This window comes from Gordonibacter sp., from assembly GCF_036667095.1.
Classification (GTDB): Bacteria; Actinomycetota; Coriobacteriia; order Coriobacteriales; family Eggerthellaceae; genus Gordonibacter.
Genome location: NZ_JAVWUP010000001.1, coordinates 19,693 through 71,895, shown reverse-complemented (window position 1 = coordinate 71,895; position 52,203 = coordinate 19,693). Strand labels below are relative to the sequence as shown.

General features: G+C 61.1%; 41 protein-coding genes. 8 read left to right on the top strand and 33 right to left on the bottom strand.

Translation table 11 applies throughout. From position 1 onward, the window contains the following. The 3 genes from ligA to RR842_RS00285 form a co-directional block, all read right to left on the bottom strand. Positions 1–2,133: an NAD-dependent DNA ligase LigA gene (gene ligA, locus RR842_RS00295; protein WP_332521420.1), complete on the bottom strand. Its 2,133-nt coding sequence runs from the start codon at positions 2,131–2,133 to the stop codon at positions 1–3. Positions 2,134–2,325: 192 nt separating this feature from the next. After that, complete coding sequence (locus RR842_RS00290; RefSeq protein WP_332512096.1) at positions 2,326–2,916, bottom strand: DUF308 domain-containing protein; 591 nt, start codon at positions 2,914–2,916, stop codon at positions 2,326–2,328. Between the two features lie 56 nt (positions 2,917–2,972). Further along, positions 2,973–3,212, bottom strand: coding sequence for a hypothetical protein (locus RR842_RS00285; RefSeq protein ID WP_332554114.1), 240 nt, complete (start codon positions 3,210–3,212; stop codon positions 2,973–2,975). Between RR842_RS00285 and RR842_RS00280 the strand changes: the two genes are divergently transcribed. Further along, positions 3,211–4,083: an NAD(P)H-hydrate dehydratase gene (locus RR842_RS00280; protein WP_332728773.1), complete on the top strand. Its 873-nt coding sequence runs from the start codon at positions 3,211–3,213 to the stop codon at positions 4,081–4,083. The two genes, RR842_RS00285 and RR842_RS00280, sit on opposite strands and share 2 nt — an antisense overlap. Positions 4,084–4,459: 376 nt before the next feature. Next, positions 4,460–5,467 (top strand): hypothetical protein, encoded by a 1,008-nt coding sequence (locus tag RR842_RS00275; RefSeq protein WP_332728771.1) that lies wholly within the window; start codon positions 4,460–4,462, stop codon positions 5,465–5,467. A gap of 579 nt (positions 5,468–6,046) precedes the next feature. On the opposite strand, the gene acpS is transcribed toward RR842_RS00275, so the two are convergent. The 4 genes from acpS to RR842_RS00255 form a co-directional block, all read right to left on the bottom strand. Further along, positions 6,047–6,580, bottom strand: a complete 534-nt coding sequence (gene acpS / locus RR842_RS00270) for a holo-ACP synthase (protein WP_332518386.1) — start codon at positions 6,578–6,580, stop codon at positions 6,047–6,049. A gap of 319 nt (positions 6,581–6,899) precedes the next feature. Beyond that, a complete protein-coding gene (locus tag RR842_RS00265; RefSeq protein WP_332512104.1) occupies positions 6,900–7,778 on the bottom strand; it encodes a TetR/AcrR family transcriptional regulator in 879 nt (292 codons plus the stop codon). A 77-nt stretch (positions 7,779–7,855) separates the two neighbouring features. Further along, entirely contained in the window at positions 7,856–10,396 is a 2,541-nt protein-coding gene (locus RR842_RS00260; RefSeq protein WP_332728770.1) for a YhgE/Pip domain-containing protein, read from the bottom strand. Positions 10,397–10,398: 2 nt separating this feature from the next. Further along, complete coding sequence (locus RR842_RS00255; RefSeq protein WP_332728769.1) at positions 10,399–11,205, bottom strand: ATP-binding cassette domain-containing protein; 807 nt, start codon at positions 11,203–11,205, stop codon at positions 10,399–10,401. Positions 11,206–11,664: 459 nt separating this feature from the next. On the opposite strand from RR842_RS00255, the gene RR842_RS00250 reads away from it, so the two are divergent. From RR842_RS00250 to RR842_RS00235, 4 genes are all read left to right on the top strand, one after another. Beyond that, positions 11,665–13,014, top strand: coding sequence for an MFS transporter (locus tag RR842_RS00250; protein WP_332512107.1), 1,350 nt, complete (start codon positions 11,665–11,667; stop codon positions 13,012–13,014). Next, positions 13,011–15,623: a molybdopterin-dependent oxidoreductase gene (locus RR842_RS00245; RefSeq protein ID WP_332512108.1), complete on the top strand. Its 2,613-nt coding sequence runs from the start codon at positions 13,011–13,013 to the stop codon at positions 15,621–15,623. Before RR842_RS00250 ends, RR842_RS00245 begins: the two co-directional genes overlap by 4 nt. Positions 15,624–15,626: 3 nt before the next feature. Further along, a complete protein-coding gene (locus RR842_RS00240) occupies positions 15,627–16,451 on the top strand; it encodes a 4Fe-4S dicluster domain-containing protein (RefSeq protein ID WP_332512109.1) in 825 nt (274 codons plus the stop codon). A 313-nt stretch (positions 16,452–16,764) separates the two neighbouring features. Beyond that, positions 16,765–17,196 carry a PadR family transcriptional regulator gene (locus RR842_RS00235; protein WP_332512110.1) on the top strand — a complete coding sequence of 144 codons (432 nt, stop codon included), beginning with the start codon at positions 16,765–16,767 and terminating at the stop codon, positions 17,194–17,196. A gap of 82 nt (positions 17,197–17,278) precedes the next feature. Here RR842_RS00235 and RR842_RS00230 read toward each other — a convergent pair whose 3' ends face one another. The 16 genes from RR842_RS00230 to RR842_RS00155 form a co-directional block, all read right to left on the bottom strand. Beyond that, complete coding sequence (locus tag RR842_RS00230) at positions 17,279–18,559, bottom strand: AAA family ATPase (protein ID WP_332728774.1); 1,281 nt, start codon at positions 18,557–18,559, stop codon at positions 17,279–17,281. A 12-nt stretch (positions 18,560–18,571) separates the two neighbouring features. Continuing rightward, a complete protein-coding gene (locus RR842_RS00225; RefSeq protein ID WP_332711489.1) occupies positions 18,572–19,009 on the bottom strand; it encodes a GNAT family N-acetyltransferase in 438 nt (145 codons plus the stop codon). A gap of 114 nt (positions 19,010–19,123) precedes the next feature. Beyond that, on the bottom strand, positions 19,124–20,098 hold the full coding sequence (locus RR842_RS00220) for a DUF169 domain-containing protein (protein WP_332553540.1): 975 nt from the start codon (positions 20,096–20,098) through the stop codon (positions 19,124–19,126). A gap of 70 nt (positions 20,099–20,168) precedes the next feature. Then, positions 20,169–21,554 carry a radical SAM protein gene (locus tag RR842_RS00215; protein ID WP_332721991.1) on the bottom strand — a complete coding sequence of 462 codons (1,386 nt, stop codon included), beginning with the start codon at positions 21,552–21,554 and terminating at the stop codon, positions 20,169–20,171. A 4-nt stretch (positions 21,555–21,558) separates the two neighbouring features. Next, the gene (locus tag RR842_RS00210) at positions 21,559–22,425 is read right to left on the bottom strand and encodes a DUF2064 domain-containing protein (protein ID WP_332512116.1); all 867 of its coding nucleotides are present in this window, start codon (positions 22,423–22,425) and stop codon (positions 21,559–21,561) included. Positions 22,426–22,460: 35 nt separating this feature from the next. Continuing rightward, a complete protein-coding gene (locus RR842_RS00205; RefSeq protein WP_332728768.1) occupies positions 22,461–24,695 on the bottom strand; it encodes a molybdopterin-dependent oxidoreductase in 2,235 nt (744 codons plus the stop codon). Further along, positions 24,695–25,648, bottom strand: coding sequence for a (Fe-S)-binding protein (locus RR842_RS00200; protein WP_332728767.1), 954 nt, complete (start codon positions 25,646–25,648; stop codon positions 24,695–24,697). The genes RR842_RS00205 and RR842_RS00200 overlap by 1 nt, the downstream gene beginning before the upstream one ends. Before the next feature lie 173 nt (positions 25,649–25,821). Next, positions 25,822–26,802, bottom strand: coding sequence for an NrfD/PsrC family molybdoenzyme membrane anchor subunit (gene nrfD, locus RR842_RS00195; protein ID WP_332512120.1), 981 nt, complete (start codon positions 26,800–26,802; stop codon positions 25,822–25,824). Further along, positions 26,802–27,380 (bottom strand): 4Fe-4S dicluster domain-containing protein, encoded by a 579-nt coding sequence (locus tag RR842_RS00190; protein ID WP_332553544.1) that lies wholly within the window; start codon positions 27,378–27,380, stop codon positions 26,802–26,804. Before RR842_RS00190 ends, nrfD begins: the two co-directional genes overlap by 1 nt. Positions 27,381–27,407: 27 nt before the next feature. Then, positions 27,408–30,314 (bottom strand): molybdopterin-dependent oxidoreductase, encoded by a 2,907-nt coding sequence (locus RR842_RS00185; RefSeq protein ID WP_332553545.1) that lies wholly within the window; start codon positions 30,312–30,314, stop codon positions 27,408–27,410. 500 nt (positions 30,315–30,814) lie between these two features. After that, on the bottom strand, positions 30,815–31,396 hold the full coding sequence (locus RR842_RS00180) for a hypothetical protein (protein WP_332721999.1): 582 nt from the start codon (positions 31,394–31,396) through the stop codon (positions 30,815–30,817). A 9-nt stretch (positions 31,397–31,405) separates the two neighbouring features. Continuing rightward, positions 31,406–32,125, bottom strand: a complete 720-nt coding sequence (locus tag RR842_RS00175; protein WP_332513791.1) for a methyltransferase domain-containing protein — start codon at positions 32,123–32,125, stop codon at positions 31,406–31,408. Between the two features lie 25 nt (positions 32,126–32,150). Further along, positions 32,151–32,990 (bottom strand): hypothetical protein, encoded by an 840-nt coding sequence (locus tag RR842_RS00170; protein ID WP_332513789.1) that lies wholly within the window; start codon positions 32,988–32,990, stop codon positions 32,151–32,153. Between the two features lie 23 nt (positions 32,991–33,013). Next, on the bottom strand, positions 33,014–34,516 hold the full coding sequence (locus tag RR842_RS00165) for an AAA family ATPase (protein ID WP_332521969.1): 1,503 nt from the start codon (positions 34,514–34,516) through the stop codon (positions 33,014–33,016). A gap of 61 nt (positions 34,517–34,577) precedes the next feature. After that, positions 34,578–36,236 (bottom strand): VWA-like domain-containing protein, encoded by a 1,659-nt coding sequence (locus RR842_RS00160; protein WP_332728765.1) that lies wholly within the window; start codon positions 36,234–36,236, stop codon positions 34,578–34,580. A gap of 7 nt (positions 36,237–36,243) precedes the next feature. Beyond that, positions 36,244–38,499 carry a leucine-rich repeat domain-containing protein gene (locus RR842_RS00155; protein ID WP_332728764.1) on the bottom strand — a complete coding sequence of 752 codons (2,256 nt, stop codon included), beginning with the start codon at positions 38,497–38,499 and terminating at the stop codon, positions 36,244–36,246. A gap of 64 nt (positions 38,500–38,563) precedes the next feature. Between RR842_RS00155 and RR842_RS00150 the strand changes: the two genes are divergently transcribed. Further along, positions 38,564–40,750, top strand: coding sequence for a sigma 54-interacting transcriptional regulator (locus RR842_RS00150; RefSeq protein WP_332728763.1), 2,187 nt, complete (start codon positions 38,564–38,566; stop codon positions 40,748–40,750). 177 nt (positions 40,751–40,927) lie between these two features. Here RR842_RS00150 and RR842_RS00145 read toward each other — a convergent pair whose 3' ends face one another. The 8 genes from RR842_RS00145 to rpoN all read right to left on the bottom strand — a co-directional run bounded on the left by RR842_RS00145 (position 40,928) and on the right by rpoN (position 49,486). After that, complete coding sequence (locus RR842_RS00145; RefSeq protein WP_332728762.1) at positions 40,928–41,260, bottom strand: hypothetical protein; 333 nt, start codon at positions 41,258–41,260, stop codon at positions 40,928–40,930. Between the two features lie 51 nt (positions 41,261–41,311). After that, positions 41,312–41,575, bottom strand: coding sequence for a hypothetical protein (locus tag RR842_RS00140; RefSeq protein ID WP_332513783.1), 264 nt, complete (start codon positions 41,573–41,575; stop codon positions 41,312–41,314). Positions 41,576–41,653: 78 nt separating this feature from the next. Then, entirely contained in the window at positions 41,654–41,998 is a 345-nt protein-coding gene (locus tag RR842_RS00135; RefSeq protein WP_332513782.1) for an oxidoreductase, read from the bottom strand. A gap of 1 nt (position 41,999) precedes the next feature. Continuing rightward, positions 42,000–44,339 (bottom strand): molybdopterin-dependent oxidoreductase, encoded by a 2,340-nt coding sequence (locus RR842_RS00130; protein WP_332517995.1) that lies wholly within the window; start codon positions 44,337–44,339, stop codon positions 42,000–42,002. Positions 44,340–44,384: 45 nt separating this feature from the next. Further along, entirely contained in the window at positions 44,385–44,555 is a 171-nt protein-coding gene (locus tag RR842_RS00125) for a hypothetical protein (protein WP_332512470.1), read from the bottom strand. A 530-nt stretch (positions 44,556–45,085) separates the two neighbouring features. Continuing rightward, positions 45,086–46,327, bottom strand: a complete 1,242-nt coding sequence (locus tag RR842_RS00120; protein ID WP_332728761.1) for an MFS transporter — start codon at positions 46,325–46,327, stop codon at positions 45,086–45,088. 33 nt (positions 46,328–46,360) lie between these two features. Beyond that, the gene (locus RR842_RS00115) at positions 46,361–47,620 is read right to left on the bottom strand and encodes an MFS transporter (RefSeq protein ID WP_332512474.1); all 1,260 of its coding nucleotides are present in this window, start codon (positions 47,618–47,620) and stop codon (positions 46,361–46,363) included. A 480-nt stretch (positions 47,621–48,100) separates the two neighbouring features. Continuing rightward, on the bottom strand, positions 48,101–49,486 hold the full coding sequence (gene rpoN, locus RR842_RS00110; RefSeq protein ID WP_332728760.1) for an RNA polymerase factor sigma-54: 1,386 nt from the start codon (positions 49,484–49,486) through the stop codon (positions 48,101–48,103). Positions 49,487–49,649: 163 nt separating this feature from the next. Here rpoN and RR842_RS00105 point away from each other — a divergent pair, with 163 nt between their 5' ends. Further along, positions 49,650–50,447, top strand: a complete 798-nt coding sequence (locus RR842_RS00105; RefSeq protein ID WP_332553552.1) for an MBL fold metallo-hydrolase — start codon at positions 49,650–49,652, stop codon at positions 50,445–50,447. Between the two features lie 108 nt (positions 50,448–50,555). Here the strand turns inward: RR842_RS00105 and arsS are convergent, their stop codons facing one another. Both arsS and RR842_RS00095 read right to left on the bottom strand, forming a co-directional pair. Then, positions 50,556–51,527, bottom strand: coding sequence for an arsenosugar biosynthesis radical SAM (seleno)protein ArsS (arsS, locus tag RR842_RS00100; protein WP_332728758.1), 972 nt, complete (start codon positions 51,525–51,527; stop codon positions 50,556–50,558). Between the two features lie 4 nt (positions 51,528–51,531). Next, entirely contained in the window at positions 51,532–51,864 is a 333-nt protein-coding gene (locus tag RR842_RS00095; protein ID WP_332512481.1) for an arsenosugar biosynthesis-associated peroxidase-like protein, read from the bottom strand. Between the last annotated feature and the right edge of the window lie 339 nt (positions 51,865–52,203).

Here is a 52,203-nt window from a genome sequence, read left to right as displayed (position 1 = left end):
CTACGCCTCCGCAGGCACTTCGCCGATCTCCAGAATACGAAGCAGCGCCGCTTCGTCCAGCACGGGCACGCCCAGCTCGACGGCTTTGTCGTACTTGCTGCCGGCCGCCTCGCCCGCCACGACAAAGCTGGTCTTCTTCGACACGCTACCCGACACTTTGGCGCCGCGCGCCTTCAGCCCCGCACCCGCCTCGTCGCGGGTCATCCCGCTTTCCACCAAGCTGCCCGTCAGCACGAACGTGAGGCCCGCCAGCGTTTGCGGCAACTCCTCGCCCACCTCAAGCGCACAGTCCTCAAGCGACACGCCGCGCTCGCGCAAACGCTCGATCACCACCACGTTGTCGGGCGTGCGCAGGAACAGGTACACCGTGCGCGCGATCTTCGGGCCGATGCCGTCGATGGCAGCCAGGTCATCCTCGCTCGCGACCATAAGCGCTTCGATCGTGGGGTACGTGCTTGCCAGAAGCTCGGCGATGGTTTTCCCCACATGGCGGATGCCCAGACCGAACAGGGCGCGGGCGAACGGGCGCGTCCGGCTGGCGTCGATGGCGGCCACCAGCTTTTTCGCCACGGTTTCGCCCAGGCGGATGGGCTCGCCGTCCTTGTTCACGCGGCCCATGTCCAACAGTGCGAGCTCGGTCTCGTCAAGCGTGTAGTAGTCGGCCACGTCGCTCACCCGGCCCGACTCCACCAGGCGCGAGACGATCTCCTCGCCCATGCCGTCAATATCCAGCGCACCCCGGCTGGCCCAGTGCAGCAGGCGCTCAAGCGCCTGGGCCGGGCAGTCGATGGAGATGCAGCGGTAGTCAACCTCGCCGTCCTCGCGAATCACCGGCGAGTTGCACGACGGGCAGCGCTCGGGCATCTGCCATACGGCAGCGTCGGCCGGGCGCAGGGCCAGCACCGGCCCCAGCACCTCGGGGATCACGTCGCCCGCCTTGCGCACGATGACCGTGTCGCCCATCCGCACGTCCTTGCGCTGCACTTCGTCTACGTTGTGCAGCGTAGCGCGCGCCACCGTGGAGCCGGCCACCACCACAGGGTCCATCTCGGCGACCGGCGTGAGCTTGCCCGTGCGCCCCACCTGCACGGTTATATCGCGCAAGAGCGTGGTCTTCTCCTCGGGGGGGAACTTGAACGCGATGGCCCAGCGCGGGGCGCGCGCCGTGTATCCCATAGATTCCTGCTGCAAGAACGAGTCCACCTTCACCACCACGCCGTCGATCTCGTAAGGCAGGCTCTCACGGCGCAGGATGGCCTGTTCGCAGAAGGCATGCACCGCCGCTACCGTATCGCAGCGCTCGACATCGGGGTTCACGTGGAACCCGGCCTCGCGCAACCACTGCAGCAGTTCCCACTGACCGGAAACGGAAAGCGCCCGCTCGTCGGCCACGGCATAGATGAAGGTAGACAGATCGCGCCCTGCGGTGATGCTGGCGTCCTTCTGCCGCAAGCTGCCTGCGGCGGCGTTGCGCGGGTTCGCGAACGCCTGCTTGCCGTTTGCCACAGCCGCCTCATTCAACGCCTCGAAGCTGGACTTCGGCAGATACACCTCGCCACGCAGCTCCACGGGGGCAGCAGCATTCGTCAGCCCCGACGAGGTGCCGGGCCGCAAACGCAGCGGCACGTCTTTCACGGCGCGCATGTTCGCCGTCACGTCCTCGCCCGTCGTGCCGTCACCGCGCGTGGCGGCACGCACCAGCCGCCCGTCGTCGTAGGTCAGCGCAATGGACGACCCATCGATCTTCAGCTCGCATACTACCGGCACCATGCGGCCGAACGCTTCTGTCACGCGCTCGATCCAGGCGTCCAGCTCGCTCAGGTCCATGGCGTTGTCCAGCGAGTACATGCGCCGCGCATGGCGCACCGGCGCGAACTGCTCGCCTACGAACCCGCCTACGCGCTGGGTGGGGCTGGCCGCGTCGTAGAATGCAGGATGGGCCGCTTCCAATTCGCGCAGTTCGTGCATAAGCGAATCGAAGGCGCCATCAGATATCTCCGGCGCGTCTTGGGCGTAGTACAAGTAGGTATGGTGCTCGATCTCGCGGCGCAGCGCCTCGATGCGCGCACCCGGGTCGCTCGTCGCCTCGGCAAGCGCTCGCTCGTCGAGCAAGTTCTGCTGTTCGTCTGCCATAGCCGTCTCCGTCGTCGATGTTATGCCCGGTATGGGAAGAAGGCCCCGAACGCGGGGCCTTCTCGTCTTTTCACTCTGATTTTATCACGCCATGCCGCCGCAGCGCCGACAAGGTCGCGGTTCCCTAAGACCCGACAACGCAAAAACAACGAACTGAATCGGACACGCTCCGCCTAGCAGCGGGCTTGGGCACTAAGCCAGCACTCCCTTGCTGGTATTCCATCCGTAGAACACCAACGAAATGCCGCGCATCAGCACAAACACCGCAAGGAAGATGCTGAACGTGGCCGGATTCACGAAGAACGTGATGCCGCACAGCACGCTGATGATACCCGAGAACAGCATCCAGCCCCACAGAGGCGCACCCGTACCTTTGATCTTGATGGAGCCGACAATCTCGAAGATGCCGAACACCACAAACCCGATGCCCACGATCCAGGGGATAACGCCCGCAAGCGCCAGCGGATGCAAAAGCAGCATCAGGCCGAGGATGATATCGAGCACTGCGTAGGCGATCGCCCAACCCGACAGGTTCATCTGCTTGTGGAAGCGCACGTAATTGACGATATCGAAGATTCCCGACACCAGAAAGCCCGCGCCCGCAATGGCCGTGAGGGTAACTAGGGTAAGCCCCGGCATCAACATGATGAAGAACGCGCACACCACCAGCAGGATGCCCGCAACAATAAGTCCCCAGTCCCTCTTCTTCGCCGTCTCCATGCGCCACGCTCCTTCGTCGAGTATTCCGCGCAGCACGCCATCGACCGCGCGCACCACTGCCATGATCACCGACTATTGTACCGCACGCACGCTTCATGCAAAGGATGCCGAAGAGACGTTTACGCACGGTTACCAGCCGTTTCCGCACAAAAGGCCGGCAGCGGCGCCTCTCGGAGAAAGGCGCACGCCAACCCCAGCCACTGCCACTCTCCACCCGAAAGCCCTTCGCCCAACTCGCCAAGCCGGGTGTCCAAGCCGTGCGGCAACCGGTCGATCACCTCAGACAGCGCGGCGGCTCGCACAAACAGCGAAAGCGCGCTAGAATAGGCGCATTGCTTCTCACGAGAAGGCGGTGCCATGGAACCTGTTCGGGAATACAGCGAAGACGAGCTCATAGCGCTCCTACCCCTGCCCGCCGACGATGCGAATAAGTACACACGCGGCATGCTCGCCGCAGTAGTCGGGAGCGTGCGCTATCCCGGCGCCGCCTGCCTTGCCGCCTCTGCGGGCCAGCGCACAGGAGCGGGCTATACCGAAGTGCTCACCGATCCAAACGTCGTGGGTATCGTCCAAGCCTGGCGGCCCTCCCTGGTCGTGCGCCCTTGGAGCGAGCGCGCGAGCATCAATGCGCCCGCAACGACGGGCAAGCCGCGCGCTTGCATCGTGGGCAGCGGGTTCGATGCCGACGACGCGGCCTCAGGCGATCTGGTGCATTTCGTGTTGAAGCATGCGCGAATGCCGGTGCTGGTGGACGGCGGCGGTTTGGGAGCACTTGCCTCGGAAAAGGGGCAGCGCCTGCTCGAACGGCGCTTCCTGAACGGCTGGGATACCGTCGTCACGCCCCATGGCGGCGAGGCCGCACGCCTCGCGCACGCATACGCACTGCCCACGGACGATCCCGCTACGCTCTCGCGCCTGCTCGCGCTCGCCTTCGGGGTCACTGCCGTAGTAAAAGGCCCGGACACCTACTTCTCGGATGGAGAAACCGTCGCGCGCATGGCCCACGGCACGGCCGCACTGGCAAAAGCCGGAACGGGCGACGTGCTCGCCGGCATGATCGGCGCACTGCTCGCTCAAGGCATCGCGACCCTCGATGCCGTTGCGCTCGGTACCGACCTGCATGCCCGCGCGGGACGTATCGCCGCGTCGCAGCTCTCGGCCATCGCCGCGACCGCCGAGGACGTCGTCGAGCGCATCCCCGCCGCCATAGCCGAGCTGGCAAGCGCCTAGCTGAAACCCTCGGCGCCTTCGATGCGCGCCGAGCGCCATCTGGACTGCCGAAGTGCATAAGCAATACCGAAGTGCAGCCGCTCAATAAAGACGGCCACCATCGCATGCATCCGCAGTGCTCCTCGATCTGTCCGCGACCCGTCGCTTTTGCGGCAAGCCCCGGGTTCGCACAGCGGATTGCCGCGAAACCCCCTGTTCTTCCAGCAGGGATCCAGCGAAACGACAGCAGGGATCCAGCAAGGTCCCAGCACGCATCCAGCAAAAGCCCGTCAACATCCAAGCACGCATCCAGCATGGATCCAACACCGATTCAGCTGCAATCAAGCAGGGAAAAATTGTGGATAACAGCACGTCAAAGTCATGATAGACTGCCTGCATGAAAATCGTCATCAGCCATAACTCCGCGCTGGAATACTGGCGCTCATCCACGCCCCCGCAACAGGATTCCTCTTGCACAGCGAAAGCACGCACGCTTGATCGCCAGCAGCCCTCGCTCGCTCAAATTGAAAACCTTGGGCTCCGACAGTACGGAGTGCTGTCGGAGCCCGTGCATGTACTTGCTCGGGGAAGTAAAGCGAGGAAGCCAACCGGCAAAGCTGTGCACCATACCAGCATCATCGAATTGCCGGAAGGCGCCCTCGTCGGAATCGCCACATGCGGCAGCGGCAAATTATACGTCAGCTCTCCCGAATTATGTTTCATTCAAATGGCGGGGCAATTCACACTCCCCCAGCTTATCGAGCTCGGTTTCGAGTTCTGCGGGCTTTATTCGCTGACGGACAACGGCCCCCGGGGATTCTTCCCAAGGCACCCGCTGACAAGCATTGAGAAACTTCGAAAGTTCTCCGATCGCTCCGGTGGCTTGCACGGAACCAAACTTGCGCAGCGGGCTCTTCGTTTCGTAGTACCGAACGCAGCATCTCCTCGTGAAACCGCCCTTACCATGCTCCTCTGCCTTCCCTGCGCACTTGGCGGTTACGGGCTGGACAAACCAGAGCTCAACTTCCGCAGAAACGCCGATAGAAGGAACCGACGGCTGTCCGACAAGAGCTTTTACCGCTGCGACCTTTGCTGGCCGGAAAGAAAGCTCGCTGTAGAGTACGACAGCGATCTCCACCACACAGGATCCGAACGCATCGCAAGCGACTCGAGGCGACGCAACGCCCTCACTTCACTGGGCATGACCATGCTGTCGGTAACAAAGAAGCAGATCAACAACTATACGGAGTTCGATAGAGCATCACGCCAGATAGCCCGCCACCTGGGAAAGCGCATCCAACCACGCAGCAAAGACTTTGTATCAAAGCAATTCGAACTGAGAGCGTATCTCCTGGGTCGAACGATATCCCCGAAGTCGGGGTATGAAGGTGACACCCCGCAATAGTGAAACCATGTCTCACGTGCCGAAAGAATCCCAGCACAACAAGATCCTCGAACTCCCTATCGCAGCAAAACGAACTCCACCTGCAACGCTTGCGGAGGCAGGCAGAGGACTCCTAACGGGGTCCTCAAGGCAAGTGATGCCGCAAACCACTGAGGCCCGGTACGCCTGCGCTGGGAGCGCGCGGGCGCGAAACAGGGCGCGAAACACAGGCGTCCTCCGCTAAACAGGTAAGAGCGCCTGTTCGATCGTGGTATCTTTTCAGCAGCTTGCCCGGCATGCAGCCACGACGACCGCGCCAATTCTGGTTTAGCGGGAAAAAACGGACGATGCTGTGCAAAATTTTCGTTTTCCGGCATCGAGGAAGGTGTTTTTTGCGCCTTCATGCAAGTCGATTAGTACCTTCAAAAAACATATCGGAGGATACACTCCTCTGACCTGCGGCTTCAAAAATCAGACTACGCGAGCTAGAGGAAGTCCGGCGAAGAGGAAGCTTCCTTGAGGCGGGAAAACGAAAAATCTGCACAGCATCGCCTCAAAAAGTCCGAGGAACGGCTTCTGCGCTTCTTGGCCTCTCGACGTCTACTGCGCAGCCTCGCCCTTCGCAGGTGCCGGCTTCGGCTCTAGCTCGTCGAGCATGCCGCGGGCTTCTTTGAACTGCTTCGCCAGCTCTTCCATGGGGTCTACGCGCTTCTCGGCCGCGCGCAGAGAATCCTCGGTGATGGCCATGGCGCAGGCGACGGCCTCGGCATGGGTGAACGACAGCGAGATAGGCAGCTCGCGCACGCCCTGCTCGCGGGCAATCTCCTTAGCACGGCCGGACAGGACGGCATAGGGCCGGCCTTTCGCATTGCGACGCACCTCGATGTCGCGCACGCCGATCCCGCGCGAGAACCCGGTGCCGAGCGCCTTCACCACCGCTTCCTTCGCGGCGAAGCGCGTGGCAAAGTGGACCTCGGGCACTGCGGTGGACTCGCAGTAGGCGCGCTCGTCTTCCGAGAACACCCGCTGGGCGAAGCGGGGCGTGCGCGCGAGAATCGCCTTCATGCGGGCTATCTCCACGATGTCTACGCCTAGGCCCACCGCACCTTCTACCGGCATGTTCGCTTCTTGCATCGAATGCTCCCTCTCTGCCTTCCCCTTGCTAACTTCGCAGGATTCCCTTACCTACCCTAAACCAAACGCGACTACACGGGAGACGCCCCGACGCGAGTCGGCAAACGCCTGCCCCGGTGCACCTACCCCGCCGAACACGCATGCTCCGGCGGCATACGCCGAAAAGCATGCAAAACCTTCGCAAACTGCCCGTTAAGCTGTTTTGGCTCCGGCGGCATACGCCGCAAAAGCATGCAAACTTTCCCAATCCTACCGCAGCATCGATCCCGGCAGGTCCCCCCGGATTCGCTGCGACGAAGGCATCGAAACCCGTGCGATTCTATGACAAGAGGCCTGGGCACGCATTCGCGTGGCGCACGAAATCGCAAATGCGCTCAATAAACGCATCTTTCGCAAGCCGCACGTCGGACTCGGAGAACGCCTCGGCCAACGTGCAGGAGCCGCCCTGAACGTCGCTTGGACGATCGTCATCCACCAGATAGTAGAGCGTGGTGGTGAGCACCATGCCCACCAGCGCCACCGCCTCGAACGCTGCATCGATCTCGGGGCGGATGAAACGCTCGGCCTGGCCACGCGTCAGCTGGCTTTCTATCAGATGCAGCAGCCGGTGCTCGAAACCGCGCATGTTGCCCGACCACACGCGCCCTTCGCGCCACAGCTCCGACACGAAAAAGCGTCCGAACGCCTTGTTCTCGAAAATGCGGGTGGCGAAGGCCTCTATCATGCCCATGAGCGCCTCGGGCGCATTCGGGGCGGCCTCGGCAACGCGCTCGAACTCTCCGATAACCTGATCTATCCCCTCTTCCAGAATGCTCTCGGCCATAGCGGCCTTGCTCTTGAAGTGGTAATAGGCCACACCCTTAGACACGCCGGCAGCCTCTACGATCTCGTCCACCGTAGCTGCGGAGTAGCCCTTCTCGCCTATGACGGCCAACGCGGCACCCAGCAACTGCCGCCGCGTCGCATCGGCCTTGCTACTGCGTCGCGCAGGCTTGCCCCGCTTCGCCGCCGTCCCTTCGGCATTGTCCGTGTGGGTATCGAACGCCTCCGCATCTTTCCTGCGCACGGCCGCTCTCTCTTCCGTGGCTCCCGCTCGCGCAATCGTCGCCGCCTCGCCAGAGAGCGTCGCCTCACCAGAGGGCACCGCCGCTTTCGCACCCTTTGCGCACCGAGGTGCCGCTTCGTTTTTTCCCGCCATGTCTCCACCTCCGCGGTCCGCCACACGCGCGCCGGACCGCTTCATTATACGTTACCGCGCCATCCGCCACGAGGGCATCAACCAAGCTGCAGCACCGGGTGCAGGTCCTCCATGCGAACCGTGCGTCGGCGATACGCCACGAAGCACGTCAGCGCGAAGCACACCGCGCCTATGGCGAACAGCACGAAGCACGAGAAGGCCACAGCACCGTAGTCCAAGCCCGCCATGATCTGGCGCATGCCCTCCACCACGTACGTCATGGGCATGTAGGGGCTGATGGCCTGGAAGAAGTCCGGCGTCGTCTGGATAGGGAACGTGCCGGCGCACGCCGTGAGCTGCAACATGAGCAGGATGATGGCCAAGAACTTGCCGGGGAACCCGAACGCCGCCATGAGAAACTGCATGATAGCCGCGAATACGAGCGCGGTCAGGTAGCCCATGGCATAGAACGCGGGTACGTTGTCTATCTGCAGCTGCAAGCCGAACTGGAGCACCACCATGAGCAGCGTGGCCTGGATGAGCGAGAAGAACGCTACCGGCAGGTAGTTCGCCAACGCCACCATGACGGGGTTGCCGCCGGAAAGGATAAGGCGGTTGTTGAGGGGCTTGAACACGAAGCCCGCCACCAGGCCGCCCACCCAAAGGCCCAGCGCCATGAAGTACGGGGCGAAGCCGGTGCCGTAGTTCTTCACCGTGGTGTAGTAGTCGTTGGCAAGCTCGATCGGAGAACTCATAACCTCGGACTTGCCGTTGATGTTGGACGTCTGCTCGGCGGCGGTGTCGGCGCCCTCGGCCAGTTTCTCGGACAGCTCGCCCGAACCGCCCACGGCATCGTGCAGGCCCGTGGTGAGCGTGGCCGAGCCCTCTTGCAGCTGCGTGGCGCCGGAGGCGATCTGCACGGAGCCGTCTTTGGCGCTCGTCGCGCCGGAGGCGAGCTGCGTGGCGCCGTCGTTCAGTTGGTTAGCACCGGACACAGCCGATGAGGCACCTGCGTCCACCTGGTTGGCACCGCCGGCAACCTGGGAGGCACCCGCCACGAGCGTGGACATGTTGGCGTTCACCTGCGAAGCGCCGCCGTCGATCCGCAGGATGGCTGCACGAAGGGCCGGCGACTGCTGCACGAGCGGAAGCAGCTGCGACGACAGGTTGTCGTAGCCAACACCCAAGTTGTTCAGGCCACCGCAGAGCGTCGTGGACGACGTGTCGGACGCCGCGCCGATGCCGGCGGCCATGAGGTTCGCGCCACCAAAGAGCGTGGCATCCGTCGCGTCGGAGGGCGAGCCGATACCGGCAGCGAGCTGGTTGAGCCCGCCGTTCACGGTGCTTGAACCCGTATCGTTCGCAAAGCCGATGCCTGCCTGCATACCCGAAACGCCCGCACCGATGCCCTGGGCGTACTGCTGCGCGCCCGCATTGGCGGCGACAGCCTGCTCGACGGCCGCTTTGGCGGTAGGGTTCGTGTCGCCGATGGCCGCGAGCGCCGCTTGAAGCGCCTGGTCCTGCGAGGTCAAAACACCCGACAGCGACTGGGCGGCACCGCCGACGCCCTGCAAGCCCGCCGACAGCGAGGCAACGCCGCCCTTGACGCCTGCAACGCCGCCGGACAGCCGCCCTGCTGCGCCTTGCAAGCCCGACGCCCCTGCTGCCAGCTGGCCCGCCGCACCCTTGAGCCCTTCGATGCCGCCGGAGATCTGCTGCGACCCCACCTCAGCTTCCTGGACCTTTTGGTTGTCGGGAAGCGCTGCGGTCTGCTGCGCCAGCTGACCCGCGCCTGCCGCCAGCACGCTCGTGCCGTCCGCTTGCAGCTGCGACGCGCCACCTGCGACGCTCGATGCGCCTGCAGACACCTGCGACGTGCCGCTTTTCAACTGGTTCGCACCCGATACGAGAGAACGCGTGCCCTGGCTAAGCGTAAACGTGCCGCCAGCCAACGTGCCCAGACCGCTCTCGAGCGACGCAGCGCCGTCTTTCAGCGTGCCGAGGTTGGTCGTAATGGTCTGGCTGCCGTCCTTCGCCGTGACCAAGCCGTCTTTCAGCGTGCCGGCCCCGTCGGCGGCCGTGCGGATGTCCTTGCCGGAGTCGGCCACGCGGTTCAGCACCGTCTCCCAATACTGTTTGGACACGGTGCCGCTCATGCGGGTGCGCACCTCCTTCCACACAGTCTCGCCGATCTGGGAGGCCAGCATGTTTTCGCTTTGGTTGTACTCTATCTTGAGCTTCGCCTTCTCGGGAGCATCGCCGTCCACCGATGCCACGCTTGCGGAAAAGTCCGCGGGGACCGTGCACGTCATGAAGTACCTGCCGTCCTCAAGGCCCTTCTGCGCCTCGTCGGCCGAAACGAAGTTCCACTGCAAGCCATCGTCGGTGCCCTTGAGTTCGTCTACGACGTCGTCGCCCAGATTGCGGCTTTCCGCAGCGATGACCGCGCCCTTATCCTCGTTCACCACGGCCACCGGTACTGTGTTTAGGCGCGCGTAGGGGTCTTGAAACGCCGCCAGGTACAGCGCGCCGTACAGAAGCGGCATGATAGCGATGGCAGTGATGACCATCCACATGATCTTGGATGCCGTAATGTTCTTCCACTCAAGCCCGGCGTAGCGCACACCTTTGAACGCCATGGTTACTCGCCTCCCTTTTCAAGATAGATGCACGCATCGGCGCGCTCGCCCAGCGAGCGCTCGATCACGCCCACGACCACAGCCACGTTGCGCTCGCGCGCAGCACGCTTGAGCAGGTCGATCAACCCTTCGGACTGCGACATGGTCAGCTGGTCTTCCACATCGTCGATGACCACGGCATCAGGGCCGCCCGCAAACGCAAGCGCGATGCCTAGCTGCGCCAGCTTCTCGGCCGTAAGGTCCTTCACCCGCACCTCCGCCACCTCGGCGAGATCCCACTCATCGAGGTACGCCACAACCAGCTCGCGACGCGAAGGACGCCTGAACAACCCGAACTCGGCGCTTACCGCATTGGCGGCCGTCAGATTCTCCTGCAGCTCGTTTAACCCCGCCACCAGGCCAAGACCCACGCGACGTTCGATCTTGGCACGGTTGTGCGGCAGCTCCAGCCCGCCCACGGCAAGCGAGCCCTTCGTGAACCTCATGCGACCCGCCAGCGTGAGCAGCAACGCCGTCTTGCCGCTGCCGTTGCGCCCGCGCACGGCCACGACCTGGCCGCGCCCGACGTCGAGATCGACCCCGCGGTAGGCGTAGCCTCGGATCGTTTTCAGCTCTAAACCCCGTGCGACCAGAAAGGCCTCCTCGCGCGGTTTGCGCATGACGGACAGCGGCGCCGTGGCGGCGCTCGGGGGCGAAGCCGCACCGACAACGTGAGCGCACGCTTTCCCGACGGCATCTGACACCGACCCCGCGCCAACCGCACCCGCAGCTTTCGCCGCAAGCACGTTTCCGCTCTCTACCTCTTCCATGTTTGCTCCTTTTTGACTGACTAGTCAGTTTTTTCTTTCGGCAGTATAGCATCGTCAAGGGAGAAAGCAAGTGATCCGTCCACATTTGCGTATACTTCACAGCTGACGCAGCGGAGAGCCGAGGGCCGGGCCAAAACGACGACGAGCAGGGCCGTGGCGCCCACCTCCGTCTGCCGCGCACCTGCGGCATGGGCAGAACCCGTGCTGCCTCCACTGCGTTTGTCAGCATTTCGGTATGACAAGGAACCCGTCGTAAAACCAATTTCATCCCTACTGCAGGTAGATTATCCAAGCCAACTGCAAAATACTGGAGCTAGGAAAGGGGCTTGCCCAAACATCGTGCTGCGCAAGTTCACCCGCGACGTTCCGGCAAGATCGCCCGCAGCCAAGCTGGAAGAGAGTCCGCTGCTCCGCAACGCCCTCCCCCCGCACCGACCCCAACCGCTAGGAGAAGCCGCCATGAACGACAGCGCGCTACAAGAAGACGTAGGCTTCGACACTGCCGTGCCCCAACGGAGTGCGAAGACCAGCAAGGCATTTTACGGGTATCCATTGATCGTGGTGCTCGGGTTCATGTACTTCTGCTCTTCAGGCATCGTTTTGCCGACGGCAACCCTCGTCAACCCGCTCATGCTGCAAGATGCCTCTCTCGGCATGAACGCCACCATATTGGGTACAGGCTTTTCCGTCTTCGTGCTGGTGCAAGGCCTCTCCGCACCACTTGTCGGCGCGCTTATCTCACGGAAGGGCGCACGCTTTTGCATGACGATGGGTGCGATCGTGATGCTTGCAGCCATGCTTTTCCTGATCTTCTTCGTGTCTTCGCCGCTCGCATACTTCATCGCATTCGGCGTCGTCACAAGCGCCGCCACCATGATGGTCGGCCAGGTTGCGGTACAGAGCACGATCGGCGACTGGTTCATCGCGCGGCGCGGCGTGGCAATGACCGCCATGATGGTTATCGGTGCCAGCGCTTCGTTCATAGGCCCTCCCGTTATCAACGCCATCATCGGCGCCACCGGCGGAACCTGGCAAAGCGGCTGGTATCTTCTGGTGGGCCTGAGCGTCATACTCATTCCCGTTGCCGTACTCTTCGTCAAGAACAAACCTTCCGACCTTGGTCAGCACCCCGATGGTGTAACCGACCCGAGCGATATCGGCACCGCAGGGAAGGGCTTTAAGGTCTATAAGAACATGGGGACCGTGCCGTTCAAGGACGTGCTGAGGTCGCCGTACTTCTGGCTGATATCACTTGCAGCCACCGGCGGGTTCGCCGCCTATACCCTAGCCATCTCGCAGGGCGTCATCCACTTCACCTCGCTTGGATTCAACAACGGCCTTATTGTCGCGGGCGTTGCCATCATGGGCGGCGTCAGCCTTTTGGGCAAGCTGCTCTTAGGATTGGTCTCCGATCGCATCGAGCCCATCCGTCTCATCGTCGCGTCGACGGTGGTGCTGGTCATCGGCATACTGGCAGGCGCAACGGCACAAAACGATTCCATGCTCTACGTGTACTACATATGCGTCGGCTTCGGGTTCGGCGGCGTCAACGCCGTGTTCCCCACGGCGATGGCAAACTACTTCGGAGCCTCGTCGTTCTCGAAGAATCTCGGCACCGGCATTATGATCACGACCGTGGTTGCCTCCACGCTCCCCATCATGAGCGGCGCGATATTCGACGCAACGGGCAGCTGTACCATCGCGTTCTACATCGTCGCCGTGATCGTCGCTGCCTGCGCAGTATGCGGCCTGCTGGTGAAGATACCAAAGAAGATCGTCACGCCGCAAGGAGAGGAGATGTCCGCATGACCAAAAACACCAAGGGCACGCCTATCGTGAAGGGCCTGGGCTTCGACAGCTTCGGGCTTGGTGCGAACGCATGCACCGTGGACATCGACGAGGAGCAGGATAAGATCCTGCGCATCCGTCCGTTCCACTTCGACGAGCACCAGACCCCCGAGGAGCTGAACGCCTGGAAACTGGAGGCGCGCGGCCAGACATTCGAGCCGGGCTTCAAGACGCTTATCTCGCCTTTGTCGCTGTGCTACAAGAAGCGCGTGTATTCCAAGAACCGCATCCCGTATCCCTTAAAGCGCGTGGACTGGGACCCGAACGGCGAGCGCAACCCGAGCACCCGCGGAACAAGCGGCTACGAGCGCATCAGCTGGGATGAGGCTTCATGCATCGTTGCCAGCGAGATCAAACGCATGCACGACGAGTACGCCCCCGAAGCCATCCTCTGCGAGATCGACGGACATGGCGAGACAAAAATCGTCCATGCAGCACATGGCTGCATCACCCAACTGCTCGACCTCTGCGGAGGGTTCACCTTGCAAGCCCGCCAACCCGACAGCTGGGAAGGCTGGTACTGGGGCGCCAAGCACATCTGGGGCATGGACCCGCTCGGCCAGCAAAACCAGCAGAACAACGTCATCAAGGATGTTGTCGAAAACGGCGATGCGGTCCTGTTCTGGGGCTGCGACCCCGAGACCACGCCGCTTGGTTGGGGCGGCTACCTGGCCAGCCGCCTGTGCTACTGGTTCACCGATTTAGGGATCAAGCAGATCCACATCTCTCCGGACGTGAACTACACCAACGCCGTGCATGCCGACAAGTGGATTCCCGTGTTGCCGAACACCGACGCCGCCCTGCAGCTGGCCATCGCCCACACATGGATCACGGAAGGCACGTACGACCAAGCCTATCTCGACACGCACAGCATAGGGTTCGACAATTTCAAGCATTACGTGCTGGGCGGCGAAGACGGCGTTCCCAAGACACCGAAATGGGCGCAGAAGATCTGCGGCGTGCCTTCCTACACCATCAAGGCCTTCGCCCGCTACTGGGCCAAACATGCCGTGTCCATAGCCCACTGCAACGGCGGCTCATTCATCCGCTCATGCTTCGCTCACGAGCCAGCGCGCCTCGAAGTGGCCCTCTTAGGCATGCAAGGTGTGGGTAAGCCCGGCGCCAACCAGTTCAAGTTCATGGAGTGGACGCTCTTCGGCATCCCCACGCTCGATCCGCTGCCGCCTTCGGTGCACATCCCCAGTTTGGGCGCCGCCTATCGCGGCTATGTTACCGGAACGAAAGCAAGCTTCATCCCTAAGACCATGATCCCCGAAGCCATTGTGAACCCACCTGTGCAGTGGTACGGCCACATTGGCGCTGGGTTCCCGCGTGAAGACCAGTTCGACGGCCCCTACACGTTCCCGCCTGAAGGTGGCAGCCGCATTCACATGGTGTGGTCGGATTCGCCGTGCTGGGAGACCTGCTGGAACGGCGGCTTCAAGATGCAGGACGCGCTGCGCCACGAATCCATTGAATGCGTGGTGGTGCAGCATCCCTGGATGGAGAACGACACTTTGTTCGCCGACATCATCTTGCCCTCAAACACCAAGTTCGAGACTGAGGACATCGGCACCGACTGCGACTCAGGCCAGTGGAACGTCGTATTCTACGAGCGCCAAGCCATCCATCCCCTCGGAGAATCAAAGTCCGACAAGGAGTGCGTGGCCGAGGTGGCTCGCGCCCTTGAACAGTTCGGTGGCATCTACGAGAACATCCACGCCAACTACCTGGGCAACAAAACCGATGACGAGTGGATCAAAGTAGGCTTCGAAACGAGCGGCGTGCCCGAGGACCTCACCTTCGAGGAGTTCAAAGAGAAGCAGTACTACGCCTTCCCCACACGCGAGGACTGGAAGGACATTCCTGCCGGCATCCGACAGTTCCACGATGACCCCGAGAAGCATCCATTGCGTACGCCGTCCGGCAAACTGGAATACTACTCCACCTCGCTCATGCAGCACTTCCCCGACGATCAGGAGCGCGGCCCTATCCCGCATTGGGTGGACGAGGGTGCAGGACACCAGGAGCGCGCCTACCTGTCGCGTGGCCGTAAGTACCCCTTCCTGCTGGTGTCAAACCATCCTCACTTCCGCGTGCATGCCCAGCACGACGACGTCACGTGGTTCCGAGAGATAGAAACCTGTAAGGTGACCGGCCCTGATGGCTACAAGTACGAGCCCGTCTGGGTCAACCCGATCGATGCCGGCAAACTGGGGCTTAAAACGGGCGACATCGTGAAGGTATACAACGAGCGCGGTGCCGTGCTCGGCGGCGTCATCGTCACAGAACGCATCATGCCAGAAGTTGTCTACCAAGATCACGGTGCACGCTGCGATACTATCGTTTTAGGCGAGGGCGGCTTGGACCGCGGCGGCGCAAACAACCTCATCGCGCCCACAGCAACCACATCAAAACACGCACACGGCGAAGTGACGAGCGGCTTTTTGGTGAACATCGAGAAGGTGGATGTGCTCGCATTGGCCGAGCAGTACCCCGAAGCGTTCGGGCGCGACTATGACCCAGACTGCGGTTTGGTAGCCACCGCCCGCGTTGTGGAAGGAGCATAGATCATGGGAAAGGTATTCCTATTCGATGTGGCGAAATGCAACGGCTGCCGTAACTGCCAGATAGCCTGCAAAGACGAGCACGTCGATAACGACTGGTCACCTATTTCTAAGCCGCAACCCGATACGGGACACTTCTGGTGCCGCATTGAGGAAAAGGTGCGTGGCCAGGTGCCGAAGGTGAAGATCGCCTATCTCATGCACCGCTGCCAGCACTGTGCCGACGCACCCTGTATGAAAGCGTCGCCCGAAGCGGTGTATCGTCGCGAAGACGGCCTGGTGATTATTGACCCGGAGGCGGCCCAAGGCAAGCGTGAGCTTGTCGAAGCATGCCCCTACGGTGCCATCTTCTGGAATGAGGAGTTAGCCTTGCCGCAGAAGTGCACGGGGTGCGCGCACCTGGTGGACGCGGGCGAGGTGCCTCACTGCGTGGACGTGTGCCCGCACGAGGCTCTACGTTTCGGCGAGGAGGAGGACTTCGCCGCCGAGATCGCGGCCTCCGATGCCTTCATGCCTGAGCGCGCCCACACCGACCGTCCGCGTACGTACTACCTGAACCTACCCAAGCGCTTTTTGGCCGGCATTGTGGTTGACCCCGAGGCCGACGAGGTTGTCGTCGGGGCCAAGGTCACCGTCGAGAACCTGGATTCGGGCGAGGTCATGGCCACCGAGGCCGACGAATTCGGGGACTTCTGGTTCCATCAGGTGAGCGCGGCCCGCTGGCGCGTCTACGTCGAGGCCGAGGGCTACCTCACGCGCGTGATCGAGGCGTCGACCGTCGAAGAGGACCGCAACATGGGACCGGTGGAGCTGTACGCCAGCGAACTTTAGCGACAGCAGCAAGCAAGAGGCCGCAGCAGCAGCGCGGCGATTAGGTGTCGGAGCTCGCATTACGCTCCGGCACCTTTTTCATGAGCGCACGAGGGGCGGGAGGCTTCCGAGAAAGGCAGGGGCGACCGGGCGGGTCAGCCGAAGGGCCTAGAGCTAAAAAGCAAATATTCTCACGTTTTCACTAGTGGTATTCTGCCAATAGTTATGAGATGATAGTGTTTGCTTTATTCCCCACGATACTCCTCTTCGCGACCGTTCCGCGATGAACGCTCGCGAAGAATGCCGAGCACTGCACGAGAAAGAGGAACCGCCCATGTGGAGCACCTGCCACCCCAAATCCGATGAAGACATGAAAGAGTGCGCCGAGCTGGGCAAATCGCTCAACCGCCTATCGCAGCCCACCATCCTCACCCTGCTCGCCGACTCCGACAAGCCGCTGCATGGTTACGTCATCGTACAGCAGGCGGCAAACTCGCCCATGTTCGGCGGCAAGAAGCCCGATGCTACCGGCATCTACCGTGCCCTCAAGCGCATGGAGGAAGCCGAGCTGGTCACCTCGGTGTGGGACACGCCAGAAGAAGGATCTGCCAAACGCCTGTTCACGCTCACCGACAAGGGCCGTCACTGCCTACGCCGCTGGATTGACTCGCTTGCCTGCTACCAGGTAACCCTCGAAGAGTTGCGTGGGCTTGCCGCCGGCGCGCTGGGCATCGACCTGCCCGACACACCCCGCTGCTCGCATTAACACCGAACACCCGAGCCTTCGGGGGCAAGCGCGAAGAACAGCCCGTCCCCGGATGCCCGACACCCCCGTTGCTCGCATTAGGCTACAAGCACCAGGCCATGTAGAGCGGTAAGTAAGTGCGCTTGCCCTCTACTCTGAGCTGGCCGGGGTGAAGAACGTATTCCTCCCCGATGCGATTTCCGAACTTCTGGGAAAACTTGTCGAGCGATAGCGTCGCGTAGCGTTTGGTCGACTTCACCTCTAAAGGCACAACCTTGGCATGCGGTTTGCCAGCGGTAATGAGAAAATCAATCTCCATGCGCTCTTGCGGCTGGGGGCCAGAGGACGAATAGAACCATAAGCCCCTTCCGCTGGCGCGCAGTGTTTGAGCAATGACGTTTTCCACCAGCATCCCCTCGTTCAACTGGAGCTTCCCCAAAAGAATATCGTGATACACCGTGCTTTCCGCACTGATGCCGTCGGCGAAAGCCTGGGTCACCAGAAGCCCTGTATCGGCCAGGTAGCATTTCAGGGACAACCGATCCTCGCTCATTTTAAGCCCCACATGCGGGTCGGTGGCCTTGAGGCACAGGTTGGCTATACGGGCATCTGCCAGCCAGAAGAACGCCTCTTCGTAGGTGCGCATGCGAGCGTCCCCCTCAAGAGCGCTGAGCGTGAACTTCTTCTCGTGCTTCGCAAGCTGCCCCGGCATCTCATCGAACACCGAGGTAACCTTATATTCATAGCCCTTCGCGAAGCGTCCTATATCGTTTCTGTACAGGGAAAGTATCTGCGACTTTATCTTTTCGGCAGCGTGGAAGTCCTTGCTCTCGGCATAGGTCGCCACGGGTGCAGGCATACCGCCCACGAGCATGTACTCTTGAAATACGCGCGAGGCCTTCTTATGCAGCGCGTCGGGCAGGGGTTGTCGGTTGTCTGCGGCCTGTTTGATGAGGGTCGAGAGCCGCTCTTCCCCGCACGCCCAACAGAATTCCTCGAAGTCAAATGGATTCAGCTCGAAGGACACTTCTTCGGAAGGAATCAAGATATCTTGGGTATTCTGTTTAATGGAAACAAGGGAGCCGGTCTCTATGAAGTCATAACGCCCGTCCTCTACAAAATACTTCACCATCGCGCGCGCGTGAGGAAAGAATTGCACCTCGTCCAGCACGACCAGTGTGTCGCGCTCGTGAAGCTGCACGTTATAGAGACCCGCAAGATAGGAAAAGAGCGAATCGAGGTCGTCAGCTAGATCGCGAAACAGGGCCTTTACGTCGTCGTTTGCCCGGTAAAAGTCGATGAAGAGGCATGACCGGTACTCGTTTTTACCAAACTCCCGGGCCAGCGTGCTCTTCCCGACACGGCGTGCGCCTTCGACGAGCAGCGCAGTCGAGCCCTACTCCGCCCTCTTCCTCATGGGCACCGGCCCGCATTCTTCGCGTATCTCGCAGTGGTCACAGTCGTCCACCAGCGCCATCTTTATCAGATCCCAGGAAATACGCTCATAGCCAAGTGCCTCGTAAAATGCCAGACTCGCACCGCGCGACACGAGGCGCAGCTCGCCGTAGCGCGCCAGCGCCTCATCCATGAGCGCACGTCCCACACCGAACCCGCGCCACGTATCGTGCGTGATCACCGGATTGACGAAAGCCACCCCTTCGCCCTCATCGAGCGCGAGGCGGATGAAACCAACCACTTCATCGTCGGCGTTGACCGCCACGCGCACCCGCTCGATCGAAGGAATCGCGTCCATACCCTCCGCTGCACAGAACGCATCGAGGGTGCCTTTGTCCCCTTCACGCGCATCGCGCAGGGTGAACAGATCATCGGCCATAAGAGTTCCTTTCCTGCGCCCAGTGAGCGACGGCGGTACCTGTCCGGCCCCTTCGAGGACCGGCTTCGCGCGCAGCCTGCCGACAGGTTCTGCGGACCTACGACCCGCAGAATCCTACATGATGGGCGGCACGTATATCTTCATACGGGAATCGGGGATGGCCTTCTTCGCCAACTCCGTCAAGCCCTGCGCCACGATGGGCAGCTTGTCCACGGGCAATCCCATGAACATCATATCCTCGCCCAAATCGGTGGCCGCCCGGCAGCCATAGCACCCGAACGTGATATTGGGTTCCTGCTTCGTCAGGGGATACAGCACCGCCTCCACGCACATGGAGTTGAAGCCACTCGCATGGAAGTCGAACCGGTGTCCCGAATAGTAGCTCATGGACATGCACAGCCACATCATCTGCTCGGGCGTGCCGGTGATCACGACCACTTCGGGCTCGCGCACGGTCTTCGAAAGCGGGGCGACGTAAGTGGCCCGTCGGCTCTTCGGCGGCAGCGTCGGGCGCTCCGCCACCATGCGCGCGGCGGCCTGTGCATTCACCACCTTGTGGAACAGCACGTATATCTCGCCCGTGGCCAGCTTCTCCGGCACGCCGGTCATGCCAAAGATGGACGTGCCGTCGGGGCACGAATGCCGATGCGGCGGCATGAGGATGCTCGCACCGCGGCGAGCCGCCATCATCGCCTGGCAGAAGCGCTGGTTCTCGGGTGGCATGGGCACGTCGGGCAGCAACTCGTCCTTGCCGATAAGGCTCACCGCCACCGGTTGCCAACGCAGCCCCAGCTTCTCCATGATGATGCGCTGCCATTCGGCATACTGCTCGTGTAGCTCCTGCACAATCGGCTGGGCACGCGCCTCGTCGGCGAAGGGGTCGTACACCGCATCCCCCACCGCCTCGACCAAAAGCGCCCGCTGCGGACAGTTCCCCGAACAGGTAGTGCATCCCACACAGTCTTCGATGCGCACCGCGAAAGGATGGCCCTCGTCGTCGGCCTCAAGCACCTCGCACGGGCAGAACGCCACGCACAGCCCGCACGCCACGCACCGCGCCGGATCGTTCACAATCCTATACTCAGCCATCCGGCATCCTCTCCTCAATCCCAACGTCTGTCGCACCCCGCGTTCCGGCTTCGCCGGAATGGGCAGCAATCTAGCGCAGCTCCTCCTTGCACCAAGGCGGGTACACCCGCCTGCCCGCCGCATCCGTCAAATGATACGAGCAGAACGGAATGGCACGCCCGTCAGGCACCGTCACCATCATAGAGCACTCCCTAAGGCGCTGCGTATCCATCGACACCGCGTCCATGTAGTTCATGATGATCACGGAAAGTCCGCTCGCCACCTCGACGCCCTTCCGATCCAGGATATCGAGGAACACCGACCCTTGCGGGCTGTCCGGCGAATACCCGGCATGGTACTCTTCCATCGTCATAGCGCGCGTAGCCGGATAGAAGCCGGACGGATGCGCCTCGACGCCCGCGGGCGGCTCGCCGTGCACGAAGAACACGCCGGTGTCGCACAGAGGGTTCGAGCATCCCAGCGGCCAGATGTCGCGCGGTGCGACCAGTCCGTCAGACTGTTCGGCCAGCTTGAAGATCACGTCGCCCGCACTCATCGGCATGGCTCGCTCGGCATCGAAGCGCCCCGAAGTGAACGCCGGCTGCAACGCAAGCCCCGCCACCACATCGGCATTGTCCAAGCAGAAGCGCAAAAGATCGCCCAACTGGCCGTCGTTCAACCCGGCCACCACAGCCACCGACAGCACCACCTGGATGCCCACCTCACGGCAGCGTTCGATCACGCGCATTTTCACGTCTAAGATGTCGCGCCCACACGTGCCTTCGTACACCTCGCCGGTAAGTCCGTCGAACGACAGGTACACGCCCGTGAGCCCCGCCCACACCAGTTCTTCCAAGTACCCCTCGCGCGCGGCGATAACCAGGCCGTTCGTGTTCACCTCGATGCCCCAGAAGCCCTTGTCGCGCCCCATGCGGATGATCTCGGGCAAGTCTTTGCGACACGTCGGCTCGCCGCCCGTGATCTGCACGGCGCCGTCAGTGCCCACAGCGCCCGCGATCACGTCGTACATGTCGCCGATCTCGTCCAGCGCAGGGTCGCCCTCGCCGGTCTCAGCGCTCATAAAGCACACCGGGCAATGCAGATTGCAGTTGCGCGTAACCTCGATCTCCAGCAGCGTACCGCGGCGTTCGTGGCGCGAACAAGTGCCGCATCCATGCGGACACGGCGCGCTCGCCGGAATCGTGTTGCACGGCGTCGTTTTGGGGAAGGCAAGGGAGCGCAGCCACGTGTAGTGATCGGCATCGGGCCACATGCGCGTCGCCAACCTGCCATGATCGGGACACGTGCGCTCCATCCACACCGCACCCTCCGCGTCGGCATACACCTCGGCCTTCAGCTCATGCAGGCAGGTGGGACACAGCGCCGTTGTCGTATGCAGCGGCGTGCGCACTTCGGCGTCCCCGCCCTCCGGAGTGCTCGTGCCCTCGCCTGCTGCGACCTTCTCGTTGGCATCCATGGCACTACTCCGAGTCGATGTACTGGCGCGGGTCATGCTCGTCGTTCGGCGGCGTACTCACCTGGATGCCCATGTAGTCGATCCAGTCCAGCACGCGCTGCGGCACGAACAGGTCGGTCTGGTGCTCGGCCGCCTTCTTGATAGCGCGCATGCACGAGATAGCATGCGCAAGATCCGTCGCCTCGTCGATGTCGGCCACGGGAGACAGATAGGCCGAAGGGATGTCGCAGTCCTCCAGCTTCTCCATGTAGCCGTCCAGTGCCGCACGCCCGTCCAGGTTGTAGTACACGCCCTGGTGGTTCATCGGCGTGTTGTGGCTAAAGCCCACCAGCGACGTTCCGCATTCCTGACAAGGTGCCTGTACGAAGCCAGGGTTGCCGACACTCTGGAAGTAGTCGAGCCATTTGAACGCCTGCGAGATATGCGATTTCGGCATGGTGGGAATGTCTCCACCCACCGACACGATATGCTCGTAGCCCATCCCGAAAATCTGCGTGAACGCATCGTCGAAGTGGTCGTCGAACGTCGCACCCTTGTCGGTAAGGTAGTGGATCTCCAGCGGCCACGGCCCGATCGCGTCGTAGGTGTCCTTCATGACCGCCACGTTCTCGGCCGGCGTCGTGCATACGAAGAAGTCGTAGGTGATCTTGTCGGCCGTCGGGTCTGCAGCCACCAGCTGGTCGTTCTCGTACTGCAATTCAGCCAACGCATGCATAGCCATCTCGCTTACATCGTACAAGCTGCGCTTGAAGAACTCGGCGGCCTGCTCAGGGCTTAAGATACCGTTATGCTCATGAGTAAGCCGCGTCTTCACCATGCCCGGAATCGGGGGCTTGCTGAACAACAATAGCGCCTGCTTCTTCTCCGCCACAAAAGTCTCCTTCTCTCACGCGGGCACGCCCGCACCTATACGTTTTCCCAGCTCAAAGGCTCGTTAACCTTGCGCAACACGCAGTCGATGGCATTGTACGACCAGGTGCCGATCATTGGCTCGCCGGGCGCACACGACGTAAGGCAGTTCACGTTCGACTCCCACATGCCGCCAAAGTCGGGTGATCCCGGCTCCCACTCAGGGTGCCACCAGCCGTAGTCCACGTTCACCAGATCATCACGCATCGAGGCCGTTCCCAGTATAAAGCGCGCCGACCCGTTGTCGGTGGCGATCTCGACGCGATCCCCTGCCGCCAGGCCCAGCCTTACAGCCGTGGCCTCGCTCACCTCCACCACCGGATAAGGTGATTTGGCGCGAAACGCCGGGTTGTTGAAATACATCGAGGCGTTGTAGGGCTGCTTGCGCGACCCGGTGATCATCGGCAGCCATGCGCCTCCCTCCTGCTCGGCCCGCGCACGCAGCCCCTCGGAGCACAGCGTAACCGGCACGGCAGGTTCGGGCAGGCGCGGGCCTCCCAGCAGTGGTAAAAACTCGCTAGCCAGCTCGATCTTTCCCGTTGTGGTAGCAAAGCCCTGAGGGCGACCGTCCAAGCCCGGAAGCTCGTGCTTAGCGAAGGCGGGTTGCTGGTAGTAGATGCCCAGTTCGCAGAACAGGTCCCAGTCCAGGCCGGCACGAGCCAGCTGCATCGCGAACGCCTCGGCCAGCGTGCTCTCCGGCCATGCGTCCCCCTGCCCCAACCGCTTGCCCAGCTCGCGGAACACCTCGTAATCGCATCTACGCTCATAGTACGGATCGACCGCAGCCGGACCGCCGTAGCCTATGTTCGCCACACCTCCATGCACTTGCAGGATAGGCCGCTCGACCGCAGCGGCAATAGGCAGCACGTAGTCGGCAATGCTCGCCGTGGGAGTCATATAGTATTCCAGCACCACCAGCAGATCGAGGCCCATGAAGGCCTCGAACACCCGATGCGTGTCGGCGTAGGTGAGCAGCGGATTGGTGGCGTTCACGATAAGCGCCCGCACCGGATACGGCTCCCCTGTCTCCATGGCATGCAGCACCAGGTCGGGATGAGCCGAGGTCAGGTAGCGCGCAGGCAGCGTGCGTCCCAGCTTCTCCGTCAGCGTACGGGCGCGCTCGTAGCCGTCGTAGCACTGCAGCGGCGTGAGGTGCGTGTTCAGGCAGCGCGCCCGTTGCTCCGGCGCGAGCGCATCGGTCATCTCCAGTTCCATCTCGGAGACGAAGTCGGCACCCTCGGCCAACACGCACGTGCCGGGCTTGTCCACATTGCCCGTCACCGCACGCAGACTGCAGATGGCGCGGTGCGTCGGCGCCACACTCGCCCCCACCTGGTCGACGCCGCGCCCGGACACGAGCGCCGCCGCTCGGGCCTGGCCGAACAGCCGCGCTGCCCGCACGATGTCCTCAGCAGCCAGGCCGCAGGCTTGCGCTACGAAGTCGGGGGTATAGGGCAGCACGTGCTCGGCCAGCTCGTCGAAGCCATGGCACCAGGAGTCGACGAACGCCCGGTCCACCAGATCTTCGCCGATGATCACGTGCAGCAGCCCTAATGCCAGCGTACAGTCGGTTCCCGGACGTATCGGCAGCCATACGTCGGCCAGAGCAGCGATGCGCGTACGCCGTGGGTCGATGACCACGAGTGCCGCCTCGGTCTTCGAGAACTGGATAAGCGATCGCCAGAATGCCGAGTTGTCCGATTCTGCCGGGTTCGTCCCCCAGATGAACAGACAGTCGGTCACGCCGGGCACGATATCGGCTTCCACCGTCCAGCCGAACGTAAGGGCGTCCATCCAGATGCGCGGGTTCCAGCAGATCTGCCCGATACCCATGTTGTTGGGACTCCCGAACAGGTTCATGAAGCGGTGTAGCGGCCAGTAGGATGCGTGCGGCCCGCCAATGGCGCTGGCCAGCGTCTCGGGGCCATGCTCCTCGGCAAGCGCGCCCAACCGCGCGGCAATATCATCGAGCGCCTCGTCCCAGCTCACGCGCTCCCACTGGTTGCCGCCGCGCGCGCCGACGCGGCGCAGCGGATAGTTCACGCGGTCGTCGCCGTCAAGCGCGTCCAAGTTCATGCGCCAGCGACGGCACCCCGCCAAGATACGCTCGTCGTAAGGGTAGCGCGTCGTATCGGGAACCAGATCGGTCACGCGACCGTCCTCCACGGTGGCCAGGAAGGCGCAGCAGTAGCCGCAGTAGTGGCAGTTCGTGCGCCTTGTCTCGGTCGCCATCATGCCCCTTTCCCAGCATCGGGAGTCAATCCCATGAACGGTCGCGTATCGCCAGAAGCCTCCTCGGTGCCCAGCGAGTCGTCAAACAAAAAACGCAGCTTCATGTACTGGTCGGCATTGCGCCAATCGATGCGCCAATCGTACAACAGCTCCAGATAGTGAAACACCGGGACGCGGCGCTGCGAGGCGGACAGCTGATAGGCGCAGCTCACGCAAGCCGCAACGATGCCATCCGCCCCCGCACTCACCGCCTCAGCACCCCGCTGGCGCGATTGCTCGTCGGCAAGCTCGAACTTGCCCGCCGCGCGAACGAGCGACCCGCAGCATCCCGAATGCCGTCGACAATGCTCGGGTTCAACGAACAAGTCAGACGGCAGGAGCGCTCGCAAGCCGTCGGCGAACTCGCCCGTCGCCCGATCAGGACACGAGTCGTGGACGCTGAACAGCGGAGGCACGTCAGTCTCTTCTCGAACGAGTTCATTGGCAAGCATGCGCGCAGCAACGTCCCCATCGATACGGTATCCGAGCGCCGCCAGCTCTGCCGGAAGCGCGGTGACCTCCACGCCCGCCGTGCGCTCGTCGCAATCCAAGGCCGCGCGCAACGCAAGAACGCAGTTCGGACAGGCAGCAACGATGCGCTCGACCCCGGCGTTCGCGACCCGCTCGCGCAGCTGCTGCTCGAACGCCGCGCGGACCTCCTTGCCGTCCGGCTCGAAGCTCAATATCTTGCCACAGCACAAAAGCGATATTCCCTCAACCGCGCCCGCTTCTGACAGCAGCCCATACACAGACTGCACCAGGGGCAAGCCGTAGTTGATCAGTGAGCAGCCCGGAAAGAACAACGTGCGCGTCCGCCGAGGCCGTCCATCGCCCGCCACCTGCGCGACAAGGCGTGGGAACGTGCACGACACCGTGCTTCCGGCTAAAACATCTTCGAACTCGTATTCTTCCATACCCGTCTCTTCCGACGAACCCCGTCTCCGCACCAATAGTACTGCATCATCGCCCCGAGCATCCTTCTGGTTGCTCTTAAAACCACAGGCGAGGGCCCGGCCCGAAAGCCAGACCCCCGATCTGCGAACGCAAGCGGCGCTTGCCCGCCGCGCCTGAATCCTCCGGAGACGGATTAGTACTCGTTGTCGCCGTACGTCCACTTAGAAATGAACTCGGCATCTTTCTTCGCCACGCGGTTGTAGTAGCGGTTCTCGCCGGGAATCTCGGCGCGATCGTCGGTGTTGACCACCATGAAACGCAACAGGCAGCCGCCGCACAGAACCAGGATGGGAGCCACGATCTGCGAGGCCGCGGAATGGCCGCCGCCCAGGTACATGATCAGCGGAACCACCAGGCCCAGGCCCACCATGCCGACCCAGAACAGCCCCGCATAGGATCCGCGCACCCAGCGCCGCGCCGCCGCCTTGGCAGTCACGTTGCCCGCACCTAGGAAGGAAAGGACCATGGTCAGCAGCACGATAAGCTCGGCGACGACCAGGACGATGTCCACAACATGCAGCAGATCAAGGACGACCTCGGAGAGGAGCAGGCCCTCCAACGTGGCCGTCATCGGCCAGCCGCCGATGGACAGCACGATGGCCGCGCAGCCCGTGGAAATGGCCGAGATGGTGAACAGCACCGGCAGGGCCGGGGTAGCCCAGAACGCATGCGCCTTCAAGGTGGACAGCATGATGCCGGTATACATCATAATGCACAGGCCAAAGAAGCCGGCGATCAGCAAGAACGCGTCGGCCGCGGGCTTCAGGAAGCCGGACAGCCCCGCAAAGATCGGCCACGCATCGCCGATAAACGCCAAGAAGAACAGTAAGGCGAACACTGCGGCGATGACCAAAAACGTCGCGCCCCACTTGATGATGGATTTAGCCGTAGTCCACACACGCCAGAACACGCCCGGCTGTCCCAGGTCGACCACCAGGAACACGCAGCCGATAGCCACGCACACCAGGGACACGAGCACAGGAAGCGCAAAGATCTCGGCCGAGCCCGGAAGCACGAAGCTGTTGAAGAGCGCGGAGATGAACAGAATGCCACCTGCCAAACCGCCCAAGAACAGATACAGGGCGATAGGCGGTTCCCAATAATGGTGCCTCATTATGCCTTACCTCCCAACTCAGGAATGTAGTAGATCTGAGGATCGGTGCCGAGTTCCTCGAAAAGACGTTCGGTCTTCACGGAGCCAATGAGCTTAGAAACCTCGCTGTTCGGATCGTCGAGGTCGCCGAAAATACGGGCCTTCTGATGGCAGGTCAGCACGCAGTACGGCTGAGCATCGGGGTCCAGCTGGCGCTTGTCGCGGCAAAACGTGCACTTGCGCACGTAGCGGTGCATGCGATCCTCCAGGTGAGAAGCATCGCGCATGCCATAGGGGCACGCGTTCACGCACACCTTGCACGACAGGCACTTCTGGGGGTCCACCCACACCGTGCCGTCTTCGTCTTGCTGGCTGGCGCCCGACGGGCAGCACGGAACGCACTCGGGGTTCTCGCAGTGCATGCACAGCAGCGGTTGCCAGCTCTTGTGGACGTTCGGCCACGTACCCTGAGCACCCTCGGTAACCACCGGGTTGTAGACGATGTCAAGGGGGAGCTTGTTCCACGTACGACAAGCAACCGTGCAGGAGTGACAGCCGATGCAACGACGCTGATCGATGACCATAACGTAACGTGTCATGTATCTATCCTTTCTTCCTACGCGGTTCTATTCTTCGACGGGAGCATACGACATGTCGTAATGCTTGCCCGTTGCTTCGTCAACCAGATGGCCAGAGCCGGCATCGTAGAGCCAGCCGTAGTTGGCATCATGGAACGCGCCATCTGCCGGATCGAGCAGCCAGCCGCTGTTCGGATCGTACACGAACAGCAAGTCGCCCAGGACCGCATGGCCGCGCTCTGCGTTCCACGTCAGGTTCTCCGGCATCTCGAAGGGAGCCGCCTCGGCGCCCGGATAGCAGCGCACGCCCGCCAAGAAGACGATCTCCTCGCGGTCCATCGTGTACATCTTGCCGGTCTCGTCGTCCACCAGGCACTCGTTGGCCGCGTCGTAGCGCCAGCCGGTATGGGCGTCGTGGTAGCCCTTGGTGCGCGGGTTGATAAGCCAACCCGACTCGTCCAGGCGGAAATTCGTGCCCTTCTGGTACAGGCTGTTGTTCTGCCACACGTACTCGTAGCCCTCGGGCACCGCGTCGGTCGGTTGCGGCTTCTCGAACGGGATGGGCTCGCGGGCGAGCTTCTGGTCGCTCGGCATAACCGTAACGCCCGGCTCGGATGCAGAGCCCGGGATGGAGAACTGGGTGTCGGCGTCCTTGAACTCCTTGTCGAAGTCGCCGCACTTGTACACCTTGCACATGAGGCCGCGGTTGGCCCACGAGCCGCCCATCGGGTCGCAGTGCTCATCGTCGACCGAGGTCAGCACGTTGACGTTGGACTCGAGGCAACCGAACGGATTGTTCGGGTCGGCCGAGCCGTCGCGCTCGGGGAACCACCAGCCGCGCGGTGCGAACACCACGTTGGGATGGACTTCGGCTTCCACGTTGGCGCGCATCTTGATGCGGCCGCGGCGAGTCTCGATCCAGCACCAGTCGCCGTAGGCGATATTCAGCTTCTTGGCAAGTTCCGGGTTGAGCGAGAAGTACGGCTCCGGGTACAGGTAGCGGATACTCTGCATCTGGAAGTGCTCGGAGTGGTGGTAGGGCATGAAGCCACCACCGGTGGTCAGCACGATGGGATACTCTTCGGCGATCTCCGGGGTGTCGACCTCGTTCTCGATGCAGCCGATGTAGGTCGGCATGCCCGCATAGCCCAGCTCGCGCAGCATCGAGGAGTTGCACTCCACTTTGCCGGAAGGCGTCCAGAAGCCGCCGTTGCTGATGAACTTGTTCTGATGCAGCGGCGGATAGTACATACGGTAGATCTCGACGAAGTCGCTGTAGCTCTCCACGCCAGGAAGGCCCAGGGGCTGCAGGATATGGAAGTAGGCTTCTTCCTCGGTCTCCCACGGCCACAGCGCGGGGTCTTGGCCGCAGGCTAGGCCCAGCTTGCGCCAGAACGTCATATCGGTCTGGCGGTCGTACTTGGGCTGCATAGCACGCATGCCGCCCATGATGGAGTCGGTCGCGCCGTAGTGCGTCACGATGACGGGACGCTCGAGCGCACCAGCCGCCGGGAACACGTAGTCGGACAGCAGCGCCGTCGGGGTCATCCAGTAATCGACCGTCACCAAAAGCTCGCACTGCTTCAAAGCCTGCAAGGTCATCTTGGCGTCACCGTAGGAGTTCACCGGGTTGGTAGCGTTCACGATGAGCGCGCGCACCTGGTAGGGGTCGCCCGTGATGATAGCCTTAAACACGCTCGGGCCATGGGCCTCGCAGAACCACTCGGTCGGCAGCGTCTTGCCCCACGTGCGCAGCGCGTTATCGGAGATGAGTTTGTAGCCGGGCCACGAGGTGAGCTTGAATTTGTCGGAGCCGATCTGCTTGGCCTTCTGCTCCTCGGGCAGGCACTCGTTGGCTTCCATCTCCTCGTCGGTGAGGTAGTTGAGTGCTGGTCCCGGCATGCCGTCACCGCCAGGAACGTCTAGGTTGCCGCAGACGGCGCGGATGAGCGCGATAGCATGACTGCCGGTGGTGGAGGCGCGGCCGAGCTGGTCCCACGTGCAGCCCCACTGGATGCAGCCGGGCGTGTTCATAGCGTACATGCGGGCGGCAGCGCGGATCTGGTCGGGTTCGAGCCACGTGAGGGGAGCAGCCCACTCGGGCGTGTACTCGGCAACATGCTCGGTCAGCTCCTCGAAGCTGTCGCACCAATCGCGCACGAAATCGTAGTTGCACAGACCCTCGTAGATGATGGTGTGTAGCATGGCGAGCGCAAGCGCAGCATCGGAGCCGGGACGCAGCGGTAGCCACAGATCGGCCTTCGACGCAGTCTCGGAGTAGCGCGGGTCCACGACGATGATCTTCAGGCCGGCCTTCTGTAGGTCGGTGTAGCCGTTCATACCGCCGAGCGTGGAGGCACCGGGATTCATGCCCCACAGGATCAGCGTGCGAGCCGCAGCAAGGTCGGTCTCGAACGGCGACCAGCCGGCCACGCAAGTCTCTGCCATGAACGTGGGTATCCAGCACAGAAGCGCGTTGTGGAAGCCGTTCGGCGTTCCGAACTGGTTCAGGAAGCGTCGGCGCGCCCAGTCGTCGGTGCGCGTCGTGCCACCAGCAGAGGCCACCGCCTCAGCACCGCTCTCCTCCTTGATCTGGTTGAGTTTGTCGGCAACCTCCTGGATCGCCTGGTCGTAGGGAATCTTCTCCCAGTTGCCCTCGCCTTTGCCACCGACGCGCTTCAGCGCGTGGTTGATGCGGGCTGGATGGTTCACGTGCAGAAGCGCGCTCGTGCCGCGACAGCACAGTCCACCTTGGTTCGAGTAATCAGGATCGCCCTCGATCTTGATTACGTCGCCGTCCTTGACATAGGCAAGAACACCGCAGTTCGCATGGCAGAAATAGCACAGCGACTTGACCATCGTGACGCCGTCTTGATGAATGTCGACCTCAGTTGACTCGGTGTCCGGACACACAAGGTCCTTGAACCCGCTCGACGTCTTGGAAATCTCCGTCATCTACCTTCCCCTCTTCTTCTCGTCGTTCACCTTACGTTGAATCCGTCGTGCCGTTATCGTGAATAGACCCGTAAGCTTTGCTTGGCTCGAACGATTTCACTCGTGCAGACTATGCACATCAGTGTATAAAACGCCCGCTCCGTCCACATCACACCGGAAGTTCTAAATTCCGCAAGCCGGTAAGCCCCTTAGTATTAATTGCTCGGACCGCGGTTCGTGCCGCGACCGCTCGTCTGGGGATCTTGCCGCTCGACGGTTTGCCACCCCCCTTCGTGGACCCTGGCATAAGCATACGCGCCCCCCTGTGCGAAACGATGCTGAAAAACTCCTCGAGCCAGCCCCGCCCGACTGCCCGCTGCACGTTTTCGATTCTCGTCGAGTAAGACAGGAATCGTTGTTCGATGCTAACTAGTAGTAGACGGAATCAGCTATTTGATTATAACCATGACTCCCTCGATCTGCCACCCCGATGGCGTGTTTTAGCGGCGAATAGCATCGTGCTACCACGGAGTGCAGCAGTCCCCGTCCGCATGGACCTGGCCCTTGCCGTCGGCACGTCGGTTCAGCTTGTCGACCTCCCATCGCTCGAAGATGAGCCCGCGATGCGTGCGGAACACGTCGAATGCACCCTCGAGCTCTATGCCGACGCAGGTGAACGAGCCCTCGATAGCACCGTAGAACTCCGCCGCCTTCTCATTGAAGGCGTTCTCGCGGAACAGGTAGACGTTGACCGCTTGGGAGCGTCCGGCAAGCGGGATGAGCAGTTCGTTGCCGCCGCCTTTGAGGAAAATGCCCCGCGTGTCCAGCAACACACCCCGCGCCACGCGGTCGGCCTCGAAGCGATCAGCCCACGGCTCGCGGTTCATTTTCGCCCAGTACGCCCACACGTTCTCAAAGCGGCAGGCATCGTCGTCGTAGATCGCCTTGAAGAAGCTGCGGAAGTCCTTCGCTTCCTCAAGGTGCTTCTCAAACGGGGGCCACACGCCGCCGGCAATGCTGGCTAGGGAGAGCAGCTCCTTGAAATCCTTCGCCCGCGCTGCGGGCACTGCCTTGACCTGTTCCTTCAACTCCTCGTAGTGCATAACCCCTCCTTATCGGCGCGGCTTGTAGACGCGCGCCGTGGTCTTCACAAACCGAACGTCCTCGTCCGTGGGCGCGACCGGCACTTCGAATCCATCCAGGTAGCCCGTTTCTGCGCGCACGAACGACTCTTCGTAGTACTCCGGCGGATCGAACCCCGCGCTCAGGGCCATATCCTCGAACGCGGCACGGCTGAGGGCCGCCTGGACCGCGTTGCCTAAGGCACGCGCCTGGGCGACGACGGACTCGTCGCGCTCCCCCTGGGCCACCACGCCGTCGAACACCAGCACTCCCCCGGGCCTCAGCACGCGGAACACCTCGCAAAGCACGGCCTCGGGACAGTAGTCAACGTTGATGCTGCTGTTGGCGAACACCAGATCGAACGCTCCGTCTCCCAAGCCAGCCGCAGCGAGGTCCTCCGGATAGGCCACGCGAAAGTCCATATTGTTGCAGGGCAGCCCGTTTCTGCGCCAGGCGTCCTCCCTAAAGGAGAGGGCCACCTCGATCCACGTAGGAGAGGGATCGACTCCCACGACGAACCCCTTGGGGCCGACGTAGTCGGACAGCTTGATGACTCCTTTGCCGCGGCGGCAGTCGATATCGAGGACGCGCTTGCCCCTGATATCGCCCAAAAGCGTCATCTTGCATTGGCTCGCAAACCCGTACTCGTTGGGAAGCTGCTCGTAGTATTCCCTCAGCGCCTCTGTATTCATCGGCAGTGATGATTCCATGTCGCTCTCCTCCGCGTGATTCTTGCTACCGGTACGTCACACGGGAATTGTTGACCAGCCACGACAAGGCGGCCTCGCGCAGCGCGAACACGCGCGCCTCGTCGTCCAGGCCCTGATCCTCCAGCTGCTTGCGAATCTTCATGCGCTGCTCGGCATCGTTGCCCGGCATCTGTGCCGTGATATCGTCGTCGGACAGCTCGATATCCAAATGGTCGGCCAAAGCATCGATAGCGCAGGTCACTCGCAGCGCCTCCAGCGGCTGGCCCGGCAGCAGGTCGGCCGTGTCAGGTTCTTCCACCAGGCGCTTCGCCAGTTCGTCCAGCACCAGATCGGGGAATTGCGCATCATCCTTGGCCATATCGGGCTTGCCGAACTGGCCAGCCACACCGGAGCGGAACTCAGCAACCGTACATGCGGGCGCGAAATGCTCGCGCACCAACTCGTCGGTCAGCTCAGGCTGATGTGCAGACAGTATCTTCTCCACCGTCACGCGCATGGTCAGCTGGGAGAGGTTGCCATCTTGAGCCAACGGCATCTTGATCGGGGCCACGGCATCCTTCGTCTCGCCCACGCCCATGCCGACGATCTCGTCGTCGAACGTGCGGGGCATCTCGCCTGCGCCTACGTGGTAGACGGAATGTTGCAGGACGAAGTTGGAGGCCGGATTGCCGTCGATGCAGGCGTCCTCCGTCGTCACGACGATGTGGTCGCCCGATACAACCCCGCGATCCTCGGCAACCTCATGGTACTCGGCCAAGGGTTCTAACAACTTCTCTATCTGGGAGTCAACGAGGCTTTCCGGCACCTGGGGCTTCGGAAGCTCGATCGTTACCGGTTCATACGAGGTGAGCGTGTACTTCTTCATAGTTCGTCTCCTTTGCCGTGCTGTTAGATGTTCAGATCTTCGACGCGCCGACGCAGGTCACGCTGGCGCTCCGACAGGATCATGTCCGCATTGTGGGCAAAATAGGACTCGCTTCCGTACTGGGCGATATAGCGTGCCGAGACGGTGCGCGACGTAAGCTCAGTCGTGAACACCACCATCTCCTGCCTATCCCCAAACGCCGCCTCGACGAAGGCGAATGCACAGGCAAGCCGTCCCTCGACGTGCCCCACGCGAGCCTGCAATGCTGCCGCCTTGCCCGAAAACGCCTGGGAAAGAAAGTCGTAGCCCTGCGACGCAGGCACGCCGTCGCACACAACCCGTGCCAGCTCGGCAATCTCGTCCAGCTCGCGCTCGGCTGTCGCCCGACGATCCTTGGACAGGTTGCCCGCCGCTACGGACAGCTCGAGCTGCGAGGTCCGACGCCGTCCGAGGTCCACCAAGAGATCGCGGACGCCTTCACCCTCTTCCACCGCTGCTTTCATGCCCCGCAGGTCATCGCGCAGGGCCACCAGCACCTCGGTGTCCTCGACGATGGCCTGCATGTCGCCGCACACGGCATCGAGGAGCAATCCCACTAGCGAAAGACGCTCGTCGAACTCGGCTTCGGCTGCACGGTCAATTATACCGTCAATCTCACCGCCGCCGAGTATCTCGTCGACACGGTAGTCATCGCGGTACTTGTTGAACAGGTCGTAGTAGGCGGCAAACTCGCGAGCGATGGCCTCGCTCTGCACATACTGGACGATCAGGTCGAAGTCCACCGGCTTTCCCAAGCGTTCGAATACCCCGATGATGTCGGACAGGTCGTCCCAACCGCGTGCGGTCACGAACGATTTGCCCTCGAGCGATGCCTCGATGGAATAGAAGCGGTGCTTCTTAATCTCGAGGAACGTGAGGATGGCCGGATGCGTGCCCTTCGAGACAGCATAGGCCTTCCACGCATCGAAATCGGGCTCGACGCTCACCTTCTTCACACGGTCAAGCGTGACGATGTCGAACTCGTGCACCGACTTGTTGTACTCGGGCGGGTTGCCAGCCGTGACGATGATCCAGCCCTCTGGTACCGCATGGCGGCCGAACGTCTTGAACTGCAGAAACTGTAGCATGGAGGGGTACAGTGTCTCGGAAACGCAGTTGATCTCGTCGAGGAACAGGATGCCCTGCCTCACTCCGCTCTTCTTTATGTAGGCGTACACCGACGCGATGATCTCGCTCATGGTGTACTCGGAGGCCTCGTACTCCAGGCCCTCGTAGTTCTCGTGCACGATGAGCGGCAGGCCCAGCGCGCTTTGGCGCGTATGATGCGTCATGGAGTACGACACCAACCCGATACCCAGCTCTTGCGCGATCTGGGCCATGATGGCCGTCTTGCCGATACCGGGTGCCCCTACCAGGAACACGGGCCGCTGCCGCGCAATATCGAGCAGGGGGCGTCCGCGCTCGTCGAGCGCAAGGTACGCCTCGACGGCGTCTTTCACCTGCTGCTTTGCTTGTGCAATGTTCATCGCTCACTCCTCAAGTCCACCGATTGCTGATTCTCGCCCCACCGTGCATCGCTCTCATTCATCAGGTCAAACCCCTCTCGTCCAAAATGACCTTGAGCGCCCAAGGGGGCACGGCAGGGTCCGAGTAGCCGTCGTCGAGAAACACGAACACCGCGTCGTAGGCGGGCTGCTGGCGCGGGAACGTCCCCTGCCCGTCGGTGAAGTAGACCAATCCCTTCAAGTCGGTGAATTCGCCTTTCTCCACCAGCAGGTTCACATAGTCGAACACCGGGCGAAAGTCCGTGCCACCAAATCCCCGAAGCTCCATCGAGTCGATGTAGAGATCCAGTTCGTCGAGCGAGGTGATCGCCGTATCGTCTTGCACCCGGGCATCGCACTGGATGATATGGATGTTCACGCGGTCGGTGAAGCTCTCGACCTGCTTCAAGATGTTATACGTTTTCCGAACGAACGCCTGCACCAGATCGCCCGACACCGATTCCGACGTGTCGATGGCAAGGGCGAAGTCGTGCACCGAACGCGCCTCCTTGTACTCGAGCGGCTCGATGAGCGGCATATTGCCGTAGCGATCCATGCCGTAGGTGTAGTAGATGTAGTCGAACTCGTCGTCGTTCACGCGCATGCGCTCGTGCAGCGTGGCGAAGCGCCTGAGGAAGTCAGCGTAATCATGCTTCTCGCGGTTGACGGCCCCCAACGCCGCGGCGAAGCCGCCCGCACCCTCGCCACGCTGCAGCATATGCGCCTCAAGCTCTACATGGATGCGACGGCTGATATCCTCCCAGGCTTGCGACAGGGCCTCATCCGCGCCGAACTCGTCCTCGAACGCCGACGGCTCGTCGCCGTCGGCAGAGTCCTCATCCTCGGAACCGTCGCGGCGCTCCTGGTCGTCGGCGAAGTTCTGGTCGTCCTCGCCAGCCCCGCCTTCGGCAGAGGGCATATCCGACCCGCCGCGCATATCGTCAAGCGACTCACTGCCATCCGCCGTGGGGAGCGCTCCTCCTTCGCGGTCTTCCGACTGCTGGCGAGCCGCTCCCTGAGAGCCCCGCGTCGCACCCTCGCCTGCGTCGCCGTACCAAAGCCCATGAGTGTCGTGATAGAACATCGGCGCCAAAGAGCGCAGGTCTATCCGGTTGCCCTCGTTCGAAAAGAAATGGTACAGCCGCTCGGCCGTGATCACGCCCCCTACCTGCGCCCGGATGACCCGCAGCGACTCACGCGCGCGGCGGTCCATGTTGCAGGGAAACGCCTCTCCCACCAGGTCGAGCAGCAGCGCCTCTAGGGCAATGTCGCACGCCACGTCCCAGGGCGTGCGCAGCACCGAGTACAGCATGAAAGGGTGGCGGAATATGCAGTGGAACAGGCAGTGGATGACATCGCGCACCACCTCGTTCGACGAGAGCTTGAAGCGCGCCACTACGTACTCGGGATCGTAGTATAGCTTCACCCCGTCGCTGGCAATGCCATAGATATCGAAGCTCGACACCAGCGGCATGCGCCAAAGGGCACGGTCGAGGAAGCGGAAGCGCACCGCGAGCGACGTGCGTGCCTCTTCTAGAATGTCGTGGGCCACCGGCGCACAGCGTTCGTAGCGCTCGCGCTTCTCGGCCATGCGTGCCTCGGAGGACAGGCTCACTGCCTGCTCGCGGCCAGAGCGACCCCCAAGCTGTTCCCGCTCTTCGAGAACCACGTCCCCTGCCACTATCGGCGTCAAATCTTTCATGGGCTACCTACAAGCTGAAATCCACGCCTGCACTGGGGCGGCAGCGATGCTGCAGCTCCAGCAGACAGGCGGTAGCTTGTGTCCTCCCTTCGTGCGTCGATTTTTCGAGTTCCGCCCCGATACAGCCCTCGCCCAGCAGATCCCGGTTGTACAGCGCAAAGAGCGCCTCGAAATCCCCCTTGTCGGCAAAGTAGCGGCATACCGCCCGGCTTTTGCGCAAAAAGATGTTCTCGTACAGCTCGCGAAATTGCTCGGTTAGCCCCATGGGGCGCATCAACCGGCTCAGGCCAGCCGGTGCGAACTCCGCGATCTTCGCCGCATGGGTCACCCATGAGTCGTAGTACTCGAAATCGAAGATGGTTCCCGTCGATCCCGCATCGAACAGGTACGACGGCGACCGGTACCGGGCCGAAAGCTCGGGGACGGCAAAATCGCCCGAAGAGAAGCCATCAATGGGACGAGGGAAATCGACGTGCACCCGCGCAATGGAGCGCGCTGTCGAAAACGCGCCGACGCATATACTGCGCAGATGGTCATGGAGAAAGAGCTCCTCCACCCCGCCGACGCCGCAGAAAGCAAGGCTGGCGATACGCGTCACCGCATCCGGTATGCGCACGACGCTGTCCGGCCCCACGTACAGCAAACACGAGTCGCCGCCTGCTTTGTCGCCCTCACGCTGGCACAGAAGGCCTCCCTCGCTATAGAAGACGGGGTTGCGCGCATCGAGCGAGAGGGACCGCAGCGGCATCTTGGGCATGAGCTGGTTCTCGCCTTGCACGAGCAACGCGTTCTCCCCGATGACCCGCACCCTGCGGGAAAGGCGCAGCGTATCCAGGGCGGTATCCAGGAAGGCCCGATCGCCGATACGCTCAAGGCTCTCGGGGCAATCGACGCGCCGCAGCTGCCGATTGCCCCGAAACGCCTCCCGGCCCACCGAGAAAACGCCCTCGGGCAACTTTACCGCGCGCACGCCACCATGGCGCTTGAACGCCTCGTCCCCGATAACGTGCGTGCCGCTGCGCACGTGGTAGCTCGCAACTCTCCCGATCAGCTCGACGAATACGTCGTGGTGGTACAGGCCCCCTTGGCCATCCAGCTCGAGGTGCTGGTTGCTCGCGGCAATGCTCACGGCGCCTTCTCCTATGCGCATCTGCGCAGGAGTATGGTCGAAGGCGCGGAATCCCACGTGCTCGATCGATGCCGGCAGCTCGAAGCGCTGGACGGAAGAGAAGGCAAACGCCTCCGCGTCGATATGCTTCAAGCCCTGCGACAAAGAAATGCCGGCCAGTTTCGCACAATGGTAGAAGGCCTTCTCTCCGATAGATTCCACCGAAGGGGGCAGGTTCACCCACGACAAGCTCGTCTTCGCAAACGCCAAACGGCCGATGCGCTGAAGCGTGCTCGGTAGGAAGACTTCCCCCAAATTCGACAGCGAGTCAAAAGCGCGCTCATCAATGTCGGCACACGGCTCGGGCACCTCGTAGGTTTTGCAGGGAACGACCAGTCGGTAGAAGTGCTTGCGATCCTTCGAGAACAGCGCTTTACCGTCGGTGGCGAAACGTTCGTTTTCCTCATCGACGGACACCCGCCTCACGTACGGCAGGCATCGCGGGTGCGCCTCGAAGGATCGCACTTGCGGCCCGAAATGGACACAGGCGACAGGAGCATCCGAAAACGAGTTGCTTTCAAGGTGTACTGCTGAGTTCGAGATCGTCACCTCAACAAGCGCGCAGCACCCTAAAAACAAGGTAGGCCCCACTTGTGTCAAAGACGCTGAAAGACGCACGTTTCTCAAATTGACACACCCGTCGAACACGTGATTCCCCACATACTCCACTGAATCGGGCAGTGAAACGCTCTGCAACTCATCGTGGTCTCTAAACAGATTGGTAGCAAGTGAAGTGACGCTGACCCCCTCGATAACCGCCGGTACTTCCACTTGAGAAGCACACCCCGCATACGCCACCAAACGCACGGTGCCAGACCCACTCAAGCGATAACGGTAATTTTCGTAGCAGGATTCTTCGTCAGCAGTAAATTTAGGTTCCCGATTCGGCGTAGAAAATCCTTTTAAGATCAGCTTTTCGGCGGGAGAACGTCGTATTCCGTGGTCGAAACTCCATTCTATGGAGTCAACGTCGGCACCCCTCGCATCCAGCCCCCACGGCTTTCGTCCGCCGAAGGCACCCGAAGATGCATCAAACGCCGAAAGGCTCCGGGGATCGGAGCTCTTCTCAAAATGATTTTCTTCCTCAATTCGCATCTTTGATCCTATAATGTCGTTACACTATCGTTACTCATCTATCCGCCGAGCAAGGAGGCCTCTGTTGCCCGATGCCGCAGATACCATGGATATAAACTACGCAAGCGATCTCCAGCTGATCAGATCCATGCATGAAGACGATTCTTTCTGGGACTGCATTTTCGATGCAAAACTCGATTTCCTCAACAACAACGCCGATCCGCACCTTGCAAGTTGCGTGCGACCCGAAGTTGCCGACTCGTGGATTAACTCGCGCAATTCCGGACTAGCCCCCGACAGAGTCGACCTAGGAAAGTACATCGACGAAGAGACCTACGCAGGGGCGCTCGCCGCTAACGTCCAGCTCATCGAAACCGCACGATCCCTGATCAATAAAATTGAGTCCCTGAACTTGCAAAACGACTACACCTTCGAACTGCTCGACGTAGACGGGACTTCGCTTCTTCAAATCGGAGACCTGAAGCTACACCAGTTCATGGGTGCAAACTACCAGTGCGACGAGCGCAATTTAGGCACCAACGCACATACTTTGTGCATGCGCCATAAAAAGCCCTTCGTCATCATCGGACCGGAGCACTACTGCTTTGCCCTGCATAGCCTTATCGCCTGCGCAGCACCTATCATCACGCAACTTGGCACCAGCATCGGGGCATTGATGCTTACCCAGCCCATTCCCGACGGACCCTTCACAGCGGCCGACAAAAAAGTACTCATTCATGCTATGAGTCTTATTTCGTCTCTAGCAACCGCGCTCAGCGACCAGCTGCGCATCGACGACTACGATATCCAGCTTGCCGAAACCCAATCGAAATACAGCAAGGCAACCCTTGAAGCCCAGCGTTTCGAGAGCATCTCGCGCAACATCATGAACACCGTGAAAGGTGGCATTGTCATCTGCGATGCGGAAGGCGTCATAACGCTGGCAACACCCGAAGCATCCCATCTGTTCAAAGTACCTCCCGAGGATTTGCTGGAAACGAACGCGCTCACGCTCCTGGGAGACGGCCGTCCCTTTGACGAGGTGGTCAAACAAGGCGGGGGCACCACCGTTATCATCGACGAAGAGCTCCATGAGGCCAAGATCTCGCAGATTTCCGGCAGCGCAAACGACCTTGAGGGCTACATCATCGCCATCGGCGAGGCAAAACGCTCGGCACTCGGAGCATCTCGCGGCAAGGCCGGCGATACGGCCAAGATCACGTTCAAGGATATACTGGGAAAAAGCTACCAGATAACCAAGGCAAAGGACCTCGCATCGCGTTTTGCGCGTTCCCGCGAGAACATCCTGCTCATCGGAGAAAGCGGTACCGGCAAAGAACTGTTCGCCCAGTCTGTTCACAACCAGACTCGACCCGACGGCCCTTTCATGTCTATAAACTGCGCCGCCATTCCGCCCCGCCTCATCGAAAGCGAGCTATTCGGCTATGAAAGCGGAAGCTTCACCGGTGCTGAGCGCGGAGGCAAGCCCGGTAAGATAGAGCTGGCCGACGGTGGTACCCTGTTCCTCGACGAGATCGGCGATATGCCGCTTGAACTGCAGGCAACGTTGTTGCGCGTCCTCGAGAACAAGCGGGTTATCCGCGTGGGTGGGAAATCGTACAAGCAGATAGACTTCCGTCTCGTCGCGGCAACCAACCAGAACCTTCCCAAGCTGGTAAGCCAGCACCAGTTCCGCGAAGACTTGTTCTACCGCATCTCCGTGCTCACCGTCGACCTTCCGCCCTTGCGCGACCGCCTGGGAGATGCCCTGTACTTCGCACGCTTCTTCCTTAACGAATGTCAGATCAGAACGGATGGCGGCAAAGTAGAACTCTCGAGCGAAGCTGCTCGCTTCGTCAGCTCGTACGCCTGGCCGGGAAACGTGCGGCAGTTGAAGCATGCCATCTACGCCGCTTACTATACGTGCGAGAACCACAGCATCTCCGTCGACGACTTTCCTAACTATATCGTCAACGCCCCCGATTCACCGCATCAAAAAGATACGGAGGACACCACGGCGGAAAACAACCCTGAATCCCTTAACGAATCGTCTTCATCTATCAAGGTGCCCGATACCGCTACATCCGCTGCAAAAAACGACGATCCTGTTTCGACTTCAGACGGGCCGCTACCCACCCTCTCCCTCAAAGAGTTGGAAGCTCTCGCCATCAACGAGGCGATCCTCCAAGCGGATGGCAACATAGCCACCGCTGCCGCCATCCTCGATATCAGCAAGGCAACGCTGTATCGCAAACTCAAGGAAAACCAGTAGCTTTCCTTCGTGGGACTTACCATCGGCCTACAAAAAAACAAAGGGCTGGAGATAAGCGTTGATCACCTTCTCCAGCCCAAACACTCTTCCAAGGCACGGTTTACACCTTCCATGCCCTCGCCCCCTCGCTCTCGGACTGCACCCGAAAAGCTGTGCAGGCGGATACCCTGCGACGCCCTAAAAGACGTGCCCGCATTTCTTGCAAGCAGCACGCGTCCCCAACGCATAGCTACCGCATTCCGGACATACCTTCGTGCGCCCCATTTCGACGCATTCGTTGCAAAGGGGCCGCTCGAACGGCGAGCAGAAGAAGCACGCTTTCTTCACCTCGGCGTTCAGGTGAGTGACCGCCTTTTCCTCGCTATGCACAACCGGTGCCCCGCACTTCTTGCAGGTATCCCGCTCGAATGGGTTGTACCATCCGCACTCGGGGCATTCGACGGGAAACTTGTATTCCGCCTTCTTATGGCAACGACTGCACCACGGACTGCATGTTCTACAGTTAGGCATAGCTGCCCCATCCCTTAAAACGTGCGCCGTATGCCGTCGGACGTGACAAAGTTAGTTCGTCGGCGGCTTCGGAGCGCCCGGAGCTTTCGGCGCAACAGGAGCACCCGGAGCCTTGGGAGCACCGTCAAGGCCCTGCGGCGTAAGGGAAATCGTCTTAGGAGCGCCCGCTGCGGGAGCCGCGGCCTGGTCTGCCGCTTTACGGGACTCGTTCAGATCTGCACCACACTTGGAGCAGTTCTCGTTCGTGGGCTTGTTGAACGCGCCGCACTCAAGGCACTTCACAATAGTGACGGTGTTGGCTGGTCTGTAGCACATAGTATTTTCTCCTTCTTGATACGCCTCTTAGGGTCTGGTGCCCCGGCAACAGCCGGGGCACCAGCAAGGCAATAAAGCTTACTGCTCAGGTACGTAGATCCAGGTGCGGGGCATATCCTTCGCCATCGCAGCCAGCTCGTCCACCGTGCCGTACTTCATGCAGGCAGACTGGCAGTGATGCACGCAGGTGGGCAGCTTGCCCACAGCGGTGCGGTCGGCGCACAGGTCGCACAGCGACGTCATGACCGGCAGGTAAGTGTACTCGTACTTGCCATCGGGCATCATACGGGGGCCATCCTCGAACAGCCGAACGCCGTTCGCCTCGCCGGCCGCCCAGCCATGCTCCACCTTGCAGGCCATCTCACAGGAGTGGCAGCCGGTGCACCATGCATAGTCGATCAGAAGTCCGTATTTTTCCGCCATCTTAGAAACCTCCCTTGCGGGTCACGATCTCGCTGGGCGAGCAATCGTTCTCCTTCGTGACCGGATAGATCTTGCAGATCTGGTTCGCGTACGGAGCACCGTACAGCGTAGGACCGGTAACACCCTGAACCGTCAGGTTGTTGATGTTGGAGTCGAACACGCCAAACAGGTTGGGCTCGGCGCCGTCCGTCTCCGGGAACCACCAACCATGCTCCGAGCGCACGGTATCGAGACGAAGCGAAGCATTGAAGCGCACACGCTGCTTGCACTTGCCGCGCATGTTCTCAACCCAGATCCAGTCGCCCTCGCACACGCCAATCTTCTCGGCGGTATCGGGATGCAGATCGGTCAGCGGATCGGGATGCGACTCGCGCAGACGCGGCACCTGACGCTCCTCTGAGTGGAAGTACTCCCACGTACGGGCACCGGTGGTCAGAACATACGGATACTCTTCGAACAATTCGGGCGTGGAAACGGGGGACTCTGGCGGCTCCTCGTAGTACGGCAGCGGATCGAAGCCCCATGCGTCGAACAGGGTGTTGAACAGCTCGCACTTGCCCGTGTTCGTGTTAAAGCCGGGCTGTCCGTCGTCACGCAGCCACCCAAGTTCGTGCTTGCGATAGGCCCAATCCTCCGGCCAGTCGATAACCTTCTCGGTGAGGTCGAGGAAGGTCTGGTCGGTCTTGTGCGGCCAACCGGCATGGAAGCGGTTGCCGGACTGGATCCACCACGTCATGAGCTCGACGTCCGTCTCCCACGGGAACAGCCTGGGATTGAGCTTCTTGCCCAGCTCGAGGATGATCTGCTCGTCGGACTTGGCCTCGTAGAAGTCGGCGACCTTGACGATGGAGCGCAGCGGCCACCACCACACGCGAGCAGAGTTGCGCTCGCAGCTCATGCCGCAGGGCAGCACGATGTCGGCGCAGGCCACAGCCGTCGGGGTCATGAACACGTCGACCACGACGTTGTAGTCGACCGAGCGCATGGCGCGATACACGCGCGGAGCGTCGGAAGCCATGTTGGCAATCGGGTTCGTGGACTGGATGAACAGCATGCGGATCGGGTAGGGCTCGTCTGTCTCGATAGCCTGGAGCACGGTGTCGCCGTTGGCCGTCGGGTCGAAGCCGAGAGCGTGCAGCGGAGAAGTGTCGACGCCGAGCATCTTACCGAGCATATCGTCGTCGAGGTTCCACATACCGCAGCCATAAGAGTCAGGAATGTCGTAGGCACAACGGGGGATCATCATGCCACCAGGGACATCGATGTCACCGCAGATGGCGCCCATGGACAGCAGAGCCTGGGCCAGAGGAATGCCGCAGACGGTCTGATCGACCTTGAGGCCCCACTGGATGGTGGACGGGTTGCCACTGGCGTACGCACGGGCAGCACCGCGGATGATTTCGGCATCAACGCCGGATATCTCCTGGGCACGCTCGGGGGTGTACTCACGGCAACGCTCGGCCAGCTCGTCGAAACCGTAGCACCAGTTCTCGACAAAGTCATGGTCGTAGAGATCTTCTTCAATCATAACACCCAGCATGGCAATAATGACAGCTGCGTCGGTGCCAGGACGAACCTGCAACCAGTACTCAGCCTTGGAGGCCAGCCACGTGCAGGCAGGGTCGAGCACGATCAGCTTCGTGCCGCCTTCCTTCATGATGTCGATGATCCAGTGGCCGAAGAAGCCGTCACCGTTGGAGACGAGAGCGTTGTTGCCACAGATAAGCATGTAGTCAGGGAACACGTACTCAGGATCGGCGAAGCGCTTCTCGAGGTGCTGCGAGCAGTCAGCCACGAAGAAGTCACCCATGAAGCAGTGACCGATAGTGGTACGGGGCAGGTAGCAGGCATCGCCGGAAAGGAAGCCGAGCACGAAGTTCGGGCTACCAAAGGCGGCATAGCTCAAGTACGGGGTCTGCCAGCAGATGTTACGACCGGTGCCCTGCATGGACACGATGGACTCGGGGCCGTAATCTTCCCAGATGGCGCGGACATGCTCGGCGATATCGTCGTAAGCCTCATCCCACGTGATGCGCTCCCACTTGTTGTCGCCGCGCTCGCCAACGCGCTTCAAGGGGTACTTCAGGCGGTCAGGATGATAGAACGTCTCGACGACGTCTAGGCAGCGCATGCATAGACGGCCCTGGTTGTAGGGAGACAGTGGGTCGCCCTCGATCTTCTCAACCTTGCCATCCTTGGTGTAGTACAGAACAGAGCAACCATTATGGCAGCCAGGTGCGGTCCACATGTTCGTACGCGTGACCGTGTACTCACCTTCTTGCCACTGCCAATCAGTTTTGTAGACGTCTTTGTTAACGCCTTCGAGTTCATTGGTAAGCATAACTTGCTATCCCTCTCTCTCTGATTCTCCTCGTCCGGGCAGTTCTTATACTTCCCCGTCTTTCAACGTCGGACGACGAGGCTTCGTCCAATCGCGCCCCGAAGTATCCTGCGCCTTCTGCTCCCAAGCTTCTTTGTTCTTGTTCGGATCAGCCATATGCTGCGCTTTACGATCCTGCTGGAAGCCCTTGTCCAAGTCCTTTCTTTCCTCTGCCATATCAAAGTCCTCCTCTCCAAAACCTATGCCATGTAGTCATGGCCTTTCAACATAGGTAAGGGCGATCAGTTTTCGTCTTAACCGCTCGCTCCTTCTGATATAGGTAGTTGCATGGTCCGTGCCAATCCGATGAAACATAGTAGGAAAATTTATATAACGCCTGTTCAATAATGTAAAAAATATTTTAGTACACCTTTTAACCTCCGAGTCACACCTGTCACTCGCCAAGGTTGTCTCAATTTGCTTCTCAGGTAAGCGCCCTCCATACCGAGAAGAATTCGCATATTGAGAACACCTTGTCGAGGAGCGCTCTTTTTAAGAAAACAGGGGCAGACATCTTTCTTTTTCTACACCCCCTCTTACCCCGCCCCCACCGTTCTCGACAACGGCCTAGCTCGAATCCCTGGCGACCGGACGGGGCAAAAGTAATGCGGACACCTCGAGAGCGAGATGCCCGCATTTCAATCAGAACGCCGGAAGCGATCCAGCCACTAAGTCGGCCAGACAGAGACCCGGCCTCGATACCGCAGCTACTCAGCCCCACCTGCAGACGAGAGCTCGGCATCCAGCGCTGCCGGAGAAACCTCAGGTTGGTCATCTACGCTGTACAGCTTGACGAACCCGGTAATGACGGCAGCCGCAATACAGCAACCGCAGATGGCGATAGCGCCAGCGCCCCAACCCATCGACTCCACCACCGCGCCGATAACCGGAGGGCCCAGCAGAATGCCCAGGTTGAAGCCGATGGACACCACGCCCAAGGCCACACCCGCGAGCTCCGGCCTTTTCACCGTCTGCGCCGCCATAGTCCACAGCACGCAAGGAAAACCCGCGTCGACAAACGAGTACGCGATCACAAACAGCACCAAAAGCGACGGGTTGCCCATAAACATGGCCCACATCGAAGCGCATCCGTAGGCCGCCAAGGCAACCATGCCGAACACCTTGCGATTCTTCACCCTGTTCAGCAGAGTGCCCACAATAATGGCCGCGAAAACGCCTCCGATGGAGAAGTAGCCTACCCACATGTTCGCCTGATCCTCGGGCCAGCCGAATGCCTGCGCCCAGTAGGTTGCGATCCAGTTCACAAACCCGAAGCACCCGATACAGAACAGCATGGTGGCAGCCGACAAAATCCAGGCCGAAGGCGACTTGACGCCTTCGACGATAGACACGTCCTCGCTCTCGACATCGGCATAGCTATCCTCGGGACGCGGGCTCTTCACGCACAGCGCGTAGAACACCAGCGCCACAACGCAGGCAACCAGACCGAACCACCACATACCCTGCCATCCGAAATTCACCGTCAGCACGCCGCCTAAGAAGAACATGACCGCCTGAGCGCACATCTGATAAGCCGCCCAAATGCTCATGGGCAGGCCGCGCCTTGCCTCCGGGAACCACATCGCGATAAGCGAGGGGCCGATAACCGACATAAGGCCGACGCCCATGCCCTCGACAACACGGCTAGCCATAAGGATAGCCGTGTTGTCGACCATCACGCCGATGAGCGAGCCTACGATGGCGCACACCAGCGCAACGATGCCGCCCTTCTTCGGACCCAGCTTGTTCAAGATCATGGCGGCAGGAATCGCAATAACAATGCCGACGAGCGAGAACAGCGAGCTCAGCCAGCCAACCGTGGCCATGTCGATGCCGAAGGCCGCCTGCAACGTGGTCATACAGGGAGCGACCTTGTTCTGCACGAGTGCCAACGAAATGCCGGCGAAGATAGTCGCAAGCGCGACGATCCAAGCTCGTTTTGTCTTCATAGATCCAAACCTTTCTATAGTACGCTACGGCTTTTACCCTGCCGCTTGGGTCAAATCCTTGTCTGTTGCACGAGCCGTGGCCTTATCGGAGTCGTGATCGTACGTCTTCACAAAGAAGAAGGTGATCGCGCCGAGGATGGAAGCAACAGCCAGCGGAATCGTCGCAACTTCCCATCCGTAGTTCTCAATGAAGAAGCCGGTAACCGGGGGGCCCAGCAGCGTGCCGATATTGAGGCCCACGTTCAAGATGCCGATGGCCGTACCGGAATACTCCGGCTTCTTGGCCGTCGAGGGGCAAAGCGTCCAATACACTGTCGGGATGGCGCCCTCGAGGAACGGGTAGATGATGATGAACGGAATGATCAGGCCCGGGTCCTTCATCCTGAAGCAGAAGAACAAGATGATCGTGTACAACGCGAAGCCGAGAACGCCGACGAAACGACGGTTCCTCAGCTTGATATGGTTCAGCAGCAAGCCAATGAGGATGACGACCGGGATCTCGATGGCGTACATAAGGGACACCCAGTTGTTAGAGGCAGCCATGTCGCCACCGAAAAGCGTCTGAGCCCAGTACAGCGAGATATACGTGGCGAAACCGAAGCAGCAGAACGTGAAGATGGTGCCGGCCAGCGTCAGAATCCAGGTGGATGCAGACTTGAAGCCGTCGCCAAACTTGAAATCTTCCTCGTTCTCACCCTCGGCGTAGTTCGGCATACCCTCGGGGGGCGCGTCGACCTTCCACATGTAGAGAATGAGCACAACAACACAAAACGCCACGCAGAACCACCAGACGCCCTGCCAGCCGAAAGCCGTGGTCAGACCACCGGCAATAAAGAACAATAGCGTCTGAGAGCACATCATCCACGATCCCCAAAGACCCATGGGTAGACCGCGCTTCTCGGCAGGGAACCACATAGCGATAACCGCAGGTCCAACGACGGCAATCATGCCGACGCCCACACCTTCGAGTACGCGAGTGGCCATGAGCACCGTCAGATCGGTCGCGAAAGCACCGATGATGCCGCCCACTGCCGCGCAGGCCAGAGAGATAGCACCGATTTTCTTGGGGCCCAACTTGCGCATGAGTAAGGCGGCAGGTATTGCCGTGATCATGCCCATGATGGTGAATACTGACGTCAGCCAACCGGCATCGGTCTCACCGATATTGAAGTACATCATAACGACGTCGATGCAGGGTGGAACCTTGTTCTGAACGTTGGCTAGGGCAAAGCCCCCAAAAAAGGCGATGATGACGACGGTCCATGCCGCCGCAGTCTTTTGCTTTTTAGTCAATCCAACTCCTCCTTATTCCGATGATCCCCGTCTACACACGAACCCGGTTCGGAAACGCACTTGGATCGAACGGACGCATAGGGATGACAGCTTATCGACCTTCCCCCCGAGAAGCTGCGCATCCGTTCGAATGGCCGGTCCCTAATCCAGCCAAACCAAAAAACGCCTCGTACATCAACGATGCAAGAACCGTGCCACTTTCTAAGCAGAAAGACGAAGCAGGTCAAGTCGCCGTCCCTGACGGATGCGCCGAGAGCGTTCGTCACAATATGAGAATATTTCCAATATAAGAAAGAGCCCGTCACTGTTTTGCGACAAGCTCTCAAGACCAAACGCTTACCGAGCCCACATGCGGCGACCCGCCAAGCAAGAGGATCGCCGAACGCACGCGAGGCAGGATTTCAAGTCGAGGCGCTGGCTGAGCCTGCGTGGGACACGCCTGCCAACCATGCAAGAAACGCCCTTGGCGCGACCGAGACGCTAGCTGCGCCTACGGGCGGCACGTACGGGGATGCCGAGTTCGTCGCGGTACTTGCTCACGGTCCTACGCGAAACGGAAACGCCCTCGCGCTCTAAAGCCTCGGAGAGAGCTTGGTCGCTGAACGGTTTCGAGGTGTCTTCCTTCGCGATAATATCCGCCAGACGCTTCTTGATGCTTACCGACGACACCACGCGGTCAGACGACTGACAGGTGGAGGAATGGAAGAAGAACTTCAGCTCGAACACGCCGCGTGGCGTCTGCATGTAATTGCCATTGACGATGCGACTTACGGTGGATTCGGACACATCGCAGACTTCGGCCACCTGGGCCATGGTGAGAGGACGCAGGCAGTCGTAGCCCTTGTCGAAAAACTCGACCTGCATCTCCACCATGCAGCAAGCCACCTTATAGAGCGTCGCATGCCGGAAATTGATATTGTTGATAAGACTTTCGGCTTCCTTGAGCTTCTCGTTCAGGTACGTTTCGGTTTCGCGTTCCTTCACGCTCGACGCCAACGCTCGATAAGTGGGATTGATCTTCAGGTGCGGCAGGTAAAAATCCTGCAAGCCCACCTCGTACTCCCCGTGGCCGCACGACTGCACTACCACCTCGGGCCAGATCGGACGCGACGGGCGGCCGAACTGGCTGGCAGGGCGTGGATTGCAGGTGCGGATAACGTCAAGCGCATCGTTGAGTTCTGCCAGGGAAAGCCCCATATCGTGCGCAATAGAAGCGGGGGTGCGCGTCTCGAATGCGGAAAGATGGCTCTTGACCAAACGATCGAGCGTCGGGGTGAACTTGTCCCTTTTCTCGAGTTGTAGGGCAAGGCACTCGGCGAGGTTTCGGGCACCCACGCCCGTCGGCTCGAACTGCTGGACGAGCGAGAGGACGCGCGCCACCTCCTGTTCGGAAACCCCGAGCGCATCGGCAACCTGACCAACGGAGGCCCTCAGGTAGCCGTTCGCGTCGATATTGCCGATAAGGTACTCGCCTATGGCTTTCGTGCGCGGACAGTCGGATTGCAGGCGCAGCTGGTCGAGCAGGAAATCGTCGAGCGTATCTCCCTCAGTCAGGAAGCGGTCGAACGAGAACGAGCGCTGGGACAGATCGCGGCGCTCGCCGTCGAAATTCTCGGGGCTACCGTGCCCTCGCTTCTCGAAGAGCGCATCGGCGCTCACATCACGCGCATAGCGGTCGGGTGCGACCGGATGACGGGGTTCCACCCAATCGTCGTCGTCGAAAAACGGGTTCTCCTCGACGCATTTGCTGGCGTACTCGCTCAGCTCCGAAGCGGACATGCGCAGGATAGCGATGCCCTGCTTCAGCTCGGGAGTAAGATAGAGGTGCTGCTGCTGGGAAAGGTCGGGGCGCTGATCGAAGTTCATGCAGATGCTCCTTTTCCCCAATGGACCCTCGAAGGCGCGGCGCACCGAATCCGAAGCGCTCACGTCAATGTCGCCTATAGTACCACGATCGTGCAAGACGAAAAGCGCTATCATAGGGCGACACCGACGATGATCGAAAAAGCACGAAACCAAGGAGGCTGCCATGGGGCAGGGAAAGCACACGTTCACATTCATGGGGACGGCTGCCGGATGCGGCGTGCCGGCATTCTTCTGCGATTGCCCCGCCTGCAACGAGGCGCGTCTCGACCCACGGGCGCGCCGCGGCGACTGCGGAGTCATGGTGCGCGGCGAACGGACGGTGCTCATCGACACGCCGCCCGACCTGCGCCACCAGCTGCTGCGCGAAGACGTGCGCAGCATTGACGAATTGCTGTACACGCACGCCCACTTCGACCACCTGGGCGGCTTGGGCGAGCTCGAGTACCTCGTGCAGCTCGTGCGCAAGGCACCGCTGCCCACCTATGGCAGCGCCGAGGCGCTCGAGGGCGTCTGCACGGAGTTTCATTACATGACCTACTGCCTCGACCAGCATGAACTGGCCCCGTTCGACCAGGTCGAACTGGACGGCGTGCGCTACACGGCACTACCGGTAACCCACGCACCGGGAACGTACGGGTACTTGATAGAGACGGCGGACACGCGCCTGTTCTACGCCTCGGACACCGGCAAGCTGCCCGCCGAAACGGCCGAGCGGGTACGCGGCGTGGACATCATGGCCCTAGACGCCACCTTCTGGAAGCGAAACTGGTCGCCCGAGGCGCACCACAGCGTGCAGGAGTGCATCGAGGAAGGGCTCGGTCTGGACGTGGGCACGCTGTATCTGACGCACTTGGCCATGCACTACGACGAGCCGGTTACGCTTGCGGAGCTGGAGACGTACTTGGAGCAGTACGAAGGCCGCGTGAAACCGGCCGCCGACGGGCTGACGCTTGCGCTGTAGGAAACGGAGCCACTGCGGGGAGGCAGTGTCCGCAGCGGCGCTTCGGCGGAGACGGCGAGGTGCTTGCCGTCCAGGGTTGGCTGCGTAGACCTACGCAGTGGAGCCGCCTCAACTGCTGCCGGCGCCCGCGCAGCAGGCGTAGCAGTGGTTGCCGAACACGATGTCGCGTTGCAGTTCCCGGTCGGGGTCATTGGCGTAGTCGGCGATGGTCAGACCGTCCTTGCATGGCAGGCCGGCCGCTTGGTTGAAATCGCAATCGTACACCGCGCCGTCCCAGCCCACCGACAATTGGCTGCGGCACATCATGTGCGCTACGGTCTCGGCGTTGAACGCCTCCACGAGCTTGCTCATATAGCGTTCGAGGTTGCCTGTTTTGTGCAACAGGTTCCCGAAACGGCCGAGCGGGTTGTTCGCGATAACGAACAGACTGTCAAACGAGATGCCGAAGTCGTCAGCCAGCTTTTGGCGGTATTCCTTCTCCAGCGCTTCCTGCTCGGGCGGAAGGAACGCACCGCTCGGGTTGAACACCAGGTTCAAAACGAGCCCCTCGCCTTTGCCGTACCCCAGCGCGTTCAGCTTCTGCAGCATGCGTATCGTGCCGTCGAACACCTCGGCACCGCGCTGCTTCTCCACCGGCTTGGCTGTGTAGTGGGGCAGCGACGCCACGAGCGTCACGCCCTGTTCAGCCAGTACCTCGGGCAGATGGGCGTAAGGCTTTTCGAGCATGACCACCAGGTTCGAGCGCACGATGGTGTCGATGCCGCGCGCAGCCGCCTCGCGGACGAACCATTCAAAATGCGGGTTCATCTCGGGAGCGCCGCCGGTGATGTCGAGCGTCTTGAAGCCACCACCAGTGCAGACGTCCAAGCAAGATTGAAGCGTTTCGCGTGACATGACCTCGGTGCGGTGAGGGCCCGCCTCCATGTGGCAATGGCGGCACGCCAGGTTGCACAGGCTTCCGACGTTCACCTGCAACACCTCGAGCCGCTCGAGCGTACGACAGGTGGCCTCGTCCGTGCGCTCGAAGAACGGCGGGAACGCGTCCATAGTCGCCTGGGCTGCCTCGTCGGTAACGGCCATGAAGCTACATTTCCAGCTGTTTGACGACGTTCTTCATCTGCACGCCATGCACCAGCGCCGCGCCGCCGCGAATGGCGTTCGCCACATGGATGGCCTCGGTCATCTGCTCCTCGGTAACGCCCTTCTCCAAGCACGACTGGGTGTAGGAGTCGATACAGTACGGGCATTGCACAGCTGCCGCAACCGACAGGGCGATCAGCGCTTTCTCGCGCGCGGTAAGCGCACCTTCAGCGAACACCTTGCCGTAATAGGCCATGTACAGGTCCCACAGTTCGGGGGCCTCCTCGCCCATCGTGGCGAACTTTCCCAGATCGTCGGGGTTGTAGTAGGTTTCCATACAAGGCTTCCTTTCCTCCATGCCGTCACCATTGATAGATTATGTCTTATACTAGATTAACACTATCAAATTGCTTTGGCTAGAGAAAACCGGAAGGCTTCTAGCTCCGGCTTCTAGCCCCCCTAGCCCCCCTCCCCCCGGAGAATCGGCTCCGATCGCCTCGAAACCACAAGCTGCAAAACCACAAACTGCAAACTTCCCGCAAACGCATCCTGATGACCCGCGTGCTTCGACGATTAGACGCTTCACCCCACGAGACGCTTCACCCCACGAGATGCTTCTCAACACGAGACGCTTCACCACACGAGGCGCTTCTCCCCACGAGGCGCTTCTCCCCAC

What these genes read in the sequence shown, in the direction of transcription:
- ligA (WP_332521420.1), bottom strand. Translation starts at nt 2,133, where the DNA reads ATGGCAGACGAACAGCAGAACTTGCTCGACGAGCGAGCGCTTGCCGAG.
- RR842_RS00290 (WP_332512096.1), bottom strand. Translation starts at nt 2,916, where the DNA reads ATGGCAGTGGTGCGCGCGGTCGATGGCGTGCTGCGCGGAATACTCGAC.
- RR842_RS00280 (WP_332728773.1), top strand. Translation starts at nt 3,211, where the DNA reads ATGGAACCTGTTCGGGAATACAGCGAAGACGAGCTCATAGCGCTCCTA.
- RR842_RS00285 (WP_332554114.1), bottom strand. Translation starts at nt 3,212, where the DNA reads ATGGCACCGCCTTCTCGTGAGAAGCAATGCGCCTATTCTAGCGCGCTT.
- RR842_RS00275 (WP_332728771.1), top strand. Translation starts at nt 4,460, where the DNA reads ATGAAAATCGTCATCAGCCATAACTCCGCGCTGGAATACTGGCGCTCA.
- acpS (WP_332518386.1), bottom strand. Translation starts at nt 6,580, where the DNA reads ATGCAAGAAGCGAACATGCCGGTAGAAGGTGCGGTGGGCCTAGGCGTA.
- RR842_RS00265 (WP_332512104.1), bottom strand. Translation starts at nt 7,778, where the DNA reads ATGGCGGGAAAAAACGAAGCGGCACCTCGGTGCGCAAAGGGTGCGAAA.
- RR842_RS00260 (WP_332728770.1), bottom strand. Translation starts at nt 10,396, where the DNA reads ATGGCGTTCAAAGGTGTGCGCTACGCCGGGCTTGAGTGGAAGAACATT.
- RR842_RS00255 (WP_332728769.1), bottom strand. Translation starts at nt 11,205, where the DNA reads ATGGAAGAGGTAGAGAGCGGAAACGTGCTTGCGGCGAAAGCTGCGGGT.
- RR842_RS00250 (WP_332512107.1), top strand. Translation starts at nt 11,665, where the DNA reads ATGAACGACAGCGCGCTACAAGAAGACGTAGGCTTCGACACTGCCGTG.
- RR842_RS00245 (WP_332512108.1), top strand. Translation starts at nt 13,011, where the DNA reads ATGACCAAAAACACCAAGGGCACGCCTATCGTGAAGGGCCTGGGCTTC.
- RR842_RS00240 (WP_332512109.1), top strand. Translation starts at nt 15,627, where the DNA reads ATGGGAAAGGTATTCCTATTCGATGTGGCGAAATGCAACGGCTGCCGT.
- RR842_RS00235 (WP_332512110.1), top strand. Translation starts at nt 16,765, where the DNA reads ATGTGGAGCACCTGCCACCCCAAATCCGATGAAGACATGAAAGAGTGC.
- RR842_RS00225 (WP_332711489.1), bottom strand. Translation starts at nt 19,009, where the DNA reads ATGGCCGATGATCTGTTCACCCTGCGCGATGCGCGTGAAGGGGACAAA.
- RR842_RS00220 (WP_332553540.1), bottom strand. Translation starts at nt 20,098, where the DNA reads ATGGCTGAGTATAGGATTGTGAACGATCCGGCGCGGTGCGTGGCGTGC.
- RR842_RS00215 (WP_332721991.1), bottom strand. Translation starts at nt 21,554, where the DNA reads ATGGATGCCAACGAGAAGGTCGCAGCAGGCGAGGGCACGAGCACTCCG.
- RR842_RS00205 (WP_332728768.1), bottom strand. Translation starts at nt 24,695, where the DNA reads ATGGCGACCGAGACAAGGCGCACGAACTGCCACTACTGCGGCTACTGC.
- RR842_RS00200 (WP_332728767.1), bottom strand. Translation starts at nt 25,648, where the DNA reads ATGGAAGAATACGAGTTCGAAGATGTTTTAGCCGGAAGCACGGTGTCG.
- nrfD (WP_332512120.1), bottom strand. Translation starts at nt 26,802, where the DNA reads ATGAGGCACCATTATTGGGAACCGCCTATCGCCCTGTATCTGTTCTTG.
- RR842_RS00190 (WP_332553544.1), bottom strand. Translation starts at nt 27,380, where the DNA reads ATGACACGTTACGTTATGGTCATCGATCAGCGTCGTTGCATCGGCTGT.
- RR842_RS00185 (WP_332553545.1), bottom strand. Translation starts at nt 30,314, where the DNA reads ATGACGGAGATTTCCAAGACGTCGAGCGGGTTCAAGGACCTTGTGTGT.
- RR842_RS00180 (WP_332721999.1), bottom strand. Translation starts at nt 31,396, where the DNA reads ATGCACTACGAGGAGTTGAAGGAACAGGTCAAGGCAGTGCCCGCAGCG.
- RR842_RS00175 (WP_332513791.1), bottom strand. Translation starts at nt 32,125, where the DNA reads ATGGAATCATCACTGCCGATGAATACAGAGGCGCTGAGGGAATACTAC.
- RR842_RS00170 (WP_332513789.1), bottom strand. Translation starts at nt 32,990, where the DNA reads ATGAAGAAGTACACGCTCACCTCGTATGAACCGGTAACGATCGAGCTT.
- RR842_RS00165 (WP_332521969.1), bottom strand. Translation starts at nt 34,516, where the DNA reads ATGAACATTGCACAAGCAAAGCAGCAGGTGAAAGACGCCGTCGAGGCG.
- RR842_RS00160 (WP_332728765.1), bottom strand. Translation starts at nt 36,236, where the DNA reads ATGAAAGATTTGACGCCGATAGTGGCAGGGGACGTGGTTCTCGAAGAG.
- RR842_RS00155 (WP_332728764.1), bottom strand. Translation starts at nt 38,499, where the DNA reads ATGCGAATTGAGGAAGAAAATCATTTTGAGAAGAGCTCCGATCCCCGG.
- RR842_RS00145 (WP_332728762.1), bottom strand. Translation starts at nt 41,260, where the DNA reads ATGCCTAACTGTAGAACATGCAGTCCGTGGTGCAGTCGTTGCCATAAG.
- RR842_RS00140 (WP_332513783.1), bottom strand. Translation starts at nt 41,575, where the DNA reads ATGTGCTACAGACCAGCCAACACCGTCACTATTGTGAAGTGCCTTGAG.
- RR842_RS00135 (WP_332513782.1), bottom strand. Translation starts at nt 41,998, where the DNA reads ATGGCGGAAAAATACGGACTTCTGATCGACTATGCATGGTGCACCGGC.
- RR842_RS00130 (WP_332517995.1), bottom strand. Translation starts at nt 44,339, where the DNA reads ATGCTTACCAATGAACTCGAAGGCGTTAACAAAGACGTCTACAAAACT.
- RR842_RS00125 (WP_332512470.1), bottom strand. Translation starts at nt 44,555, where the DNA reads ATGGCAGAGGAAAGAAAGGACTTGGACAAGGGCTTCCAGCAGGATCGT.
- RR842_RS00120 (WP_332728761.1), bottom strand. Translation starts at nt 46,327, where the DNA reads ATGAAGACAAAACGAGCTTGGATCGTCGCGCTTGCGACTATCTTCGCC.
- rpoN (WP_332728760.1), bottom strand. Translation starts at nt 49,486, where the DNA reads ATGAACTTCGATCAGCGCCCCGACCTTTCCCAGCAGCAGCACCTCTAT.
- RR842_RS00105 (WP_332553552.1), top strand. Translation starts at nt 49,650, where the DNA reads ATGGGGCAGGGAAAGCACACGTTCACATTCATGGGGACGGCTGCCGGA.
- arsS (WP_332728758.1), bottom strand. Translation starts at nt 51,527, where the DNA reads ATGGCCGTTACCGACGAGGCAGCCCAGGCGACTATGGACGCGTTCCCG.
- RR842_RS00095 (WP_332512481.1), bottom strand. Translation starts at nt 51,864, where the DNA reads ATGGAAACCTACTACAACCCCGACGATCTGGGAAAGTTCGCCACGATG.